The sequence below is a fragment of the Pseudoalteromonas piscicida genome (genome assembly GCF_000238315.3).
Classification (GTDB): Bacteria; Pseudomonadota; Gammaproteobacteria; order Enterobacterales; family Alteromonadaceae; genus Pseudoalteromonas; species Pseudoalteromonas piscicida.
Genome location: NZ_CP011925.1, coordinates 1,153,426 through 1,211,096, shown reverse-complemented (window position 1 = coordinate 1,211,096; position 57,671 = coordinate 1,153,426). Strand labels below are relative to the sequence as shown.

The 57,671-nt window shown below is 41.8% G+C and carries 47 protein-coding genes (2 of these 47 only partly in view); 25 read left to right on the top strand and 22 right to left on the bottom strand.

Annotated features, from left to right (window positions below; genetic code table 11):
* The 4 genes from PPIS_RS24665 to PPIS_RS24650 all read left to right on the top strand — a co-directional run.
* Nucleotides 1-582, top strand: the 3' portion of a protein-coding gene (locus PPIS_RS24665) for a glycosyl hydrolase family 18 protein (protein ID WP_010378669.1). Its footprint begins 1,887 nt before the window's first position; 582 of the gene's 2,469 nt are visible here — the last part of the coding sequence; its start codon lies off the left edge, out of view; its stop codon occupies nt 580-582.
* A gap of 166 nt (nt 583-748) precedes the next feature.
* Complete coding sequence (locus tag PPIS_RS24660; protein WP_010378672.1) at nt 749-1,510, top strand: substrate-binding periplasmic protein; 762 nt, start codon at nt 749-751, stop codon at nt 1,508-1,510.
* The gene (locus PPIS_RS24655) at nt 1,507-3,441 is read left to right on the top strand and encodes a RecQ family ATP-dependent DNA helicase (RefSeq protein ID WP_010378674.1); all 1,935 of its coding nucleotides are present in this window, start codon (nt 1,507-1,509) and stop codon (nt 3,439-3,441) included. Before PPIS_RS24660 ends, PPIS_RS24655 begins: the two co-directional genes overlap by 4 nt.
* Complete coding sequence (locus tag PPIS_RS24650) at nt 3,442-4,605, top strand: anhydro-N-acetylmuramic acid kinase (RefSeq protein WP_010378676.1); 1,164 nt, start codon at nt 3,442-3,444, stop codon at nt 4,603-4,605.
* Nucleotides 4,606-4,608: 3 nt separating this feature from the next.
* On the opposite strand, the gene PPIS_RS24645 is transcribed toward PPIS_RS24650, so the two are convergent.
* On the bottom strand, nt 4,609-5,088 hold the full coding sequence (locus PPIS_RS24645; protein WP_010378678.1) for a hypothetical protein: 480 nt from the start codon (nt 5,086-5,088) through the stop codon (nt 4,609-4,611).
* A gap of 136 nt (nt 5,089-5,224) precedes the next feature.
* Nucleotides 5,225-6,364, bottom strand: a complete 1,140-nt coding sequence (locus PPIS_RS24640; protein ID WP_010378679.1) for a Na/Pi symporter — start codon at nt 6,362-6,364, stop codon at nt 5,225-5,227.
* A gap of 328 nt (nt 6,365-6,692) precedes the next feature.
* Here PPIS_RS24640 and PPIS_RS24635 point away from each other — a divergent pair, with 328 nt between their 5' ends.
* Nucleotides 6,693-8,603 carry a sensor histidine kinase gene (locus PPIS_RS24635; protein WP_249031267.1) on the top strand — a complete coding sequence of 637 codons (1,911 nt, stop codon included), beginning with the start codon at nt 6,693-6,695 and terminating at the stop codon, nt 8,601-8,603.
* A 246-nt stretch (nt 8,604-8,849) separates the two neighbouring features.
* On the opposite strand, the gene PPIS_RS24630 is transcribed toward PPIS_RS24635, so the two are convergent.
* Nucleotides 8,850-10,610 carry a sensor domain-containing diguanylate cyclase gene (locus tag PPIS_RS24630; protein WP_249031266.1) on the bottom strand — a complete coding sequence of 587 codons (1,761 nt, stop codon included), beginning with the start codon at nt 10,608-10,610 and terminating at the stop codon, nt 8,850-8,852.
* A 218-nt stretch (nt 10,611-10,828) separates the two neighbouring features.
* Between PPIS_RS24630 and PPIS_RS24625 the strand changes: the two genes are divergently transcribed.
* A complete protein-coding gene (locus PPIS_RS24625; RefSeq protein ID WP_010378688.1) occupies nt 10,829-11,323 on the top strand; it encodes a YcgN family cysteine cluster protein in 495 nt (164 codons plus the stop codon).
* A gap of 63 nt (nt 11,324-11,386) precedes the next feature.
* On the opposite strand, the gene PPIS_RS24620 is transcribed toward PPIS_RS24625, so the two are convergent.
* Together PPIS_RS24620 and PPIS_RS24615 are read right to left on the bottom strand one after the other, a co-directional pair.
* A complete protein-coding gene (locus PPIS_RS24620) occupies nt 11,387-12,340 on the bottom strand; it encodes a carbohydrate kinase family protein (RefSeq protein ID WP_010378690.1) in 954 nt (317 codons plus the stop codon).
* A 1-nt stretch (nt 12,341) separates the two neighbouring features.
* Nucleotides 12,342-13,523 (bottom strand): AGE family epimerase/isomerase, encoded by a 1,182-nt coding sequence (locus tag PPIS_RS24615; RefSeq protein WP_010378692.1) that lies wholly within the window; start codon nt 13,521-13,523, stop codon nt 12,342-12,344.
* A gap of 131 nt (nt 13,524-13,654) precedes the next feature.
* Between PPIS_RS24615 and PPIS_RS24610 the strand changes: the two genes are divergently transcribed.
* The 13 genes from PPIS_RS24610 (at nt 13,655) to asd (ending at nt 31,762) form a co-directional block, all read left to right on the top strand.
* Entirely contained in the window at nt 13,655-14,929 is a 1,275-nt protein-coding gene (locus PPIS_RS24610) for a sugar MFS transporter (protein ID WP_010378693.1), read from the top strand.
* Nucleotides 14,930-15,074: 145 nt separating this feature from the next.
* On the top strand, nt 15,075-17,429 hold the full coding sequence (locus PPIS_RS24605) for a GH92 family glycosyl hydrolase (protein ID WP_010378696.1): 2,355 nt from the start codon (nt 15,075-15,077) through the stop codon (nt 17,427-17,429).
* Between the two features lie 29 nt (nt 17,430-17,458).
* Entirely contained in the window at nt 17,459-18,196 is a 738-nt protein-coding gene (locus PPIS_RS24600) for a basic secretory protein-like protein (protein WP_249031265.1), read from the top strand.
* Between the two features lie 197 nt (nt 18,197-18,393).
* Nucleotides 18,394-20,283 carry a methyl-accepting chemotaxis protein gene (locus PPIS_RS24595; RefSeq protein ID WP_019647596.1) on the top strand — a complete coding sequence of 630 codons (1,890 nt, stop codon included), beginning with the start codon at nt 18,394-18,396 and terminating at the stop codon, nt 20,281-20,283.
* 249 nt (nt 20,284-20,532) lie between these two features.
* Entirely contained in the window at nt 20,533-21,282 is a 750-nt protein-coding gene (locus tag PPIS_RS24590) for a DUF3450 domain-containing protein (protein ID WP_010378702.1), read from the top strand.
* Between the two features lie 14 nt (nt 21,283-21,296).
* Nucleotides 21,297-22,664 (top strand): MotA/TolQ/ExbB proton channel family protein, encoded by a 1,368-nt coding sequence (locus PPIS_RS24585; RefSeq protein ID WP_010378704.1) that lies wholly within the window; start codon nt 21,297-21,299, stop codon nt 22,662-22,664.
* A 2-nt stretch (nt 22,665-22,666) separates the two neighbouring features.
* Nucleotides 22,667-23,194 carry a MotA/TolQ/ExbB proton channel family protein gene (locus PPIS_RS24580; protein WP_010378705.1) on the top strand — a complete coding sequence of 176 codons (528 nt, stop codon included), beginning with the start codon at nt 22,667-22,669 and terminating at the stop codon, nt 23,192-23,194.
* 22 nt (nt 23,195-23,216) lie between these two features.
* Nucleotides 23,217-23,627, top strand: a complete 411-nt coding sequence (locus PPIS_RS24575; RefSeq protein WP_010378708.1) for an ExbD/TolR family protein — start codon at nt 23,217-23,219, stop codon at nt 23,625-23,627.
* A 9-nt stretch (nt 23,628-23,636) separates the two neighbouring features.
* Nucleotides 23,637-24,242, top strand: a complete 606-nt coding sequence (locus PPIS_RS24570; protein ID WP_010378710.1) for an energy transducer TonB — start codon at nt 23,637-23,639, stop codon at nt 24,240-24,242.
* A gap of 21 nt (nt 24,243-24,263) precedes the next feature.
* On the top strand, nt 24,264-25,574 hold the full coding sequence (locus tag PPIS_RS24565) for a tetratricopeptide repeat protein (RefSeq protein WP_010378712.1): 1,311 nt from the start codon (nt 24,264-24,266) through the stop codon (nt 25,572-25,574).
* Nucleotides 25,575-25,766: 192 nt separating this feature from the next.
* Nucleotides 25,767-27,437 carry a hypothetical protein gene (locus PPIS_RS24560; protein WP_010378714.1) on the top strand — a complete coding sequence of 557 codons (1,671 nt, stop codon included), beginning with the start codon at nt 25,767-25,769 and terminating at the stop codon, nt 27,435-27,437.
* A gap of 77 nt (nt 27,438-27,514) precedes the next feature.
* Nucleotides 27,515-30,202: a TonB-dependent receptor domain-containing protein gene (locus PPIS_RS24555; RefSeq protein ID WP_010378716.1), complete on the top strand. Its 2,688-nt coding sequence runs from the start codon at nt 27,515-27,517 to the stop codon at nt 30,200-30,202.
* Between the two features lie 444 nt (nt 30,203-30,646).
* Nucleotides 30,647-31,762 carry an aspartate-semialdehyde dehydrogenase gene (asd, locus tag PPIS_RS24550; protein ID WP_010378717.1) on the top strand — a complete coding sequence of 372 codons (1,116 nt, stop codon included), beginning with the start codon at nt 30,647-30,649 and terminating at the stop codon, nt 31,760-31,762.
* A 32-nt stretch (nt 31,763-31,794) separates the two neighbouring features.
* Here the strand turns inward: asd and PPIS_RS24545 are convergent, their stop codons facing one another.
* A complete protein-coding gene (locus PPIS_RS24545; RefSeq protein WP_010378719.1) occupies nt 31,795-32,139 on the bottom strand; it encodes a hypothetical protein in 345 nt (114 codons plus the stop codon).
* Nucleotides 32,140-32,372: 233 nt separating this feature from the next.
* Between PPIS_RS24545 and PPIS_RS24540 the strand changes: the two genes are divergently transcribed.
* The 4 genes from PPIS_RS24540 to PPIS_RS25030 all read left to right on the top strand — a co-directional run bounded on the left by PPIS_RS24540 (nt 32,373) and on the right by PPIS_RS25030 (nt 36,662).
* Nucleotides 32,373-34,367, top strand: coding sequence for a methyl-accepting chemotaxis protein (locus tag PPIS_RS24540; RefSeq protein WP_010378722.1), 1,995 nt, complete (start codon nt 32,373-32,375; stop codon nt 34,365-34,367).
* A 6-nt stretch (nt 34,368-34,373) separates the two neighbouring features.
* Nucleotides 34,374-34,823 (top strand): GNAT family N-acetyltransferase, encoded by a 450-nt coding sequence (locus PPIS_RS24535; RefSeq protein WP_010378724.1) that lies wholly within the window; start codon nt 34,374-34,376, stop codon nt 34,821-34,823.
* Between the two features lie 420 nt (nt 34,824-35,243).
* Nucleotides 35,244-36,322, top strand: a protein-coding gene (locus PPIS_RS24530) for an IS3 family transposase (protein WP_145957329.1) whose coding sequence is annotated in 2 segments (ribosomal slippage) — nt 35,244-35,496 and nt 35,496-36,322 — 1,080 coding nt in all. Because the reading frame shifts where the segments join, the coding sequence is not laid out codon by codon here.
* 85 nt (nt 36,323-36,407) lie between these two features.
* Nucleotides 36,408-36,662: a hypothetical protein gene (locus PPIS_RS25030; protein ID WP_069019196.1), complete on the top strand. Its 255-nt coding sequence runs from the start codon at nt 36,408-36,410 to the stop codon at nt 36,660-36,662.
* Nucleotides 36,663-37,043: 381 nt separating this feature from the next.
* Here PPIS_RS25030 and PPIS_RS24520 read toward each other — a convergent pair whose 3' ends face one another.
* The 3 genes from PPIS_RS24520 to PPIS_RS24510 form a co-directional block, all read right to left on the bottom strand.
* Nucleotides 37,044-37,544, bottom strand: coding sequence for a DUF4240 domain-containing protein (locus PPIS_RS24520; protein ID WP_010377109.1), 501 nt, complete (start codon nt 37,542-37,544; stop codon nt 37,044-37,046).
* Nucleotides 37,545-37,699: 155 nt separating this feature from the next.
* The gene (ilvN, locus tag PPIS_RS24515) at nt 37,700-38,197 is read right to left on the bottom strand and encodes an acetolactate synthase small subunit (protein ID WP_010377111.1); all 498 of its coding nucleotides are present in this window, start codon (nt 38,195-38,197) and stop codon (nt 37,700-37,702) included.
* Nucleotides 38,197-39,918 carry an acetolactate synthase 3 large subunit gene (locus PPIS_RS24510; protein WP_010377112.1) on the bottom strand — a complete coding sequence of 574 codons (1,722 nt, stop codon included), beginning with the start codon at nt 39,916-39,918 and terminating at the stop codon, nt 38,197-38,199. The genes ilvN and PPIS_RS24510 overlap by 1 nt, the downstream gene beginning before the upstream one ends.
* A 365-nt stretch (nt 39,919-40,283) precedes the next feature.
* Between PPIS_RS24510 and PPIS_RS24505 the strand changes: the two genes are divergently transcribed.
* Nucleotides 40,284-43,256, top strand: a complete 2,973-nt coding sequence (locus PPIS_RS24505; protein WP_010377114.1) for an immune inhibitor A domain-containing protein — start codon at nt 40,284-40,286, stop codon at nt 43,254-43,256.
* 34 nt (nt 43,257-43,290) lie between these two features.
* Here the strand turns inward: PPIS_RS24505 and PPIS_RS24500 are convergent, their stop codons facing one another.
* The 6 genes from PPIS_RS24500 to PPIS_RS24475 form a co-directional block, all read right to left on the bottom strand.
* Nucleotides 43,291-44,298, bottom strand: coding sequence for an isocitrate dehydrogenase (locus PPIS_RS24500; protein WP_010377116.1), 1,008 nt, complete (start codon nt 44,296-44,298; stop codon nt 43,291-43,293).
* A gap of 196 nt (nt 44,299-44,494) precedes the next feature.
* Nucleotides 44,495-46,186 carry a hypothetical protein gene (locus tag PPIS_RS24495; protein ID WP_010377118.1) on the bottom strand — a complete coding sequence of 564 codons (1,692 nt, stop codon included), beginning with the start codon at nt 46,184-46,186 and terminating at the stop codon, nt 44,495-44,497.
* Between the two features lie 167 nt (nt 46,187-46,353).
* Nucleotides 46,354-46,737, bottom strand: a complete 384-nt coding sequence (locus PPIS_RS24490) for a DUF3192 domain-containing protein (protein WP_010377120.1) — start codon at nt 46,735-46,737, stop codon at nt 46,354-46,356.
* Between the two features lie 139 nt (nt 46,738-46,876).
* The gene (gene xni, locus PPIS_RS24485) at nt 46,877-47,647 is read right to left on the bottom strand and encodes a flap endonuclease Xni (protein WP_010377121.1); all 771 of its coding nucleotides are present in this window, start codon (nt 47,645-47,647) and stop codon (nt 46,877-46,879) included.
* A 5-nt stretch (nt 47,648-47,652) separates the two neighbouring features.
* A complete protein-coding gene (ppnN, locus tag PPIS_RS24480) occupies nt 47,653-48,996 on the bottom strand; it encodes a nucleotide 5'-monophosphate nucleosidase PpnN (RefSeq protein WP_010377123.1) in 1,344 nt (447 codons plus the stop codon).
* A gap of 103 nt (nt 48,997-49,099) precedes the next feature.
* Entirely contained in the window at nt 49,100-50,632 is a 1,533-nt protein-coding gene (locus tag PPIS_RS24475) for a GGDEF domain-containing protein (RefSeq protein WP_010377125.1), read from the bottom strand.
* A gap of 178 nt (nt 50,633-50,810) precedes the next feature.
* On the opposite strand from PPIS_RS24475, the gene PPIS_RS24470 reads away from it, so the two are divergent.
* Nucleotides 50,811-52,589, top strand: coding sequence for a M61 family metallopeptidase (locus tag PPIS_RS24470; RefSeq protein WP_010377127.1), 1,779 nt, complete (start codon nt 50,811-50,813; stop codon nt 52,587-52,589).
* Nucleotides 52,590-52,681: 92 nt separating this feature from the next.
* Here PPIS_RS24470 and PPIS_RS24465 read toward each other — a convergent pair whose 3' ends face one another.
* From PPIS_RS24465 to PPIS_RS24435, 7 genes are all read right to left on the bottom strand, one after another.
* Nucleotides 52,682-53,230, bottom strand: a complete 549-nt coding sequence (locus PPIS_RS24465) for a YkvA family protein (protein ID WP_010377130.1) — start codon at nt 53,228-53,230, stop codon at nt 52,682-52,684.
* A gap of 195 nt (nt 53,231-53,425) precedes the next feature.
* A complete protein-coding gene (locus tag PPIS_RS24460) occupies nt 53,426-54,187 on the bottom strand; it encodes a glycosyltransferase family 25 protein (protein ID WP_010377131.1) in 762 nt (253 codons plus the stop codon).
* Between the two features lie 115 nt (nt 54,188-54,302).
* Nucleotides 54,303-55,094 carry a dermatopontin-like protein gene (locus PPIS_RS24455; protein WP_010377133.1) on the bottom strand — a complete coding sequence of 264 codons (792 nt, stop codon included), beginning with the start codon at nt 55,092-55,094 and terminating at the stop codon, nt 54,303-54,305.
* Nucleotides 55,095-55,488: 394 nt separating this feature from the next.
* Nucleotides 55,489-55,989, bottom strand: coding sequence for a hypothetical protein (locus tag PPIS_RS24450; RefSeq protein WP_010377134.1), 501 nt, complete (start codon nt 55,987-55,989; stop codon nt 55,489-55,491).
* A gap of 219 nt (nt 55,990-56,208) precedes the next feature.
* Complete coding sequence (hisIE, locus tag PPIS_RS24445; RefSeq protein ID WP_010377136.1) at nt 56,209-56,820, bottom strand: bifunctional phosphoribosyl-AMP cyclohydrolase/phosphoribosyl-ATP diphosphatase HisIE; 612 nt, start codon at nt 56,818-56,820, stop codon at nt 56,209-56,211.
* A complete protein-coding gene (gene hisF / locus PPIS_RS24440) occupies nt 56,817-57,590 on the bottom strand; it encodes an imidazole glycerol phosphate synthase subunit HisF (RefSeq protein ID WP_010377140.1) in 774 nt (257 codons plus the stop codon). Before hisF ends, hisIE begins: the two co-directional genes overlap by 4 nt.
* Nucleotides 57,572-57,671 carry the final stretch of a 1-(5-phosphoribosyl)-5-[(5-phosphoribosylamino)methylideneamino] imidazole-4-carboxamide isomerase gene (locus tag PPIS_RS24435; RefSeq protein ID WP_010377143.1) on the bottom strand. 635 nt of this gene lie beyond the right edge of the window, so only the last 100 of its 735 coding nucleotides appear in the window; its start codon lies beyond the right edge, outside the window; it ends in the stop codon at nt 57,572-57,574. The genes hisF and PPIS_RS24435 overlap by 19 nt, the downstream gene beginning before the upstream one ends.

Here is a 57,671-nt window from a genome sequence, read left to right as displayed (position 1 = left end):
GTTGCTGCGCCTGGTTTGGCTTTGTCTGCTAACAACACCGCAGCTGTGGCTGTAACTGCTCCTTCAGTCGCTCAACAGACAAGTTACGACTTGACTGTAACGGTCAATGATGGGGCGTTATCAACAACCAAAACAATCGTTGTTGTTGTAAACCCAGAAGGTGCAAATGCAGCGCCTGTCGTTACACCGGTTTCAGATATTTCGGTTAACGAAGGGGCCTCGGCTACTGTCAATGTGTCAGCAACTGACCCTGAAGGCGCAGCACTTAGCTATAGCTGGAGTGTACCAGCCGAGCTAAGCGTAGTAGCAAATGGTAGCTCAGCGACTATTACTGCTGCAAATGTCACAGCCGACACAACCGTCCCGGTAACTGTTACCGTATCAGACGGCGTTAACGCTGTTGACACAACATTTAATGTCACGATTAAAGACGGTGGCGCTCAATATCCTACTTGGGATCGATCAACAGTTTATGTCGGTGGCGACCGAGTAATTCATAACAGCAATGTCTTTGAAGCAAAATGGTGGACTCAAGGTGAAGAACCTGGAACCACAGATGTATGGAAGGCAGTAACTAACTAATCTAACCATCCCCAATTAATGAGCTTGCCAGTCAAGCTCATTTTTTATTCACATAAACATAAAGTTACCCATTATCTGCCTTTTATCAGCAATTTCTTCTTTCTTTTTCTGCTTGGTCTTTCATAATGACGTAATGAACTTCATAAAAGAGTCATAAGTTCTGGCAGTGCTTATTCGTTTATCCGTTTTATTATTCGTTTTAGTTTTTTCGAAAAGCTACGCTTCCGACTGCGCGGGTCAGTCACCCCTAAAAATCGGCATTGGCTCTAGCTGGCCGCCTTTTGTTATGTATGGCACTCGTCCTTATGGCATAGACGTAGATATCACTAGAGCAGTGTTTGAGCGCGCTGGGTTTTGTATCGAGTTCATTCAACTTCCTTCGTCGGCACGGGGGATCACCGAGCTTGAGAAGGGCTTAATTGATGTCCTGCCATCCGCAAGCTTTAGCGTTGATAGAGCAAAAATTGCTTATTTTTCCTCGCCATATCGGCGTGAAAAGATGCGCTTGTTTGCTAACAAGGAAATAGATCTCGATAGTAACTTGATTGAGTTGTTTTCTGCTGGATATACATTTACGGCTAATCCCGGAGCCTACTATGGTGAGGAAGTCAAACAAATAAAAAAAATCGATTGGTACGACAAGCGATTGTTTGAAATCGCGAGCTTAGACAGACGAATAGAAATGGTGGCTAAAAACCGCGTTGATTTTCTGATTGAAGATGAAGACGCAGGCTACTACTATATCAACAAGCTAGGCTATCAAAGCATTCAGCTACACCCTTATGTAGTTAACGATAACGCTATACATTTTATGCTTGGACGTCATGCATTTAAGCGTAGTGACATTGAGCGCGTCAATGAAGCAATCACCAATTTAAATGGCACAATAGCGAATATCTCAGAAAAATATAGAAAAGATTCAGGATGACTCAACAACAGCAACTCTTTCAAACACTACAAAGTACATTTGGACATACGACACTTCGTCCGGGGCAATCGGAAGTTATAGAATCTATACTTAAAGGTCAAAGTACAATCGCTATTTTTGCAACTGGTGCTGGCAAGTCGCTGTGTTATCAGTTACCAGCAATCATGAAGCAAGGAGTGTGCTTAGTCGTTTCACCACTATTAGCACTGATGCATGAACAACGGGATTACCTGCAAAGTAAAGGGGTTGCAACGGCTTGTCTTGATAGTACTCAAAGCAAAGAAGAAACGTTGCGCATAGAAAATGCAGTACGAAACAATGCACTTAAAGTCCTCTTTATTTCAGTCGAGCGGCTGAATAGCCAAAAAGCACGTACTTTGTTATCAAAAAGCAATATCTCTTTTCTTGTCATTGATGAGGCGCATTGTATTTCTGAGTGGGGACATAATTTCAGACCAGATTACCTAAAAGTGGCTAAATATCGACATGAACTTGGTATCAACCAAGTGCTATTACTCACCGCGACAGCAACAAATAAAGTAGCACGCGATATGGCGGGTAAATTCGATGTAACCGATCAAAATATCGTTAGAACGGGCTTTTATCGAAGGAATCTGTTCTTAAGTGCGGTGCATATTAGCGAATCTCAAAAAGACGAATATTTACTCGCCTTTTTAAAAAAGGCAAAAGGCGCAGGTATCGTTTATGTCACGCAGCAAAAGCAAGCAGAAGAAGTAGCAAAAATGATAACTGCCTGTGGCTTTCCTGCAGTAGCTTTTCATGCATCGTTGCAGAGCGAGAAAAAGGCCCAAATCCAGGCCGACTTTCTAACGAAGGCTAACCTTATCGTTGTAGCTACCATTGCATTTGGTATGGGTGTAGACAAACCCGATGTTCGCTGGGTACTACATTATGATATGCCAAAATCTATTGAGGGATATAGCCAAGAAGTGGGTAGGGCGGGGAGAGATGGCGAGAATGCACATTGTGTTGCTTTAATTAATAATGAAAAAATTGCTACATTAGAGAACTTCGTTTATGCCGGTGCATTAGAGCGAGAGTCATTAATACAGCTTTTTAACGAAATTTTCGGTGATCCAGCTACAGATTATCACCTCAATGAATACGATCTCGCTTACAAAACCAATATTAATCAATTGGTACTAAAAACACTTATCGTCCAGCTAGAACTGCAAGGTTACTTACAGGTAAACTACAGCTATTTTGCAGAGCTAAGCATCGCATTCATCCAAGACAAAGATAAAATATTAGCCAAGTACTCGCCCGAGCGGCAACTGTTTTTGACTCAGCTATTCTCGTGTTTTGAATTCAAAAAGAAATGGGGATTGCTTTCACATCAAGCACTAAGCGAGCAAAACATCCCACTGACTAAAGTCCAAGAAGTCGTTGAATATTTGCAAAACCAACAACTGATTGACGTAAAAGTCGCTAAATATACGTCGGTTTATTCAAAGCCTCCTCAACAAGTAAACATTAATGAACTGATTGAGTCTTTCTATCAGCAATCACAAATTAAAGAGCAAGGCGAACTTGCACGACTAAGACATTTACTTAAATTTTTCCAACTGACCTCATGCTATCACAAAGCGCTTGCCAGCTACTTCGGAGATATGCACGCTCCAGAACAATGCGGTCATTGCGGGGTCTGCAGCGGTAAGCATTTGATCGTCAATGCACAAGAGAACCGGGAATTAGATATTGAAACAACACGAAATATTCTAAGAGACGCGTCACATTTTGCATTGCAACGCGGCGTTAATTTTTCAACTCATCTCAAAACTTCGTTTTTGTTAGGTTTAAATTGCCCCTATTTTACTAAATATAAATTCAGACAACTTGAGGGGTTTGGTAGCTTATCCGGCGTAAAGTATGACACGGCAAAAGCACTGATCATGGAGCGCGCGTTATAAATGAAAACAGATATTATTAAACTCGCCACAATCGCGGAAAAAAAGACCAAATACATACTCGGACTAATGAGCGGTACCTCATTGGATGGGTTAGATATTGCGTTATGTAAAATTGAAGGTGTAGGAAAAAATACACAGCTAACGGTCGAACAATTTACCACGATAGAATACAACTCTTCGCAAAAGCAGCTTCTCAGTGATCACGCGTCTAAATCTCAGGTAAATCTTAAAACGTTATGTCAATTAAATGCTTGGCTCGGTGAGTTGTACGCAAGTCTCATCAATAATGCTTTGGCAGAATGGCAAGTTGCGGCCGACACTGTTGATTTAATAGCGAGTCATGGACAAACACTTTACCATTGTCCGAAACAAGCCTTTGCAGACATTGAAAACTTAAATAGCACGTTGCAGATCGTTGACGCTGATATTATTGCGACAAAAACAAACATCATCACCATCGCAGACTTTAGACAAAAGCATATCGCCAAAGGATATGAGGGCGCGCCTCTCGTGCAATATGGTGACTATCTATTATATTCGGACACGAGTATCGATAGGGTTTTACTCAATATCGGTGGTATTTCAAACCTTACTTATTTACCACAAAATTGTGCACTAACGCAGAGTATGTGCAGTGACATCGGTCCAGGAAACACATTAGTAGACCAATATTGTCGCCACGTATTAGGGCTGCCATTTGATGAAAATGGTGAGATTGCGTCAAGTGGCAAAATTCAATTGCCATTTCTCGAAGCCTTACTGTCACACGAATTCTTTGATATACCACTTCCAAAATCAACTGGACAAGAGTTATTTAATCAAACTTTCGTGCATCATGCATTGGATGGAAAAGATTATAATCATGAAGATATCATCACGACACTGACAGAGTTCACAGCTATCACCATCGCAAATGCGGTGAATAAACTTAGTACGGCTGAATTAGAGCTATATGTAAGCGGAGGTGGTATTCATAATGTATTTTTAATGGAGCGAATTGAAAGCCATTTGAATAACCGTGTTTTAATCAAGGATTTCTCACAACTGGGTATCAACCCTGATGCCAAAGAGGCCGCTTTATTTGCGCTACTTGCGAATGAAACCGTATCAGGTGATGGCGATGCACTGCCTTTTTCTATGGGTAAGATTTCATTACCAACATAGTCGCTAAAAAACGGATAATACAGCGCTGACCGCAGAGTTAAAAATACGTTTGAAGCCAGTAGTCTGAGTTGTAACCGCTTCAGATAATGGTTCGCTTACGATAAGTCGCTCATTCAAAATGATATCAAACTCAGCCGCATTCTTTAAGTAATCGTGGAGTCCCACTAGGTTCAGTTGCATAAAGTAAGAGCCTGCTTCAAGCGATTGCTTTACATTAATTTCGACAATCTTAGTGAGATACGACTCCGGATCAACCACCAAAGAGACCTCGCACTTAGTATTTCGCTCGCCGTGCTTTGTTAGTACAACGTTAACTCGGTCATCAATACGCGCATCCATTGGCAACTCTATCACCAAAGAAAGTTCTTGCTCACCTGGTTGCAGACTAAGTTTCTCATAGGGCTGAACAGCACGGTACTGTCCCCTCATAGAACTTGTGATCTGTGCTGCATTAAAACTAAAAATACCAGATTTGCTACTCATTACTTTCTTTCGTTATTTACAAGACAATGTTAATTATCTCAAAGCTAGATTACAGAATTATGACTTATCAACCAAAGGCTACAAAAGTCAAAGCTCGGCAATACCGAGCTTTAAATGCATTCTTTGTCCGTTTTATTTATCGTACTGCGAGCATAATGAGCCCCGGAAATACGAAGAATGAACCTAATACGTAAGCCAAAGCTGCTGGTTTATTCTGCGCACCAATCTCGGCTAACTTCTCAGCTAGATGAAGCGGGATTTCTCTCAGTAATGGTAAACCGTAAATAAGTGCTACCGCAAAAACGTTAAACATAACATGTACAAGTGCAATCGTTAATGCGACTTCTGCTGCAGGACCTGTGATAGAAGTCGCCGCTAACAAAGCGGTAATTGTAGTGCCTATATTTGCACCTAAAGTGAATGGATATATCTGACGAGTGGTAAATACGCCGCTGCCAGCGAGTGGGATCATCAAGCTTGTTGTTGTCGAAGACGATTGTACCATTACCGTAACTAAAGCGCCTGAGCTTATACCTACAACAGGGCCTCTGCCTATCGCACTGTGTAATAATTCTTTCGCTTTACCTACCAACGCCTTTTTGAGTAATTTACCTAAGTAAGTTACAGCGAACAGGATCATCATGATACCGATAACAACCATGGCAATACCGGCAGCCGTCGAATCTAAGAAGCTAACACCATCTTTTACCACGCTAACCGCAGGCTTCACTAGCGGTTTGATAAAGTTGTAACTTTTTAACGATAAGTCAGCATCACCAACAAATACATGGGCTAGTCCTGACGCAAGTTTCTCTAACATGCCAAACATGATTTCCAAAGGAAGGAAAATAGCAACGGCTAATAAATTAAAGAAGTCATGTACGGTGGATGCGGCAAACGCTCTTCTAAACTCGTCTTTACTACGAATGTGGCCAATAGAAACGAGCGTGTTAGTAATAGTTGTACTAATATTTGCGCCCATCACCATAGGAATTGCGATACTAATAGGTAATCCACCAGCAACGAGGCCAACAATAACAGAAGTTACCGTTGAAGAGGACTGCACCAATGCAGTTGCTAAAGCCCCTAAGAGTAGGGCGACGATTGGATTGGTTGCAAATGCGAAGATTTCCTTCGCGCCTTCACTTCCACCTGAGGCCAATTTAAAACCGCCACTCACAGTGCCAACTGCGACTAAGACTAAGTAAACAAGTAATACGATTGACAGCCAGTTAAAAAGTTTAGCTGATGCTGAAGTCTGAGATTGATTAACCATAGTTTCGCTCTTAGAGTAAGTAATGTTCATTCATTACACTTTTATTTCAGCCGCGCATTTAACCACCCAATTGTTACAGTTATATTTCAATTTTATGTAACTCGACACGTATGCTCATTTTCTCATCGCATTTTTTGAAACAATGGTAACTAATAGTAGTAATATACTGTTTTTACTGATTATTAGTTATGTGATGCATTTACATTTGTTTACTTCTCCAAATTTGATCCACATTTGCTTCACTATTTAAAAGTAGGATTTAGCTATAATTATTGTGCCTTATATCACTATGTTAAGACTTTTCTCGTTAATTTTTATGCTTTTTTCTATGGCGGCTGGTGCAGTTGACTTTACGCCTAGTGCCGAGCATAGAGTAAGTGAACCATTAACAATCCATTTTGGAGAAGTCGATGCTGCGCAATTATCTTCAACGCTCGGCATAAATGAGCGCGAAAGCCAATCTATTGTAAAGGTACTTTCAAGCCAAGTACCTGAGCTAAAGAATGAGTCTTATCAGTGGGCATTGATCACCCCAAATATGCTTGTATCCGAGGGCAGAAATTACATCGCATTTGGCTTTGCTAGATTACCTTGGCTAAGTGTTGCTTTGATTAACAACGGCGAGGTCAAATTTTTAACGCAACACACCCTGAATACCGCGTTTAATAAAAGGGAAGTGGAAGCACCTCAATTATATCTGCCATTATCAAAAGAGCACTTAACAGGGGCAAGTATTATTGTCCGCTATCAAACTTTTGCGAATGCCCCCGCTGACCTTAGATTAATCAATGATAATGAGCTCAACAGTAACGTTCTTACCAGTACGGTTACCAATGCTGCACTAAGCGGGATCATAGCAGCCGTGTTTGTTATTGTATTGGTTAACTTTTATTTTAATGCCAATGCGACCAACGCTTACTATTGTCTTTGGACGCTATTGTTTTTGCTTATTGTGTTGGATATGTCAGGGTTCACTTTTCAATATTTTTGGCCTTCACAAGGCAAATTTGCCACCTTATTTTCAGCTTGTTTGATGACTTTTGTACCAGTGTTTCACCTTCTTTTCATCAAGCAATTTCTGCAATTAAGGCATAGAAACGAAACCTTACACCTTTTATATAATGGATTTTTAGCGGCTTACCTACTGCTTATCCCAGTGGCAATCTATTCAAAATCAGTTCATTACAACCTAGTATTAAGCTTGAGTATCATCCCGCTATTTCTTTATACCAGCTATTGGTCTTTGAAACAGAGTGCTCCTGGTTCTGTAACTTTTTCCCTCAGCCTGCTAAACCATGTCATTTTTGTGAATTTCATTGCCATCGGTGGAACAATGTATGCTGGCTTTATCAATGTTTATCATATATCAAGCGCGATTAAACTTGGCTACTTAATTGAGGTCATGTTGTTTACGCTGGCACTTGCGCAACAAAATAAGTCAGCCCAAAATAATCTGCTATCAACGCTACAAACCCAGGTGAATGCGCTCTCGAATACAGTACAAACAGAGAAACAGTTCAACCGTCAAAATCAGCAAGCATTAGAAAAGAAAGAACAACGTTTATTTACCGATCTCTCTCATGAGCTGCGTACACCACTTACCGTTATGAAGGTACAGGTTGAATCTCTACAATACAATATCGTTGAGAATGTTCAGGAGAGCTACGGCAAGCTCATGGATAAAATCGACGAGCTAAATCAATTTATTAATCAGTTAATGCTAGTCACTGACAATGAAAAGTTAGCAACTATGCTTAATCTTAGAGACTTCACAATCTGCAAACTAGTAAATACAGTGCATACTCAGGCCGCGGGTCTATTTAAAGATAATAAAGAGCAATTAGAGGTTAACTATCAAATATCTGGAACAGAAAAAATAACCGTCGACCTAGACGCGATGACTAATTGCGTTCTCGAGATCTTAGGTAATGCGATTAAGCATGGTGGAGATAAGGTCCAAGTAAAGATGAGTTTCTTTAGCGTAGACAGCAATCTAATCATTCGCATTGAAGATTCAGGCACTCCGCTATCCTATGAGGCGCACCAACAGCTATTTGACCCGCTTTACAAATCACAATCAGCAAGAACCAATTCGGGAAAATCCAAGGGGATGGGCCTTGCGATGTGCAAAAAAGTGGTAGAAGCTCACAGTGGACAAATTGAATCCTTTAATAGCCTATTAGGCGGGTTGAACATGGAGATCAAGCTTCCATTAACTAAAGTGCCTGCTTTTAGTTGATATACAACAGTATGTTTTCGCGCTCACGTTTTATTATTTCGTCGCGGTATTAACTTAAGCCAAAATGCAATTTCAAGTGCCACACCCAATATCACAAAAATGAACATCCCAGTGTGGCTGCTATAGCTATAAGCAGCTATTACCCCAATGAGGAGCGCCAATAAAATAGCGATTCTGTAAAGTGTCTTCATTTTATATCCTTTTCTATGGTGACTTAGCTAATTCATTTACAGCCGAATACCAAATTTACAGCTCACCTGAGATTGCCACTTGATTACGACCATTACGCTTAGCAAAATAAAGTGCCTGATCTGCCGAGGCGAGCAATTCTTTACCGCTGTATGGTGGCTTAGTCTGAGTATGTAATCCTGCACTTAATGTCATCTCTATACAATAGCTTTCGCTTATCAATGGGCTAGTCTCACATGTCATTCTGATCTTCTCTGCAAGGTCAAAAGCCTGCGAGCTATCGGTTTGTGCAAGTACAATACAAAACTCTTCGCCGCCATACCGTGCGACAAAGTCTCCCGCTCTCGTAGCACAATTGGAAAGTATACGTCCGATGTGAATCAGACAATCGTCTCCCGCTTCGTGACCATAGGTATCGTTAACCTGCTTAAAAAAATCGATATCGATCATAATAACACTAAGAGCGTGTTCAAAACGCTTTGCTCTTAAGCATTCACTATGCAAGGCTTCGTCTAGCGCTCGCCTATTGGCAACACCAGTAAGCGCATCGGTGCGACTCGCAAGCTCCAGTCTATCGTTAGCTTCCTGTAGCGCTTGAGTTCGGATGGCGACAGTCTTCTCTAATTGAGAGTTTACTTTTTGGATTTCATTGAATGCCGTTAATTGCGCTTGAAAGCGCTTGTTTTTCTCGGTATTGAGTTTTTCACCTATTGCTATCGATAAACAGGCCACCTCAATGGCAGTACCTATTAATAGCGCATTTTCGGTAAACCAAGTTTGGCTGATTAAATCTAATTTATTTAGCGCAAGAATGATCCCGCCAAAGAGCACTGAGCTCCAAGCAATCGAATAGTATGTCGCTAAGCGGCTTTTCCCAGCCAAACGTAAAATACGGCAGAATACGCCCCAGATACAAGCTGATACGGCATACGCTATGGTAAGTTTTATCATCACTGCATAGTCAAAAAACACAGAAGAAAATAAGAGTACCAGCCCTAATCCCAAAATTAAGCGACAACCTAGATAAAGCCACTTGTCCGAAATACAAATCTCGAGCAATGTCATAACAAAGTAAGTGCCGGTTAACACCGAACTGATAAGAAAGAACAAGATTGCTTGATCGTTCCACCAAAGACTATTTGGCCAAAGATATCGAAAGGCAAAACCTGACAAACAAGCAGAAAATAGCGCTAAACAAATAACGTATAAAACATAGTAAAATAATGTGGATTCGCGAATGGTAAAATAGAGGAGCACATTATAAGCTGCCATTATCCCCATCAAACCAAAGTAGATCCCCATCACGATACGAAAAACTTGGTCGTTTATCAAAAAGTCATGGTTTGTCCAAAGTACCACGGGAAGTTGCAGCGCACTGGATGAGCGTACTTTAATGTATAGTGCTACCTTACCATGCGTGCCGTTTGGGAGTGGTATAATAAAATGTTCATGCGCAAAAGGGCGGTCAACGAAAGGTTGTTTATCTCCTAATTGCTGATGAACAAATATATTGCCTTCTTGTAGCATGTAAACATCAAGTTGATCCAGCACCGGATAGGCTATCTCAAGTAAATAAGGCCCTTCTTTTTCGTCAATATTTAACGACGTACGTACCCAGTAACTTAGGTTGGAATAACCTAAGTTCAACACTTTATCATCGGTAGTTTGCCAATGGATACTTGAGTTATTTATGACGTCGACAATTTTAGCATTTGAAGCCACGTACTCTAGTTGCAACGTCTCTTTGCCAGCAGCTACCACTTGACTACACAGAGACAACAGGAGTACAAACAATAAAAAGACGTACCTTTGCCTCAATCAACCACCCTCGCTACGTTCCATAATCGCAGACAAATAGCGCTCTCGCCAAAGATTATGAAATAAAAATAGTACTTTAATCATAGTCAGCCATAAATAGTTCGCCAATTTTGAATTATGTTCAACTATCCTATAGAATGCGCCGCTTGTTTGATGTGATCGATTCCAACTTCACAAATCAAATATGATGCAAAAAAGCGTAATGAAGGGGCAAAGTAATGAGCTTTTGGCAAGAAAAAGTACTCGAAGAAATGACTAGAGATGAGTGGGAAGCGATTTGTGATGGTTGTGGTAAATGCTGTTTACACTCTTTTATCGACGGCGATGAAGAAGATGAATCATTTGAGAGCACCGACTTTTTGCGCGAAGGAGAAGAGCTACTCTACACCGATGTTGTTTGCCAATATAACGATAAAAATAGCTGTGGTTGTAGCCGCTACAGCGAAAGGCAAATTCTAGTACCCTCTTGCGTACAGCTAACCAAAGAAAATCTCAAAGATATCTTTTTCATGCCAAACAGTTGTAGTTATCGACGACTTCATGAGGGCAGGGGACTGGCAAGCTGGCATCCTCTTAGAAATAATGGTTCCAAACAAGCCATGATAGATGCGGGGATCAGTATTTTTGGTAAGGCAATTTCTGAGCTGGAAGTAGATTTAGAATCTGATTTTGAAGCGCATATTGTTGAGTGGCCCCACAAAGACAGCGACTAAAGAAGCAGGTCCTAGGATAGATGCTTTGCGGTACAGCATGCATCTATCCCAGAAAAAGGTATTCTATTCGCCAATATCACCTTTAGACGGCAAAGCGGCAAATGCACCGTAGCGTTGAACGGCAAATGCTCCACATTTCGCAGCATACGCGACTAAGTCTTTTGCCTCATCCAGTGAGATGACAAACTCAGTATCTTGGGTAGGTTTAAACTTTCGAATGATCTCAGCAAGTAACCCCCCGACAAACGCATCTCCCGCAGCCGTGGTATCCACAGCAACAACATTTGGCGCAGCAACTTTAGCACTATCATTTGGTAGATAAATCTCAACTGGGTTTGCGCCGTCGGTTATTAATAACAATTGAGTTTGCTTATCCATAACTGCGGCTATGGTTTGCGCTTTGGTTTTACCCGCATGACTATTCGCGTTCAGGTATTCCAATTCTTCGCGTGAGAGTTTAACGACATCACTTAGCGCGATACAATGCCAAATTCTATCAAGAATATGCGTAGTCGAACTCCACAGGTTCAACCTGAGGTTCATATCAAAACTAACAAGCATGTTGTTTGAACGCGCATGCTCGAGCGCATAAACCGTGGTTTTATAGATATTCTCTTCAGTAAGACTGTTACTGCATATATGTAATACAGAATGCTCTGTAAACATATCCTCAGAAAAATGTGTTTGCCTGAACAACAAATCCGCCGCTGGTGGCCGATAAAAACTAAAGCTTCTTTCACCTTGTTTATCTAGAGAAACAAATGCCAATGCCGTTTTGGCCTTATCAGTAAACTCAAGGTAACGAGTATTTACGCCATTAGCCTGTAACTCTTGAGCTAAAAACTGGCCGAACATATCATTGCCTAACATACCGCAAAAATATGCACCAACGCCTTGCTTTGCAGCAGCTACCGCAACGTTTGCAGGCGCACCACCTGCATATTTAGTAAATGACTCTGGTGTTTTGCCGTCCGATAAAAAATCAATCAACGCCTCACCAAAACAAACAAGTGCCATGTTATTCGCCTTTTAACTTCATTGAACGCAGGACTTCGTAACACGCGCCCATGGTGTGATAATCGGTCTTGCCCGCCGGACTTTTTTCATCACTATACTTTTCGTTCTTGTTATTCAAAATACGATACCAAGCACCGTATTCATGGTCGACGAAGTTATCCCAAGCATATTGCCAAATTCTGTCGTACCACTGCCAATATTTTTCATCACCGGTTTCAAGTGCTAGTAGCGCAGCCGCAGCGAATGACTCAGCCTGAACCCAAAAGTACTTGTCATCATCACAAATCGACTTATCCGGCGCAAAACCGTAGCAAATTCCGCCGAATTCATTATCCCAAGCAGCTTTTAATGACTCATCAAACAAGTGCACGGCTTTTTCCACAAGCCATGACTTTGGCATGTAGCGGTTAATCAGCAATAATAATTTTGACCACTCAGTTTGATGACCAGGCTGAAACCCCCAAGGTCTGAATAAGTGTTTGGGATCGTCTTTGTTATACTCAAGGTCGACTTGCCATTGACTATCATAGTGCTCCCAAATCAGCCCCTCAGCCTTAGCCGCTTGACGATTTACCATATTGTCGGCAAGCAAATATGCACGCTGTAAAAACCTTTCATCCTGTGTTGCTTCATAGCAAGCTATTAGCGCTTCGCAGGTGTGCATATTGGCATTTTGACCTCGGTACTTATCTGCCTGATTAAAGTCTGCATCGAATTCGTCTTTATAGAGTCCGAACTCAGGCTCAAAATATTTCTCTTCTAACAGCTGCCATACTCGCTCAATTGCAGACTTGCTGTCCGATAAACCAACCTTCAACGCACAGGCATGAGCCAATAAAACAAAGGCGAGCCCGTAACAATGGTTAGTGCCATCTACAACATTTTCGCCTTCAAGCAACCACGCATAGCCGCCATTTTCTTGTCTATGGACAGTTTCTAAATATTCGATACCATGCTTAACCTTATCTAAGTCAGCTGGCTCTTTAAAATAGTCATAAGCCATAGCATAGTTAAAGACAAAACGGGTACTTGATACTAAGTGACGCGTGTTCGCATCATAAATCTCGCCATTATCCCTGAAGAAGTGATTAAAGCCACCACGTTCATCCACGCAATTTGGTGCGTAAAAGCTGAGCGTCTTTTTAATGTGTGCTTCTAAAAATTGCGTTGTTCTAAAATTCATCTAACTTTTAACCTACTGCTGAACATTTCCGTTACTTTAGCAGATAAAACATGGAACGATCCAACAAAACATTTGTGATTTTCATGTAACAGTGTGTAGAATCAAGGTGAAAACAGATTGGAGTATCACTTGTGAGCGAAATAAATACAAATCAAACCTTCGTCACAAGCGGGAATATCGAGAATAATAATTATCGACTTCCGCTTATTGCAATGACAACGCTTTTTTTCCTTTGGGGATTTATCACCGTTTTAAACGATGTTCTCATCCCACGTCTAAAAGGCGTGTTTGACCTTAACTACACAGAAGCAATGCTGATCCAGTTTTGCTTTTTTAGTGCCTACTTTATTATTTCTTTACCTGCTGGGTATTTAGTTAAACGCTTTGGCTATAAAAATGGCGTACTAACGGGCTTAATCGTGGCATCCTTTGGCTGCATCATGTTTTATCCTGCCGTTGTTGTTCACGAATATTGGATCTTTCTCTCAGCCCTTTTTGTGCTTGCATCTGGTATCACTGTTTTGCAAGTATCAGCGAATCCTTATGTAGCAGCACTCGGACATCCTCGCACTGCATCAAGTCGCTTAAACCTTGCTCAGGCGCTTAATTCATTAGGTACCACTATTGGCCCAATCGTTGGTGGCTTTTTATTGTTTGGCTCAGCCGGTACGTTAACCGTTGAAGCTGCGGCAAGCGCAGAGGGTGTAAAAGTACCTTATCTTATTTTGGCCGCTGCACTATTAACTATCGCCGTTGTATTCGCATTTTTAAAGTTGCCTGTCATTGCTGAGCATACTGAAGCGGTAGATTGTAAAGCGAAACACCATAACCTGATTGAAGCGCCACACTTAGTAATGGGTGTAGTAGCTATTTTCTGCTATGTCGGTGCAGAAGTTGCGATAGGGAGTTTCCTTGTAAATTACTTTGCAGAACCTGAAATCGCAGGACTTGAAGAGCATGCCGCGGCAAAACTTATCGGGTACTACTGGGGTGGTGCTATGGTAGGGCGCTTTATCGGCTCTGCTGCCTTAAAGACTATTGCACCTTCAAAAGCGGTGGCTTTCAACGCTGTCGTTATTATTTTATTACTGGCATTGACCATGAGTACCAGTGGCAACATTGCGATGATTGCCGTACTCGCGATTGGCTTGTTTAACTCCATTATGTTTCCTACAATCTTCTCAATGGCAATTGAAGGCCTGAGCTCACTAACCAGTAAAGGTTCTGGCTGGCTGTGTTTAGCCATTGTCGGTGGTGCTATTGTGCCGCTCATTCAAGGTGTGGTTGCGGATAAATTCCATATTCAGATCAGCTTTATTGTGCCATTGCTTTGTTATGTCTACATCGCATGGTACGGATTAAACGTGGTTAAGCTGTCGCAAAAGTGGCAAGCAAAACTGAATTAAGTTAACGAAAGTTTACAAGGCGAGCATAGCTCGCCTTTTTTATTGCATAATTTTTTCGTCGCAGAGTATTGAATACGTATTCATAAAGGGTATTATAAAATAAAATTGGAACGCTCCAATTCAAAACAAAAACTAGGAGAGAGTAATGCGAGCTAAAACTTGGGCGTTGGCAATCACACAAAGTGTGTTGTTAAGCGCAACAGTTCACGCCACTGAATCAAATACACAGTGGGTCGATACCTTCATTGGTACTGGCGGTGATGGCCACACATTCCCTGGCGCAGTCGTGCCATTTGGTATGGTGCAATTAAGCCCAGATACAGATAACCCCATGCGCGGTGTTTCCCCTCAACCAGAAATCTACAAGCGCTGCGCCGGCTATCACTATGACGACCATACTATTGTTGGTTTCTCCCACACGCATTTCTCTGGTACTGGTCACTCAGATCTTGGTGACTTGCTGATCATGCCAATGACCGGCGAAGTAAAACTCGATGCCGGTACCGCTGAAAATCCAGACATAGGGTATCGCTCACGCTTCTCCCATGACCAAGAATGGTCTGAGCCTGGCTATTATGGCGTTGACTTACTCGACTATGGTGTGAAAGCCGAAGTCACCGCAACCACGCGAGTGGGTATGCATAAATACAGCTTCAACAAAGCAAAGCAAGGTCACGTATTGCTTGATTTGACCTCAGCAATCTATAACTTTGAGAATAAAGTGATTTGGAGCGACATCCGCAAAATAAACGACACCACATTGGTTGCTTACCGCGCAACTAATGGCTGGGCGCGTAACCGCCAAATGTATTTTGCCATCGAATTCTCAAAACCTATCGCTGACTATCAGTTTTATAATCTAGACAATAACCGTTATCGTTGTATGAATTGCTTAGGAAAAGACAGCAAACACTCTACGATTGAGAATACTGCAGTAAAAATGACAGCAGGTAAAGCCGTTAAGTTTGTTGCAAGCTTTGATGATCTAGACAAAACGCCGCTGTTAGTTAAAGTCGGACTTTCTGCAGTTAGCCGCAAAAATGCATTAGAGAATCTTAAAACTGAAGTGCCAAATTGGGATTTTGATACCGTTCGCGCTAATGCCAAGTCTCAGTGGGCAAGTTATTTAGATAAAGTCGACGTGGAAGGCACCAAAGCGCAAAAACGTCAGTTCTACACTGCGCTTTATCATGCACTACAAGCGCCTAATATCTACCAAGATGTCAATGGCCAGTATCGAGGCGTTGACGGTGAAATTCATGACGGCAAAGGTTTTGAGCACTATACCTTATTCTCGTTGTGGGATACCTATCGTGCATTACATCCATTACTCACTTATATCGACCCAGACCGCGTATCCGGCATGATCCAATCGATGCTAGTACATTATCAGCAAAGCTATGAAAAAATGTTACCTATTTGGTCGTTCCATGCCCACGAGACATGGACCATGATTGGTTATCATGCGGTGTCAGTCATTGCTGACGCTTATCTAAAAGGGATCAGAGATTACGATATTAATTTAGCAGTAGAAGCGATTGAAAACACGGCTAATAACCCAGTGTACGATGCCATCCCTGAATACAAGAAATTTGGCTATGTACCAATGGACGTACTTCCTGAATCTATTTCTATCACTCTTGAATATGCTTACGATGATTTTGCCATTGCAAGAATGTATGAAGCGATGGGCAATACCAGCAAAGCGAAAGACTATTATCGCCGCGCGATGAGCTATAAAAATGTGTTCAATAAAGAAACCGGTTACATGCAAGGGTTAGATTCAAAAGGAAACTGGGATCCCGAATTTGACCCATTTGAAGCAAAATACATGGGGCCTTATACGGAAGGCAACGCTAAGCAATATAGCTTCTATGTACCGCACGATGTTGCAGGCCTGATTGAATTAATGGGTGGTGATGATGCATTTGAAGCGCGTCTAGATGCACTGTTTGATACCCACCTTTCTGAAGAGATGATCAAAGAGCACGAAGATATTGCAGGCCTGATTGGTAACTATGCCCATGGTAATGAGCCTAGCCATCATATTGCCTATCTATATAACTACGCAGGTAAACCGTGGAGAACCCAAGAGCGCATTCGTCAGATCATGGATACCTTAAGCTCAGACAAACCGGATGGCCTTGCAGGTAATGACGATGTAGGTCAGATGTCCGCTTGGTATATATTCTCAGCGATGGGCTTTTATCCTGTTGCGCCAGGCGACCTAAGCTACGCGATTGGTGCGCCTCAGGTGCCAGAAGTTACCTTGAAACTTGCAAACGGCAAAGCGTTTAAAACCGTTGCTAAAGGTTTCAGTGATAAAAACAAATACATCAAATCCGTTAAATTGAATGGTAAACCGCTTAATCGCAGCTACATCACACATAACGACATTATGAATGGCGGTACATTGGAGTATCAAATGTCCAGAAAGCCTAATAAAGCATGGGGTCAATCCAAAACGCAAAGACCACCTTCATTGTCGGAGTATAAATAATGGTTAAAGCAGGAATATTTCTTGCGGCTATGACTACATTTGCAAGTGCGCCGTTCGCACTTGCAAATGACACCGATAATGCCGCAGCGCGATTAAAACCGATCGCGTTTCAATCAGACTTAGCATGGCGTCAATTTCCCCTGCCAGCCGTCTCGCTCAGCAAAACAACTAAAATTAACCATTTCGCATGGCAAGAAATTGATAACAAAGTAATAGAGCAAATAAGTTATAACGTGGCTAGATTACTGTATAAAGATATGAGAATGGCGCCTAAACTACCTACACTCCATATCGTCTTTGAAGACCTAAAAGGGGTTGCATATAAAGAGGGCGATTTTAACGGCGCAACCATCCATATCAGCGCAAACTACATGGAAAACTTTTCTAAATCGCACAGCGAAACAGAATCATTCGATGAACTTATCGGTATTCTCTATCATGAAATTGCCCATGCTTATCAGCTAGATGATCATAATTACAAGGAAATAGGGCCAATCATTGAGGGAATAGCAGATGTTGTTAGACTAAAAGCTGGGTATATTCCTGATGACACCCAAAAGCCTGGTGGCAACTATAAAGATGGCTATAAAAATACTGCTTTCTTTATCGATTGGTTATCGAAGCAAAGTAATCGAGACCTACTTCAGGAGATCAATGCTCAGCTGGACCCACATGACGACATAAAGTGGGACTGGCAAGACTTCGAGCAATCAGCAGGTGTCAAATTAGATACTGCTTGGCAACATTATCAAGCGTCGTTACTGTAACGCAAGGTGAGCTTAGACTCACCTTTATCTAACATTCACACTAAACCTCTCTCAATTCCTGCCGATAATCAAAGACAAACCTTTGAGTTTTTGATAAAAATAGTTACAAAGGAATCCAGCTCCTAAGTCTATTAATAACAATCGGCCAACGAGTTTATTGCTTGGCTGAAGAAAAGAACAAGTTCAACAGGATCATGATGTTTAAAGCGCTAAAGTTCACCACCAAAGTAACCGTAGCAGCCTCCCTTGTGTTAGTGATTGTGCTCGGCTTATTTACCGTAAACAACTTTCTCGTTATGCGAGACCAAACTCAAGCTCGGCTTACCTTAGTTTTACAAGAGATTTCCAGCTCGGTTTCACAGAATATCGCCAATTGGCTCAATGATAGACTTGAAATCGTAGTCTCGATTGCTGATGGACATAGAGCTGATGACTCCACTGAACAGATAAGAAGACGGTTAAAAACCGCTGACACTGCAGGGGATTTCAAAAACGTTTTTATTGGCACGCCAGATGGTACATTTGTGTTGGACGATCCAAGTATCCAACTTCCTGCTGATTTTGATGCGACTAGCCGCCCTTGGTATAAACTCGCTGAGCAAAAACAAGATACCGCATTTACCGCACCTTATATCGACGTTACCACCAACGAATTCACTATTTCTGCCGTTGTACCGGTAAAACAAGGAGGCCGATTTGCAGGTGTGGCTGGGGGGGACATAGACATGTCAACCATCACAGAAATTATCAACGAAATTGACTTTTTAGGGTTTGGTTACGGTTTTTTACTTGATGAAAGCGGTAAAATACTCAGTCATCCAGATACTAAACTGAATGACAAGCCGATGTCAGAGCTGTTTGGTAAACGCCTGTCATTAAACCGGGATTTCACGGAGCTTGAAATTGATGGCACAGAAAAGCTCGTTTCATTTGTAAAAATGAAAGGCATTAAAAATGTCGACTGGTATCTTGGCGTTGTCATTAATAAAGAAATTGCCTATTCGTCCGTATCTTCTTTTAGAAATATGGCTGCTATCTATATGCTACTTGGCGTGATTGCTATTGTGGTGATGCTACAACTATTGCTCAAGTATCTGATGCGCCCAATGTACAATCTCAACGCAGCCATCAAAGACATCGCCCAAGGTGAAGGTGACCTTACTCGTAGATTAGTCGTAGAGAATCAAGATGAATTTGGCGAGTTATCCGATTATTTCAACCAGTTTATCGACAAAATTCATGCCTCAATTACACAGGTAAAAAATACCACGGTGACACTTGAAAACGTCGTGAATAGTTTGGTTGCACAAACCCAAGATACCTTATCTATGTATACAGATCAGTCCAAGCGCACCGATAGCGTCGCGACAGCCATCAACGAGCTTTCTTCAAGTGCACAAGAGATCTCAAACAATGCAACCCATGCTTCAGAACTTGCCAGTAACGCCAACAAGCTTTCTGTTGAAAGCCAACACTCGCTCACTCAAAATATCGAAGAAATCGCTTCACTGACACAAAAAATGTCTCAAGCACAAGACACGCTGGATGGATTGGATAAACTCTCAGGCAGCATAGGGCAAGTGCTTGAAGTAATTAAGGGAGTTAGCGAACAAACCAACTTACTGGCATTAAATGCAGCCATTGAAGCCGCTAGGGCAGGTGAGGCTGGACGTGGATTCGCTGTCGTTGCCGATGAAGTAAGGCAATTGGCACAGCGCACGCAAGAGTCAACGCAAGAAATCGAAAGCACTATTGCTCAACTACAACAAGGCTCGGCTTCAGCTGTGGCCGTAATGAAAGCGAGTTTAGAAGACTCAGCGAGAAGCGCCGATAGAGCCAATGCTTCAGGTACTAAAATGCAAGAAGTGAGCAATTCGATTGATGCCATAGACGGCGTTAACCATGCAGTTGCCAGCGCCACCCACCAGCAAAACACTGTTATCCAAACATTAGATAGCGACATTCATCATATTAGTGACCTCAGCCTGCAAGGCAGCAATAACCTAACCGCAACCCTTGAAGAGTGTAAGTCATTGAAACTACAGTTCGACGAATTAGAACAAATGGTGCTCAAGTTTAGAGTCTAACGCCATCTCACTAGAGCTTAAAAGCCGCTTAACAAAAGCGGCTTTTTTGTGATCCTTTTATGACACGAAACACCTGCAACATCTCATTAACCAACAAAATCCCATTAAAACCAATAAGTTAATTGATTAATGTAATTTCAATGACAACTGTCACATTTGTGTATTAGTTGCGCAACATGGTTGTCATTTTTCGTAATTAGACTGCACCCAGTTTTTTAGCAACTAGCAATAATTTATAAGGTGTATGCGATGAAGTGCGTTAACCACTTGCTTATAGCAGGTATGCTAGCAACGGCCTCTGCCGGAGCAACAGAATTAAATCAAGCGATGGACAAAAGTGCAGCTATCAATGAATCTGCATTAAAGTCTCAAGGGAAAATCGATGGTATTGCAGACGATATGCAGTCTCGTTTGCAAAAGTTCAAGACGTTGAACAAAGAAATCGACGGCCTATCTGTTTACAACGCTCAATTAGAAAAACAAATAAAAAACCAACTTGAAGAAATGGCGGCAATTAACACCTCTATGGACCAAGTTTCGGTGATCGAGCGTCAAATCACACCTCTCATGATGCGCATGATCACAGGTCTGAAACAGTTCGTTGAATTAGATGTGCCTTTCCTTCCCAAAGAGCGTGCCGAGCGTATTACTCAGTTAACTAATTTGATGGACCGAGCTGATATTTCATCAAGCGAAAAGTTCCGCCGCGTACTTGAAGCTTACCAAGTTGAAGTGGACTACGGACGTACTATCGAAGCTTACACCTCATTACTTGACGTGAATGGACAAGAACGTGAAGTAGATTTCCTACGAATTGGTCGTCTTGAGCTGCTTTATGTCACAAAAGATGGCAGCCAAGCTGGTTTTTGGAACAAAGACAGTAACGCTTTTGACGCATTACCAGATACCAACATCAGCCAAATCAATAAAGGCATTCGCATCGCACGTAAGCAGTTAGCACCTGACATGTTAACGCTTCCAGTTCAGGCTGCAGAGTAATAGGTGAGACCACTATGAAATTCGTACAAAAATTCACTAAACACGCTATTTTCGCAACAACACTTGCGTTAACCGCATCTGCGCATGCTGAACAAGCATTAGATTTAGATTCACTACTTAAAACCTTAGAACAAGGGCAAACCGCACAAACAGCGCAAAACAAACAACGTGAAGCCGAGTTCAAAGCGCAGCAAAACAACCAAATCCAAATGTTGAATGCGCTAACGGGTGAACGTAACCAAGCGTTGGCTAAATCTGAACGTCTAGAAACCAATTTCGAAGAAAACGAAATTAAACTGGCCAACCTAAGTGACACCCTTAGCAAGCGTATGGGGACATTAAAAGAACTATTCGGTGTGCTTCAGCAAGTAGCTGGCGACAGCTCAAATAAGTTCGCAACTTCAGTTGTATCAGCTGAAATTAAGGGTCGTGATGATTACATGACTGAGCTTGCGAAAAAGATGGGCTCAACGTCACGTCTAGCATCAATCGAAGACATTGAAAAAGTCTGGTTTGAGATGCAACGTGAAATGACAGAACAAGGTAAAGTGTCACGCTTTAATACCGAAGTTATCGTAGCCGGTGGTGCCAAGCAAAACAAAGAAGTGCTTCGCGTCGGTGCGTTTAACTTAATCGCTGATGGTAAATACCTGACTTACAACAACGATACACAAACACTTTCTGAACTGACTCGTCAGCCAGCGTCTCGTTTCACCTCAACAGCGGGTGAATTACAAAGTGCGAAAGCAGGTTCTGTAGATTTTGCCCTTGACCCAACGGGCGGTTCAATTCTTGGTCTACTAGTACAAGCGCCAAATACCGAAGAACAAGTACACCAAGGTGGCGCGGTAGGTTACGTTATTTTAGGTGTAGGTTTATTGGCACTACTTATTGCAATTGAGCGTTTTGTATCACTCATGTTGATGGGTTCTAAAATCAATCGTCAGCTTAAAGATAGCGTTGCCCGTGACGACAACCCGCTAGGTCGTGTGATGAAAGTGAAAGAGCAATACCCTGATGTGGCTTACGATACGCTAGAGCTCAAACTAAGCGAAGCAATCCTTCGTGAGATGCCAAAGATCACTCGTAACCTGACTTTAATCAAAATTATTTCAGTCGTAGCACCTCTACTTGGTCTACTCGGTACTGTGACCGGTATGATCAACACCTTCCAAGCAATTACCTTGTTTGGTACGGGCGACCCTAAACTCATGGCTGGTGGTATTTCTCAGGCCCTTGTAACAACCGTACTTGGTCTGGTTGTCGCTATCCCAACCGTATTCCTTTACACACTACTAAACACACGTTCTCGTAACTTGCTCCTTATTCTTCAAGAGCAGAGCGCGGGGATCATTGCTGAGCGTAGCGAGAAAGGAGCGTAATCGTGGTTTTATTGCTTGATGCAATTAACGCTTTACGTGAATTCCTTGATACAGGTGGCCAGGTTCTCTTGGTCATCGGCTTCGTAACCTTCGCCATGTGGCTACTTATTCTCGAGCGCTTCATGTTTGTGTTCGGTAAATACAGAGGCTACAAAAACGAAGTCCTACAAGCTTGGAACTCTCGAAATGAGCGTAACAGTTGGAACGCAGAGCAGATAAGACAAGCAACTATCTCTCGCGTAGGGATCAAACTCAACGCCAACTTACCTTATATCAATGTCATGGTGGCACTGTGTCCTTTACTAGGACTCCTAGGCACAGTAACCGGCATGATTGAAGTATTTGACGTAATGGCGATCACCGGATCAGGCAGTGCACGCTCTATGGCATCTGGGGTATCAAAAGCAACTATCCCGACAATGGCAGGCATGGTTGGTGCGCTTTCGGGTGTATTTGCATCGACCTACCTTCAGCGTAAAGCCAAGCGTGAAGTTGAGTTGTTAGAAGATAAAATGCTACTAGACCATTAATCGGTCGTGTGAGGAAAGAATTATGAGAGCACCACTTGCAAAAGTATTCCAAGAAGAAGAAGCAGAAGAAATCAACATGACACCAATGCTGGACGTTGTATTTATCATGCTTATCTTCTTTATTGTAACGGCCTCTTTCGTTAAAGAAGCGGGTATTGATGTTAACCGCCCAGAAGCGGCCACTGCAGTGAAAAAGCAAAGAGCCAATATTCTGGTTGCAATTTCAGATACTGGTGAAATTTGGATTAACAAACGCCAAGTAGACATCCGTGCAGTTCAAGCAAACATTGAGCGTCTTAAAGCGGAAAACCCACAGGGTAGTGTGGTTATTCAAGCTGATAAAAAGGCAACTACTGACACGCTAATTAAAGTAATGGATGCATCACGCGCAGCTGGCGCATTTGATGTTTCAATTGCAGCACAGGAGTCATAGGAACATACCATGCGTTACTTAATTGCTTTAGTAATTGCAGGTATAGTTACTTTTTTCCTTTTCTTGGGTATGCAAGCGCTTATCCAAGGAGGGGAAGGAGCAATGACAGATCCTGTAAAAGGACAAGTACTAGATTTCGTCCGTCTTAAAAAAGAAGAGACGGTGGAGAAAAAAGAGCGTAAGCCACAAAAGCCACCAACACCAAAAGAGCCGCCTCCACCAATGGATGCACCACAAACGCAGAACAACAATCTTGACGCAACAGGCGGCAACTTTGATTTCAGTGCCAATGTGGACGCTGACGTAGATTTGGCGGGTGGTTTAGCACTTGAGTCCAGTGATGGTGAATATCTACCAATCGTTAAAGTTGCGCCAGTATATCCAAGACGTGCGTTATCACGCGGAATTGAGGGGTATGTGATTGTTGAGTTCATTGTAACTAAACAAGGCACCGTGAGAAACCCTGTTGTAGTAAGCGCCGAACCGGAATCAATCTTTGACCAAGCAGCGCTTGATGCAGCATTGAAATTTAAATACAAACCTCGTGTCGTAAACGGTGAACCGGTTGAAGTTGCGGGTGTTCAAAATAAGATTTCATTTCAAATTAATGGCTAACCGCCATTAAGGATTGCGATTATGAAAATATTTAAAAAAATTACGTTAATAAGTGCGTTATTTAGCACAGGTTTAATAGCACCGAGTCTCATTTCGGTCATACCAAATGTTAATTTGGCAACGGCTTATGCAGACTCAGAAACTAAAACCAAGCGTGTGCCCGCGCTACGCGAAAAAGTGTACAGTCAACTGGCTCGCGCGCAAAAACTTGCAGACGACGGTCAAGTTGCAGAAGGCCTCGCCGCATTAGATTCGGTGAAAGAACGCGTTTCGAGTATGAATAGCTACGAAGTGGCAATGATGTATAACTTCTATGGTTTTATTTATTACAACGAGAACAAGCTCGACAAGGCCATCGAATCTTTCAAAGCCGTTATTGCTGAAGAATCTATTCCTGAGTCCCTGCGTCTTTCTACGACATTTAGTTTGGCTCAATTGGCCATGGCAAACAATGATTTTGAAAGTACATTATCATTCCTTGATCAGTGGAAAGAAGTTAATACGCAGGCCCCAAAAAGTAACTTTTATATTTTAAAGGCGCAAGCACAATATCAACTAAAAAAATATAATGATGCGATAAACAATATAAATACTGCGATTGATTTAGTTGAAGCCGACGGTGAACTACCAAAAGAAAACTGGTTAGTTCTTCAACGTGCGATATATTACTCATTAAATCAGCCGGAAAAAGTAGCGGATGTTTTAGAGAAAATGGTTACCCTTTATGACAAACCACAATACTGGATCCAGCTTGGCGGTATGTACGGTGAGATAGGTGCTGAGAAAAAACAGCTTGCAACATTTGAAACTGCGAAGCAAAGAGGCTTTATAAAATCAAAATCTGATTATATGCAACTTGCTCAAGTCTATTTAATGAACGCCTTGCCTTTTAAAGCAGCGGAAGCACTCGATAACGGAATAAAAGCAGGTGTCGTTGAAGACAGCGCCAAAAACCTAACTTTTATCGCAGAAGCTTTCGTTCAAGCAAGAGAAGATAAAAAGTCACTACCTTTTTTCCTAGCTGCAACTGAAAAAGTTGAACATGGTAATTTAGATCAGAGACTTGCAGAGATCTACTTAAATCTTGAAAAGTATGATGATGCCGCAGATCACGCCCGACTTGCTCTCAATAAAGGCGATTTAACGTTTGAGTCTAACGCCTATGTTGCACTTGGAATGGCACAGTTTAACCTGCAAAACTTTGATGCTTCTATATTGGCATTCGAACAAGCTGAAAAGCACAAAAAATCAGCAAACCTCGCCAAGCAATGGATTAAATATGTGAAGCGAGAAAAAGTTCATGCTGAAACATTAAAACAAGCTTTATTATAATATTTTATAATCGCAACACCAAAGCCGCCTTCGGGCGGTTTTTTTATTTTTAAAAGTTCCAATTTTTATTATGAAGATTTAATTACAATCATTTTGTGTAATCTTCGTGTAATAAAACCCCATTAATTTAGTCACATCATTTAAACACAGTAAAAAAATAATTTTTTTAAAAGTCTACTATTGGAGTTAGCAATGGAACTAAAAAACCTCTTCAGAGTCTCTGCAATCGTCGCTGCTATGGCACTTACTGGTTGTGGTGGTGACATCGAAGTTACACCTACTGTAAACGATAACAGCACTAACAATTCAAACAATACAACAAACAATGGCGATTCAGGCGGTGATACAGGTGGCGATACTGGCACAACTAACCCTTGTACAACTCGCGCTGTAGGAAGCACTGAAGTTCAAGGTACGTTCCAAGCACCACACTGTGTATACGGCACTGACTTTGCTTCTAAATCACTAGAAGTACAAGCTGATGTGACATTCAAAAAGCTTGAGAATGGTGGCGCTCACGTATTCAAAGGTGCACTTTTAATCGGTAAAGATTGTAACACGTCAACAGGTTGTACAATCGAGGCGAACGGCCCAACACTAACTGTAGAGCCAGGTGCAGTAATGGCATTCACTTCTGGTGAGTCAGTGGTTCGTATCGCGCGTGGTGCGAAAATCAACGCAGTTGGTACTGCAGCTGAGCCAATTCGTTTCACTTCAGCAGCAGAATTTGACGCATTTAACCTAGCAGGTATCGGTCCACAGTTTGCTGACTGGGGTGGTATCATGGTTAACGGTTTTGGTATCACAAACGAATGTACTGATGCAGAGCGCGATGGCAACCTTTGTAATGCAGATTCTGAAGGTGTAACAAGCTACTATAGCGGTAAAAACAATGCAGATAGCAGCGGTCAAATCAAATATGCGCACATTTGGTATGCAGGTTCTGGTCCTCGTGATGGCGGCCCTGGGGACGACTTAAACTCACTAACACTGAATGCTGTGGGTTCTGGTTCAAGCTTCGAATTCCTTCACATTCACCAAGGTTTTGACGATGGTATCGAATTCTTCGGTGGTGCTGCAAACATCAAAAATATCGTAGTAACGGATACTCAAGATGATGCTGTTGACGTTGATGCAGGATGGCAAGGTAAAGGCCAGTTTATCCTTGTTAAGCACGGTACAATTCAAACTAAGCGTGACGTTACTTATGCTGATGACAACGGCGACGCGGTACTAATTCCTGCGGGCACAGAAGGCTTCATGGGTAACAATGGTTTTGAAACCGATGGTGAAAAAGCAGCAGGCCCTGATTACAGCCAAGCACCAGCATCTACGCTTAATTTTGCAAACGTAACTGTGTTAACGACTGATGGTAACTCAATTCGTGATGATGACGAATCACAAGGTATGAAGTTTGACGATGCAATCCGTGGTATGTATTACAACGCATTAGTAGTTAAATCATCAGCTGCGAATGGCACTGAATGTTTAGAGTTTAAAGATGATAAGGCTGCTGCAAACGCTGAAGCTGATACGCTTAACTACGTAAGCTCTGTACTTGCTTGTGCAGCAAACTTTAAAAATGGTTCTGACCCATTACCTGCAGGTGAAGGTAAAGAAGACTGGTTTGTTAACGCAGGTTCTAACCAAATTCTAAACGGTGCAGCTGACGTACTTGCAGCAGACGGCTTCTCAACAAATTCAAGCTCTACCGCGATCACTGTTGAAGCAAACGACCTAAGCAGCCTAAATGATAACTTCTTCACGACTGTTGATTACATTGGTGCGGTATCTGATAAAGATACATCTTCTGAATGGTATCAGTGGGTTAAGAAAGCAATTGAGGCTTCAAACGCTGACTAATTATCCGTAATGACCTTAGTTATTACAATTAAGGCGCAGTCATTGCGCCTTTTTTATGATTTTTGGCAGGATTGCATATGGATACTCAAATGAAATTTAAAAAAGTTGCTTTAGCCATCAGTACGGCACTCACAGTCGCAACTTCTCTACCAAGCGTTGCAGAAGAAGAACAGGCAATCGAAGAAGTTGTTGCGGTAGGTACTCGTTTGCAAGGTAGTGCTGCGGCGGTAATTGAAGAACGTAAAAACCAAGCCTTCGTTGCGGATATCTTAGGCGCAGAGCAGCTATCTAGAACGGGTGATAGTGATGCAGCATCCGCGCTACGTCGTGTTACCGGTCTTACATTAGTTGACGGCAAGTTTATCTATGTTCGTGGCTTAGGTGAGCGTTACTCAAGTGCTCGCCTGAATGGTGCCGCAGTACCGAGCCCGGACTTAACCCGAAACGTTATTCCACTCGATATTTTTCCAGCAAGCATTATTGAAAGTCTAGCGGTACAAAAGGCTTATTCTCCGTCAATGCCTGCTGCATTCGGTGGTGGTAACATCGATATCCGTACGAAGTCTGTACCATCGGAGTTCACCGCAGGTATTGAGGTAGGTATTGGCCAAAACTTTAATTCTGATAAAGGCTTTACCTACAGCGGAACCGCGGAAGGTATACCTCAAGTACTACAAGATGCAGTTGTAAGATATCGTGGTAACTTTGACATCGGTGAAGTTGTAGACAAAAACGGTTTCAAAGATAAAGACGGGCTAACACGTGCGGATCAAGCAATTGACGTGATCAAAGGGTTTGTGTCATCGCTTCCTCGCGATATTCAAGTCAAAGAAGAGTCCTTAGATCCAAACTTTGATGTAAAAGCCAACATTGGCAATAGTTTCCAAGAAGATTGGTTAGGCGGCACGGTAGGCTTTATGCTTGCAGGTTCCTATGACAATGATTGGAATTATAGCGACCGCACGACGGGCGTTATTGACGACACATTAACTGAAAACTGTACTTCAAAACTAGAAACCGCAGAAGACACAGCCAATTCCTGTTATGTGACACTTAAAGAATCTAAAGTAACCACTGAAACTGAACGCCTAAATGGTGTATTCAATATCGGTTACCGCTTAGATCAGCATAGCATTACTTATTCTAAGATTTATCTCGAAGATAACGAAACCGAATCAGAGTTTTCCGTGTTACAAAGCCCTAACGGTAGTACCGTTAGAACTATAGCGGGAACAGGTGCGGCACAGCGTTCACATCAGTTTGATTACGAAGAACGCACATTGGATATCGACCAAGTGATTGGTCAACACACGTTCCTCGATTACTGGGGGATAGGCTTTGACTGGCAGTATACAGAGTCAAAAGCGCAAACCGATATTCCAACAGAAATCGACTTTAAGTTTATTGATAACTATAACGAAGACGGTTCTTATAAAAACTCCATCGTTACCGGTGATGATAACCGTATAACGTACGCCTTTACAGACATGGAAGACAACGTAAAGTCTTACAGCGGCAATGTCACCTTACCGTTAACCTTCGAGGGCATAGAAATTACCCTTAAAGGTGGTTACGACTTTATGGATAGAGCGCGTGTTTACAATACCAGTAACTTCGTTGTAAATAACAAAAGTGGCATATCCATCCCAGTAAACTTTGATGAATCTGAGATCTATGGATTATCGGGTTATCTTGACGATGAGTTTTTGAACAACAACACTTTCTTGTTGACCTTCAACGAACCTCAGGCACCAGCGGCAGACGATTATATCGCGGCTCAAAAGATTGATGCGGGCTATGGTGAGTTTGATATCTTCTTCGACAATACCTGGCGTATTAGTGGTGGTATTCGTTACGAAGACTTTAAACAAGTGTCACTTGCAACATCGAGTCTAATCTTCGACCGCGTAACGATGGAAACGATTTACGACGAGGAGCGCATTTTAGCTGGTACAGTTAACGAAGATAACTTCTTCAACGCACTATCGCTAACGTATCTTTCAGACGGTAACTATCAAGTACGTTTTGGTTATGGTGAAACCACTGTACGTCCTGACTTACGTGAGTTAGTACCGGTTGCCTACTATGATCCATTAACCGATATCCGCACCTTCGGTGTAGCTGGCCTTAAGAGTAGTGACCTGAAAAACTACGACGCGCGCTTTGAATACTATATGGATAATGGCGATAACTTCTCTGTTGCGGCATTCTATAAAGATATTACGGCGCCAATAGAAAGTATCTTGCGAGTTGGTGATGAAGACTATACAGCAACCTTCGTAAACGGTGAGGAAGGTGAAGTATACGGTATTGAAGCCGAATGGCTATACGACTTATCGGGTCTTGCGAGTGGCTTCTTTACGTCAGGTAACATCACCCTAAGTGATTCTGAAGTATCGATAGATCCAGCTCGTGCTGGTAACTTAACCAACCCAACGAAGCGTATGACGGGTCACTCAGAGTACGTAGTTAATATGCAATTAAACTATGACTCGGCTGATGGTCAACACAGTGGTTCATTAGTGTATAACGTCTTTGGTGAGCGTATTTTGGCTTCAGGGATCGGCGGTAGAGATGATGCTTATGAGCAACCATTCCACTCACTTGACCTAGTATATACTTGGTATCCTGACTTTAACTCTAAAGTTAAATTTAAAGTCAAGAACTTGCTAAATGAAGATCAAGAAGTAACTCAATCTGACGTAGTAGTGCGACAAAAAGATGTCGGTACCTCTGTTAGCCTGAGCTACAGCTACGAGTTCTAAAGAACAACTAAGCTTTAACCAAAGCCAAGGTCAGCCTTGGCTTTTTTGATCTTTATCAATCTTCGAGATATTTTTTTCTACTAATTCATTATTTCATGGACTAAGTTCTGTAACTTTGTGTATAGTTGGACTATATATAAAAATATATCCAAATACTTCAGTAGGTTACTAGGTTGTTAATATACTTGTCATATTTAACCAGTAACATTATTTAAGAGCTTTAAAAACAAAACCATAGCTCGTTACGTACCGAGTTCTTGTTGACGCAAATGCGTTTAATTAGGACAACCTTTACATGTTGTATCCAAACCCCGCAATGCGGGGTTTTTTATTTATTAAATTCCTAATTTCTAGCTAGTCCACCGCGTATTCTTTTGCTATGGTAGCCATCTAGACATACGACTCACGCAATGATCCGTATAATCAAGAATTAAGGCACATAACATGAAAAAAGTAGGACTCGTCGGCTGGCGTGGAATGGTTGGCTCCGTGCTAATGGAGCGTATGCAGCAAGAAAATGACTTTGATGTCATTGATCCACACTTCTTTACTACCTCACAAGCAGGTCAACTCGGCCCTGTTGTTAAAGGCGGTGGTGAGCCAAAGCCGCTTCAAGACGCTAGCGATATTCAATCGCTTAGCGAAATGGATATTATCATCTCCTGCCAAGGTGGAGATTATACCAAATCTGTATATCCTTCATTGCGTGAACAGGGCTGGGAAGGCTATTGGATAGATGCAGCCTCAGCACTGAGAATGGAAAAAGACAGTATTATTGTGCTTGATCCTGTCAACAAAGATGTCATTCAACAAGGTCTTGAACAAGGTGTAAAAACCTTTGTCGGTGGTAATTGCACGGTTTCTCTTATGCTACTTGCGCTTGGTGGTTTATTCGAGCAAGACTTAATAGAGTGGGTGAGCCCAATGACCTATCAAGCGGCATCAGGTGCAGGCGCGAGAAATATGCGTGAACTCATCACTCAAATGGGTGAGATCCACTGCTCGGTTAAAGCACAACTCGACAACCCAAGTTCAGCCATCTTAGAAATTGATAAGCTTGTGGCGGAAAAAATCAAAGATGAATCTTTACCACAAGATCAATTTGGTGTGCCGTTGGCCGGCAGCTTAATTCCGTGGATTGACGTTCCAATGCCGTCTGGTCAAAGTAAAGAAGAGTGGAAAGCACAAGTAGAAGCAAACAAAATCCTTGGCTCGTCAAAGCAACCTATTCCTATCGACGGATTGTGTGTACGAATTGGCGCGATGCGCTGTCATTCACAAGCACTCACCATCAAGTTACGTGAAAATCGAAGCGTCGAAGAAATAGAGGAAATTCTAGCGGCACATAATGAATGGGTGCGCGTTATTCCAAATGAGCGTGATATTACGGCAAAAGAGCTAACTCCTGTAAATGTCACTGGCACACTGAGTATTCCTGTAGGCAGGATAAGAAAGCTCACAATGGGTGAAAAATATATCAGTGCATTTACTGTTGGTGATCAACTTTTATGGGGGGCGGCAGAGCCACTTCGTAGAATGTTAAGGATCATTACAGGTTAATTTCAAAAGGCGCCGTTGGCGCCTTTTGCTTTTTAATCGATGACTTTTGTAAGACCGATTAAGGCGTTTTCACTCTCACCATCGTGGCATCGAGTGTCACCGCTATCCCTATTTTCAATGACTAAGCGATATACGGTGCGGTATTTTTCGCCTTCGCGGATAGCATCTAAAACCGGAGCCAAAAGGTAGTGCTGTTCTGGATAGATAACAACAGGCTCAAGGTCGAAACCAGATTCACGCTCAAACCTTACTTCATAACGGTTGTCACCTTTTGAGTAAAGGTCGTACACGATACCTTTACACGTAAATACAACCGCATATGACTTCAAAGAGATAAGCGCAAGGCTCACTAACATTAGTTTGATAAATCCTTTCATACATTCCTCTATTTAATTTTGACGCCAATACCATTATTAGCAACAAGAAGGTAGCAACACTGCATTACCATTTGTTTTCAGAAAAATTACTTCAAGTAACATTTATCATATCCTTACTGCCTCAAAACGCTAAATCTATCACGATGTTTGTTACAAAATATCTCACCTTAATTTTGTTGGGCTATAGTTACCTCGATTAAACAATAATCTACGCTCGCGCTACGGAGAGACGAATGGGTATTTTGAAAAGATTTTCGATTATGCAGCTCACGATGATAAGTTCTATCTCGCTGCTTGCATTTTTACTATTTTTAGTTGGCAAAAACGTTTTGAATAACTGGAGACAGTACAATGCGGCCGATCAAGATATCAACTATGTCGTTTTACTCGACGCCATTGAGAAAGTAGCGCATCACCATGCGGTAGAGCGCGGCTTAACGGCAGGGTTCCTTGGTAATCCAAGTAGTGATAATAAACGAAAAGTCGACGAGCAACGTGAAATTGCCGACCAAACAATATCAACCCTAAAAAGTATTCACTCTTCACTGTTTCTTAAAGATAAAAATGTACAAAAGTGGTTACCTTATATTTTTGAAGTGGAAGCCAATAAGAACCGCGTAAGAGATGAGGTCGACAGGAAGAATGGCAGTAATGCCTTTGCTTACTACAGCAAACTTAATCAAGTTTCATTAAATACGGCTGCAAAAATTCAAGCCTACGTATCAGATAGAACCCTATCTTCTGAACTTTCTATTGCTTTCCTTATTGCCCAAAGTAAAGAGCGCCTTGGACAGATCCGTGGCAAAGTGAATGGTGTGCTTGCGAAAAAAGCAATGTCAGACACCCTCAAAGACGATATCAAGTACTATCGCCAACAGCTAGAGATGTCATTACATCAATTAAAAACCGCACTCGAAGGCACAGGCCAAAGCAACGTACAAACTATTTTATCTTCAAGCGAGGCAAAAGCGTTCAATCAAATTCTTGATACTCTTGAAAGCCAAGGGCAAGTTGACTTTAGTCGCTTACCTTCAAGTGCCGAGTGGTTTTCTGCTGCGACAAGTTTAATCGGTAAGTTCAAGACCAAACTCGATTCCGTATGGGAAATGACAATTAAAGATAGCCAAAAGCACAAATCAGATATCGCATTTGAAAGTATCTTAATGTTTGTGCTTTTTGTCATCGTTCTCAGCTTTATCGCGCTCGTCAACTTTCACCTCATTCGCTCACTACGCTCAGAGCTTTCACAATTAACAAGCATATTAAAACGTGTAGCTGAAGAGGGCGACTTAACTTTAGATATGCGCTTAAACACTCGCGACGAACTTGGGCAAATCTCCGAGTCAATTTACAATACGATTTATGCGTTTAAAGATTTAATGGTTGGCTTAGCCAAGTCCGTACAGGTAGGTACAAGGCTTGGCGAAAAAATGCATTTAGCAGCCTCTAATGTCAATGAGGATGCACAAAAAACCCAAGGCATGGCATCTTCCATTGCGGTTGCAATAGAAGAAATGGCCGCAACCAGCCAAGAAATCGCAAAACTCGCGCAAGATACACTAGATGCCAGCGACCAACTTAACATCGAATCACAGCAATTACTTGCAGACAACCAAAAGAACTTAGACACCATGAAAACCCTCTCGATGAGTATGAACACCGTCGACGAGATGGCCGCGAGTATGGAAAAGCAAGTTTCTGAGATAAATACTATCTTGGACTCCATTCGCAGTGTTGCCGAGCAAACTAACTTGCTTGCACTCAATGCCGCAATAGAAGCAGCCCGCGCAGGCGAGCACGGTCGTGGCTTTGCAGTTGTAGCCGATGAAGTGCGTGGACTTGCAAACAACAGTAAACAATCTTCAGAGCAAATTTCCACACTGTTACTTAGCTTGTCAGAAATAAGCCAAAGCGTTGTGAAATCAATCAGAGAAAACACACTGCTCACACAAAATACCATGAACGAAGTAGAAGAAACGCGTAAAGTATCGCTCAGAGTAAACGAACACAGTACACATGTTGAAAAACTCACGACCTCAGTTGCCACCGCAGCCTGCGAACAATCAGAAGTCGCCGCCGATATATCACAAAACACCGCCGCAGTGCTTGAAGCCGCAAACCATGAATTAGATACATCGAAAGCGTTAAATGAATTGTTTAAAGATATGAAACTAAATAGCGATACGCTACAACGCACAATGGATATATTTAAAATAGATAAGAGCTAGCACCCTATGAATATTCGAGAGTTGACAGAGGAAGACTATCCGAGAATTTTTGAGATCTATTCGAAATCTAAACTGGATGAGCTTCGTTTTGAGAAAAAGACATTTAAGCTCTTGCCTCTAGAAAATGATGAAAAGAGACTACCAGCGCTGAAGGAATCAAAGATATACGTTTTTGATGATGGGAATATTCTTGGGTTTGGAGCAATATTTGGGTCAGAGATTAGAGCACTATTTGTTTGCCCTAGTGCTAGAGGAAACGGAATCGGAAGAAAAATACTTGAATTCCTTTTGTCACAAATATGCGGCAAGGCGAACCTTTTTGCCGCCAAGACAAATGAGCCTGCAAAGGAGTTATACAAGGCATACGGATTCGAAGTGTCTGATGAATTTCTCACTGAATATAATGGCGAGTCAGTGTATGCGAATGAAATGGTTCGTATAAAAGGGCAGTACTAGCAAGACGAAGTAATATGAACTTCAGATAGCTCGAACGTGTACTTTGGCGTTTTTATCTGCCAAAGAATACCTGAGCCTATAGCTGTAATTTCATTCAGCCGTTAACGGGAATTGGTGACGCCTACCACCATTTGCATCAATGCTGGGGGACTTTTGAAAGTGCGAATTATTGGTGTAAATATTTGATCTGTTTTTTGCGTGATTACCAAGGGATACTGACGGTATAAGTATCAGCTAATTTTTACCAGTGCATAAATGAGCTTACGATCAGTATTACTTATTAGGTTTAGAATTCACCTGCCAGACAGTTATAAGAGGACGGTGACGGTTTCAGCATTACAAGGTATATTTGTAACTCCCCCAAAAAATGAAACAGTTCATAAGTAGAATTTTCCATTAACTAAAATAGGAAAATTTACGATGAGAAAAAGCAAGTTCACCGAAACTCAAATTGTCAGCATGATCAAAGAAGCTGAGGCGGGTATTCCTGTGCCTGAAATCTGCCGTAAACACGGTATCGGCCAAAGTACATTTTACAAATGGCGCTCAAAGTATGGTGGTATGGAAGCGTCTGATGTTAAACGCCTCAAAGAGCTTGAAGAAGAAAACCGTAAGCTAAAAGATATGTTTGCAACGCTTAGCCTAAAGCACTCGATGCTTGAGGATATCATCGCAAAAAAGCTGTAAAAACAAGTAGGCGCAGAGCTTGGGTAGAGCATTTAAGAGCTCAATTTAACGTCAGCGTCGCATTTGCTTGTGAAGTGGCAGGGCTAAGCCGCTCAGTTTTTTATTACAAACATAAACGGCCGTTAGATGATGAAGTTATCGACGCATTACTTGCGCTGGTAGAGCGCCATCCTAGGTGGGGGCTGCCTAAGCTATTCAAAAGGCTTCGTAATAAAGGTAAGTCGTGGAATAAAAAGCGTGTTGAACGCGTTTACAGCATGCTAAAACTAAACTTGAGACGTAAAGGAAAGCGCCGTGTTCCAACAAGAACACCTGAACCATTAAGTGCACCGACACAACATAATGAATCGTGGTCAATGGACTTTATGAGTGACGCATTAATCTATGGACATCGTTTTAGAACACTGAATGTGCTGGATGATTTCAACCGACAAGCACTGGCGATTGAGGTCGATACAAGCTTAACTTCTGCACGAGTCATTAGAACGCTACAACAAATTATTGCTTGGCGAGGAAAACCAAAGCAGATTAGAGTGGATAATGGTCCAGAATTTACTTCAACGGTACTCGAAGATTGGGCAATGAAAAATGACATCAAGTTGGAATTCATAGAGCCTGGCAGTCCTTACCAAAATGGTTTTGTGGAAAGGTTTAACCGAAGTTATCGTGAAGAAGTGCTCGATTTATACTTGTTTGAGTCACTGCAAGAAGTACGTGAAATCACAGATGAGTGGTTAGATATTTATAATTATGAGCGACCACATGATTCACTTGGCGATATGACACCAATTGGTTATCTTGAGGCTGCATAAAATTCTACGAAATAGCTGTACTAAATTGGGTGGAGTTACATATTAGTACTAATAACCTATGATACTCCAATAGAGAGCGGAAAATATGAAAACTTTAATCTACGTCGTAGGGTTAGCATTATTCTCATTTTTCACTGACTTTTCTTCTTCATCAGGGTTTGAAGGGATCTTTAGTCCCATTTTATCAGGCCTATTGCTAATCTTGTTGGTTGGTAAAGTTACTTCTTCCTTTGGAGGCTCTGGCAACTATACGGGCAGAACGAATGGTGATGGGGGAGGCTTTTTCGGCAATTCAGGAGGGGATGGTGGCTGCAATGGTGGAGATGGCGGAAGTTGTTAATGGCAGCAATCATATATGGCTACCAGCCAAGGAATTCATGTATAAGCTTTTTATTAATCGAAATACGCGCATAAAATCGCAACTTCAACTTAGGTGTTTTTCACTCAAAAAAATTAAGAAATGGACAGAGAGGCAGAAAAGAATCAATGTTTAAGTTCACTATTCTTTTTTGCTCCCGAAATAGGTAATAAGCATAGTATTCCACTGCTTAAGACTTAACAAGAGGTTGTGTTTTTAGCAAAGTCATTTTGGTAAGTTAGACGAGAAGGATTGATAGGCTATCTGGAGCGGTGGTATTTTGCGATGGTGATGGTAATAATGAGTTTCAGCGTCTAATTCTAGAACAACTAAAACCCATCAAATAAAACAATAAACTAAACCTTATCCAAGCCAATATTGACCAAAAAGTTGAGGTAGTTCAGCCTTTAACTGTTTTGGTTTATTTTTAAACTTTTTACCTTGCGGCGGAAAGTTCACGACACTGTGATACGGAAGTTCGTCTTGATTTTTTTCTTCAAAAAGCAACCCTGCAACTAAATCTAATTCGTCAATAAACGGGTAGGGCAGGTCGTCTTTATTCGGAATAGCAAACTTATTAGCTAATTCGTCTGGTTCCGCAGTGAGTACGCTTACCGCTTCAGGGCCACGACTGATGATCCAATTACAAAAATCCAAGAAGTCATATTCGCTATTACAGCCTGCAATCACGTAGGCCACTTTCCAGTTATCCCAATGCCACAGTGCTCTTAGTTCTTTGGTATATAATGCATCGAACTGAGCAATTTCTTCTGAGCTTAACGGTGATAAACGCGTTTTTAAATATTCATTATCGTTTGAATGATCGGGGGCGGTGACAAGCTGCCAGAAGCGTTCGAGTTCCATGTGCATAATCTAACTTGATAAAAACGAGATTATAGCCAGTAACCTAATGAGAGTAAATCGAAGCCGCCATGCATAACAGCTGAAGCGGGTTGTACGTAACACAACGTGCTCACCCGCCCAAAAAGATCACAGTGACAGCTAAAAGGTAAGTGGTTTTATCCTTTCAGCGCTTTGTCACCACGGCCAATACCTACCGCGCCAGAGCGCACTAGTTCAATAATGTCGCTTTCGTGACGTAATAGATCCAAGAAAGACTCAAGACGGTCGGCTGAGCTTACCATCTGTAATATATAACTTTGTTTGCCCATATCTATAATGCTAGCTTGAAACACCTCAGCAACACGATTGATAGCTGCTCGTGTTACTTCGTCTCTGGCATAGACTTTTACCAGTAGTAGCTCTCTTTCAATGTGCTGCATATCAGTTAAATCTATGACCTTAAGCACATCCACTAGCTTGTTCACTTGCTTAGTGATTTGTTCAACAATGCGGTCATCGCCTTGGGTCGTGATGGTAATACGAGATAGCGTTTTGTCTGCAGTCGTACCTACTGTTAAGCTATCAATGTTGTACGCACGCTGAGAAAATAAACCCACAATACGAGAAAGAGAACCTGGTTCATTCTCCAATAGAATCGATAATATTCTTCTCATTATGCTTTTACTCCTTTTTTCAACCACATCTCGTCTATCGCACCTTGCTTAATTTGCATTGGATACACATGCTCTGACTCATCGACCAAAATATCTAAAAATACAAGTCGGTCTTTAATCGACATTGCTTTTTCCAGCGCTGCATCAAGTTGCTCAGGCTTATCAACCCGAATACCGATATGACCATAACTCTCGGCAAGCGCAACAAAATCAGGCAGTGATTCCATATAAGAGCTTGCGTGACGTCCCTCATACATCATGTCTTGCCATTGGCGTACCATACCAAGCGAGCGGTTGTTTAACGAGATGACTTTGACAGCAAGGCCGTATTGCAAACAAGTTGAAAGCTCCTGAATATTCATTTGAATTGAGCCGTCTCCAGTTACGCACAATACTTCGCTTTGCGGGAATGCCATTTTTACGCCCATCGCAGCAGGTAAGCCAAACCCCATGGTGCCAAGACCGCCTGAATTGATCCATTGACGAGGTGATTTAAACGGGTAGTACTGCGCTGCAAACATTTGATGCTGTCCTACGTCTGAGCAAACATATGCGTCACCGCTGGTCATTTGGTATAGCTTTTCGATAACCGTTTGCGGCTTGATTTTTTCAACACCCGCTGTAAACGACAAACACTTCTGAGAGCGCCATGTGGTAATTGCTTGCCACCAATCTTCTTGTGCAGCGCGGTCGATGCGCTTCTCGCTTTTTTCGATACCGCGTAGCAATTGCTCCATCACTGTATCTAAACAGCCCACAACTGGAATATGCGCTTGAATGGTCTTAGAAATTGAAGTTGGATCCACATCAACGTGAACAATTTTGGCATCCGGACAAAACTTCTTAACGTTATTGGTCACACGGTCATCAAAACGCGCCCCTAACGCTAAGATAACATCGGCATTCGCCATCGCCTTATTCGCTTCAAGACTTCCGTGCATCCCTAACATGCCAATAAAGTTAGGATGTGTGCCACTGATCCCGCCAAGACCCATTAGGGTATTGGTGATAGGCGCGTTTAATTTCTCAACCAGCTCAGTTAGTTTTTCCGAGGTATTCGAAAGAATAATGCCGCCGCCAGAATAGATAACCAAACGCTTCGCTTCAATAATGGCTTCAACCGCTTTGCGGATCTGCTTGGAATGCCCCTTTACACTCGGGTTGTAAGTTCGCATATCAATCTGTTCAGGCATCTGATAATCGAATTTAAGCGCAGGGTTCAAAATATCTTTTGGCAGCTCAACTACAACCGGTCCTGGTCTACCAGAGTTTGCTAGATAAAATGCCTTAGCTAATACTTCTGGGATTTTTGTCGCGTCGCGGCAGTTAAAACTGTGTTTAACGATAGGGCGAGAGCAACCAACAATATCCGTTTCTTGAAACGCATCATCGCCGATTAGGTTTGAAGGTACTTGCCCTGAGAGTACAACCATTGGGATTGAATCCATATAAGCAGTCGCGATCCCTGTAATGCAGTTAGTGGCACCAGGGCCACTGGTCGCCAGGACAACACCGACGTCTCCCGTTGCTCTGGCGTAACCGTCTGCCATGTGGGTCGCTGCTTGCTCATGTCTAACCAAGATATGTTCAATATCTGATTGCTGAAACAAGGCATCATAAAGATCAAGAACCGACCCTCCGGGATAGCCAAATATGTATTTTACTTTTAATGCGCTCAATGCTTTTACTACTAGCTCGGAGCCGTTGTATTGCTCTGCCATTACCTCATTCCTCGTTGACTGTGCGTGCCTGTTATATTTCTAAAATCAAAAAAAACCCCGCTGGTTGCGGGGTTTGAGTATTTCTTTCAAGTAATAGCTCCCCGCTGAACTCTATGAAGAGACCAGTACCACCACGAGAACGATTAGTTGAAAGAAATTAGTCATTGTTTTGCCTTTAAGTTGATTTCAAAGTTAGCCTACACAGTATTAGATATAAATTCCACCTTTCCACCTTTCAATTGTTGAAATATTACATTTCAATTTAAAATTCACCACCAATTAGATTTTTTATTTAGTAGCACTTCTACGGGAACAAAGCGATAAAAATGCTAAACTTAAAGCTCAATTGTACTGGGGTCTCTTAGATGAATATTTTTAAACTAAGCATATTGTCATCGATCACGCTGCTATCAAGTACAGCGTCAGCGCAGGTACTCTATAAAGATCAGGTTATTTATTGGCAGGAGAAAAAGCTCGGCCGCACATTGAGTGAATACGAGCGAAAAATTGCGCTTGAGCAATTTATCAAAACAAAGCCCATTGCCAGCCAAATAAAAACACCCTACGCAATTAAAAACGTGCACCTTGGCAACACTAAGTTAGGCAAGCAATTTGCGGTGGGCACGGCGCAAACACTTAATGAAGCCAAAATTCTTGCTATTTTGGTTGATTTCCCGGATTTGCCTAACGACCAGAACCGACTAAACTCCGGTGATACGGATATGTACTACTCAAGCTATCCCGCGTCTCACTACCAATCACTATTGTACTCAGATAGCGGCTATAACGGGCCTAACAACGAATCTTTGCAATCCGCTACCCAGTTTTATCAAGCGGCCTCAGGCGGTAGCTTTAAGGTATCTGGCAATGCATTTGGCTGGGTAAGAGCCGCTCAAAATGCAGCCTACTATGGCGAACAAGAAGGCGACACCCGAGACTTAAGACCCGAAGAGTTAGTGTTCGAAGCTGTAAGCAAAGCCGTAACTCAATTTAATATCGACTTATCTGAGTACGATAAAACAGATTTGAACGACATAGATGGTGATGGCAACCGCCTTGAGCCGGATGGCATTATTGACCATGTCATGTTATTTCATTCAAGTATTGGTCAAGAGGCTGGTGGCGGCGTATTAGATACTGATGCAATTTGGTCACATCGCTTCTTCGTATTTGATGAAAACAACCAACCTAAGGCAATTCCAGATACCAACTACAAGGTTTATAACTACACCATTAATCCTATTGATGCTGCAATCGGTGTGGTTGTCCATGAGTTTGGTCATGACCTCGGATTACCGGACGAATACGATTTAAATTCCAATGACATAGGTGAACCCGTTGCGCTTTGGTCAGTCATGTCTTCAGGCAGTTACTTAGGTCAATTAAGTGGCTCGCAACCAACCCAATTTTCCCCTAAAAGCCTTGAGTTTTTACAACAAAATTATGCAGGAAATTGGCTAAACCAAACCGAGTACACATTTGATGATTTGAGTACAGAACAAACGGTAACGCTCACAGATATTGGGGTGAACAATGGTACTACGAATCAAATAAAGATAAATCTGCCTGCTCAACTAGAGGAATTCATAACGCCACTTGATGGGAATTATCACTATTACTCAGGACAAGACGACAAACTCAATAACCAAGCAAGTTTTACCTTAAGTTTGCCTAATGCAAGCCAAATTTCATTATCCATGCTTGCAAATTATAGTATCGAGCTTAACTACGATATTTTCCAAGTGGCGGTAAATGGCCAGCCAATTGCTGGCAATACCACAAAATCGAACCATCCAAATTATGCCAGTGTGACTAATTACATGGATGGCGAGTCGTCGGCTTTTGGGGCTAACCCAATTACGCTAGATTTTGATATCTCAGCGTACCGAGGACAAACTGTTACCGTAACATTCGTATATCAAACTGACGATTTTGAAACACTAAAAGGGGTATTACTCGATAACATCGCAGTGACAGCGGATGGTTCGCAAATTTATACCAATACCGCAGAGCCAACAAACGACTTAGTCTACAACGGTTTTCGTAAAATATCTGGTTACAGAGCTAAACCTAGTAACGCTTACTACGCGCATTTACGCTCATTTAGAGGGTTAGATGCTGGTTTGTCTTTGTCTGGTTATAATACAGGTGTGTTGATGTGGTACAGCAACGATGGGCAAAGCAATAACTCTACTTCGTTACACCCTGGCTCTGGCGATATGTTGGTGATTGACCAAGACCAAAACCCGATCTTCAAAGCCGACGGCACAACACCCGCAACGAGTATTATTCAAATCAAAGATGCAACACTGCGTTTAGATACTCAAAAAGCGGGTCTTGGTGATCAACATCTCACGCCGATCAGTACGTTTGATGATACTCAGGATTACACCTTCTCGATCCAAAAGGAGTCAGGTGTTAGTTTGCCTGGTTTTGGTGTTCAACTTAGATTGAATACCATAGAAGAAGATGCGAGCAGTGCGCAAGTTGGTGTAATTTATCTCAGCGACCCTAAAATCACTCAAGTACAATCGCAAAACACCGTTAAGTTTAATGTCAAAGGCCTAGCATTAAACGAATCAGATAGCTTTTTGTGGAACTTTGGTGATGGTCAAACAAGTAACGCGCTTTCACCAGTTCACAGCTATCAAGATATCGGCAACTATACGGTAATGTTCACACGAACCAAAGCAGACGGAAGCAATTCAGCGCTGAGTTCAAATGTCAGCGTTGGCAACGTCGAGCCAATCCCGCTTACAGTCGGTGATATCAAAGCGACCGCAGTAGGGCAAGGCTTTGTCTTCAACGCCGAAGTTATCGGTGGCAAAGCGCCTTATGAACTTGAGTGGAATTTTGGTGACGGGACCACAGCAACATCAAACTCAGTTGAACATATCTATGAGCTAAGCGGCACGTACACAGTAACACTTAATGTGAAAGACGCCGAAGGTGAAGCGGTAACTAAATCAACCTCGGTGACTGTCGTAGTACCACTAAGCATTGAAGCCACAGCGACCACATCTAACTTACAGGCAAGCTTTGTCGCAACTGCTGTTGGTGGCGATGGTAACTATCAAGCTAATTGGGATTTCGGTGATGGCACACAAGGTTCTGGTTTGACTACAACGCATAGTTACACTCAAGCGGGCACATATAATGTCGTGTTAACGCTATCGGATGGTGCGGATCAAAGCGCGAAAGGCACTGTTGAGATCACAGTGACAGCCCCAACAACAACGCCAACGGACTCTGGTGATAGCGGATCGTCTGGGGGCAGTATCGGATGGTTTGCGTTAATCGGTGGAATGCTAGTGGGATTAAGAAGAAGGTGGTGCTAACGCACCACCCAAGGATTAAATTGAGCGTTAATAATTAAAGACGCTCAATTACCGCCTGTGTGAAATCGGTAGTGCCGTGGCTACCACCAAGATCGCGTGTTGTACGGTCGCCGCTCTTGATAACGTCAGCTACTGCACTGCGGATTTTTTCCGCTTTATCAGCTTCGCCTAAGTACTCAAGCATTTGAATTGAAGCTAGAATAACTGAAGTTGGGTTTGCAAGGTTTTTGCCTGCGATATCTGGAGCGCTACCGTGAACCGCTTCAAAGATTGCAGCGTCAGTACCAATGTTTGCACCTGGTGCCATACCAAGACCACCAACAAGACCCGCACAAAGATCAGAAAGGATGTCACCGAATAGGTTTGTTGTTACGATCACATCAAACTCTTCAGGTGTCATTACTAGTTTCATACAAGTAGCATCAACGATCATTTCTGCTGATTCAATTTCAGGGTAACGCTCACCCACCTCACGAGCAACTTTAAGGAATAGACCTGAAGTTGATTTTAGGATGTTCGCTTTGTGAACCGCAGTTACTTTCTTACGACCTTCACGCTGTGCTAACTCATAAGCGAAAGTTACGATCTTTTCAGCACCTTCACGAGTGATCTTTGACATTGCTTCCGCTTCGTTGCCATCTTCAGAAACAACTTGACCAAGACCTGAGTACATACCTTGCGTGTTTTCACGTACTGTAATGATATCAATGTCATCGTAACGTGCTTTAGTACCTTCAAATGACTTAACTGGACGAACGTTTGCGTAAAGGCCAAAATGCTTACGCAATGTCACGTTGATTGAAGTGAAACCTTCGCCAACAGGTGTAGTTAGTGGGCCCTTTAGCGTGATTTTGTTACGCTCAATTGCTTCTAGCGTTGCTGCTGGAAGTAATTCACCTGTTTTTTCTAAAGCAGCCAAACCTGCGTCTACGTACTCGTATTCATAGTCGCAACCTACGGCTTTTAAGATCTCGATTGCTGAATCGATGATGCTAGGGCCAATGCCGTCGCCACGGATAACTGTGATGGTTTGCTGTGCCATGTTTTTTCCTTTATCAAAAGTTGGAATACACCCGAGAAGAATTGCAAACTAAGTTTAGTAGAAATTAACAAAGGTGTACGTTCGCTTGTTTAAGCCGCGTTTTATAGCAATTAATTAGGTCTTATTCCAGTATGGAATGAAAAAATGACATACATATGATTTATGCTTGTTATTGATAGTATTTATAGAATAAATATCAGGCAATAGATGAGTAAAATCCGGCCTCTAGTAGCGCTACATCAAACTTTTGCGCGGTAACAAAACGACTTTCAGCTAATACGTCATCGACCAATTGTTTTTGCCACGCAGTTAACACAAAAGTGGGGGATATCACTTTAAGTGCAATCAGTTTAATAAAAATGAACAGTTTACACTGCGTATTGGTCTGAGATTTTTTTAACGTTTCACTATCTAGCATTGCCTTATGAAGAATGCTTTTTTCAAAGTACTGCTGATTAAAGTCTAGGTATTTATCTTTTGCAATCGCGCGGATCCCAAATAGGTTAGCAATTGATACTAGTTCTTCTGAATACTCACGAGAATGGAGTGCCGTGGCATGTTGGATCTCTACCCCTTGTTTAGTCACTAAAAATACAATAACCGCTGCAAATGGCGACAATAAACGCTCAAATTGTTCACCATAACTTTCACCAACATATAAGGCGATGATTTGACTAATCACGCCATATTTATGCACGATATCTTCTGTGAAAGGAAGCTTATGGTTTGCTATGATTTGCTCAAGCAACACGCGCTGCGCCAGTAACCCAGCAGCATCAAGTCCTACCATGGCGAGAGAGTGCCTAACCGATGCGGCTTTTAGATTTTCGCGGTTATACTGCTTTGCTGCTATCTGCAATGCACTTGACACCGAATCGAACTCGCAAATCAGCTTTTCAAGTGCACGAATACTTTGAAATTGACTGTGAGATAAGGCTTTTACTGTTTCTAGTAGGTGTAAATGTTCAGAGCCGAAAGGCATTACCGCAGGCTCAGCAGCTCGGTCCCAAATATTGTAAAGTAGCTTCGCATCTGTCGTTGCAGTTAAACCACAGTGAAACTGGAACTTACGGTTGGCCTTCGCCAGCTTTTTGGTTTGCCCTTGTTCCACAACAGCGATTATTTTTTCACTATTGCTTTGTATCACCAAAAAGCCCTCTTCGCCTTTAATCTCACACAGCAATCCCGCAGGATGTTTAACAAATGCCCCTGCAATTGCACTCAGTACTTTTGATGCAAAAGCATAACTGAGTTTGCTATAAAGAAGCTTAATCGCTCTGTCTAGAGCTATGCAATTTTGTTTGTGTGTTGGCGTTATTAAGCTTGCTAATCGGTGAGCAATTGCAACAATTAAAGAAGCATGGTCATTAAAGCGCTGAGGGGTAGAAGCCACGAGCTTGCTATCGTAGTTTGAAAGGCGAGATAAAATTCGCAAACATTGCAAGTTAGGTGTTTGTCCATCACTCAGTATTTGTACGGCCAACTGATGTCGAACTTTCCAAAGCTTATCTTGCTGTGCGTCTAACTTTTTACCTGCTGCGAGTTGATCGCTTTCTCTCGCTACGCATAAATAGTCCGCAAAGCTCGCAAGCAATAGCTCTTCGGTTACTGCACGAGAAAACTTTAAGTGATGACAAGCCATACAGACCAACACATTTTGATTCATGACCAGATTAGTGTTGTAACCCAAGTTTTGTGAATACAGTCCAAGCTGCCCATGCATGCTACTAGGCGAGGACTCATAACAGTCCATATAAAGCTGTGCAAGTTTAACTAGGGTAGGGTAGATAGAAGACCACTTTTCTTTGTGATAATAAAGCCGTAATACTTTATGTGTACCTTGGGCTATCGCGAACAGCGTTTTACTCGTAACTATCCTTGTATCCATCTATCTTTACCAATTTTATTAAGTAAACGGTCTATTTTAAAACGGTAAAATAGCTTTCTTAGCAAGGCAAAAACATTGCTATTTAGTTGTTCTAAAAGAGGCGTTGTTAACGAAGCTAATATGGTATTTTACCCTTCAAATTGGTTGGAAAATTAATCTAATTGGTATCACACTTTATCAAATGTGACCCGAGCGCCAGGTCCCCAAAGCTTTAATATGCCATTTTCAAACAATAGTCCGGTGCATTCATCTTCCGTTGTAATACCATCTGGTTTTACAAGCTGAGTGCGATAAAACACAATTTGTACAATCGTATTGTCTTGTTTCTTCTTTACATACGTTAGATCTGGGCTACCCAAGGTATCCAACACAGTGTCTAACTCAGTCGGCTTTTCAAGGCTAAGATTACGAATGAAACGATTGTTAAACGCTTCTCGGTCCTGCCAAATCATCGCTTGCGGGTCATCTTTGTAATAATTGATCACGAGAAACACCACAGTAACGTAAACCGCAAGGCCAAGAAATATGTACTGTAGTATTTTCCTAATCATCTAACTGCTCAATAAAGAATGGGTAAAACGGACCTTGTATCTGCAAAAACGGAGATACGCTTGTATGCAATATATCAAAGTCATCTACATTCGCCTAGCGCTTAGCGACGATGTAGTACATTGCCAATCAAAAGTCCTTTCAAACCACTCGTATATCCTTCAAACTAAAGCCAATTTCAATATCTCTTCTTAGTGTCACCAGTGCAAGGCTGGTAACATAGTCGCTTGCTCCGGCCTCTAATTTTGCTTTTGCAGCAGGCTTTACGGTCTCATCTTTTAGCATACTTTCAAAGTCGTCATGTTTTGCCAGCAGCTCTTGCGCCGTCTTGACCCCAACCCCTGTAACACCAGGAATATCGTTCGTCTTGTCGCCACTTAGTGCCCAAAACATTTCGAGCTTATTTTGGGTCACAGAAAATCGACTTTTGATATCTTCAATAGAAATTATCGACTTTTTGAAATAGTCGTACACAGAGATAGCTTCATTTATCAGGGGTAAGAAGCCTTTATCGGTCGATACTATCGTGCAGTTGACATTGGCGGCAGCGGCTTTACAAGCAAGCGTCGCTATCACATCGTCAGCTTCATCATGTTCGGGATTAAATGATTTAATACCTACACTTGCGAACGCTTCTGAAAACTTATCGAGGTTCTGATTTAGGAATTCGGGCATTGGTTGACGGCTTATTTTATATTTTGGGTAAAAGTGATAACGCCAACTCTTATCACCATCAAAGACCGCGACGGCGTGTGTCGCCCCCGTTTTACGTAACAAGCTACGAGTAGCTTGCTCTACACGAAGACAAGAGGCCTTTATATGGGCCTCTTGTTCTTTATTACCTTTTGGTTCGTTAACAGCATAGATGCGCCTGATAAGGTTAAGCGCATCTATTAACAACAAATTATTCATTCACTCTAAGCTTTAATTTTATAACACGGTATATATTTGCTCCCAGGTAGCTTCATTCGCCCCTGAGTTACAAATGCACCTAGCAGCTTATCCATATCGGCCATCAAGGATTTATCGCCACTTAATTCATACGGACCATGCTGTTTAATTGCTGTAATACCTTCATCCTTCACGTTACCGGCAACAATACCAGAAAAAGCACGTCTTAAGTTAGCGGCCAGTAATTGTTTTGGCTGCTCTAGGTGTAAGTCTAAGCCCGACATATTTTCATGCGTTGGTGCAAATGGATGTTGAAAATCGTTTTCAATCTTTAATGTCCAATTAAAGTAATAGGCATCACCTTCAGACTTACGATACTCGCGCACCGTTGCCATAGATTGTTTGAGCTTTTTGGCTACCAGCTCTGGATTGTCTACGATAATCTCAAACTTAGACAGCGCTTCTTTCCCGAGTGTTTTTTCAACAAAGGCACTGAGTTCTTCAAAATATGCAGCCGACTCTTTAGGGCCTGTTAAGATCACAGGTAAACATTGCTTTTCGTTTTCTGGATGTAACAAAATACCCAGTAAATAAAGCAGCTCTTCAGCTGTTCCAGCACCACCAGGGAAAATAATGATGCCATGCGCAATGCGTATAAACGCTTCTAGACGTTTTTCAATATCAGGCAAAATCACTAATTCATTAACAATGGGGTTAGGCGGCTCAGCGGCTATAATACTGGGTTCAGTAAGACCTAAATAACGGTTATTCGAGATCCGTTGCTTAGCATGACCAATTGTTGCTCCTTTCATCGGGCCTTTCATTGCGCCCGGTCCACAACCAGTACAAATGTTTAGGCCGCGAAGGCCAAGTTGATAACCCACTTCCTTGGTGTATTTGTATTCAACTTCATTGATTGAATGACCGCCCCAACAGACAATCATGTTAGGGTCTTTATTCACTTCAAGCGCATCAGCGTTACGCAGCATGTCAAAAACCATATGGGTAATCTCTACCGGCGATTTATTTTCACCGTGGTATTTTTGACAAATAAAAAGTATGTCGCGGATCACGGAGAATATGTGTTCATGGATACCGGTAATTATTTGACCGTCGACAAAAGCTGATTCTGGGGGGTTGCTTAACGCAATTTTTATTCCTCGCTCGCGTGCGAGTAGCTGGATATCGAAATTTTCGTATTTATCGTAGATTTCAGAGCTGGAATCTGTATGACTACCTACATTCAACACCGCCAATGCACAATTTCTAAAAAGCCTATATCTCTCACTTGTGGTTGACTGCTGAAGTAAATCGACTTCCAATCTTGATAATAGGTTAAGAACCCCAGTTGGGTTTAGCTCTACTTGCATAGGCTTACTCCTTGTTTGTAATGCGCAGCGAATTGGTATAACCAAGCAAAGCGGGGGCGAGTATAATGCCTCGCCACTCAGCCTTTACCCGAGTTAACTTTATTTACTTAAAACACAATCTATCTCGCCCGCTATTTTTCGCTTCATAAAGCGCTGCATCAGCTCTGTCAAAGGCGCTCAGGGCAGTATCCCCTTTGACAAACTGAGTAGCGCCGAGAGAAATCGTAATTTCAACTTCTTTTTCTTTAAATTTGAATGGTATAGATTTAATGACTTGCCTTACTTTTTCAAGCGGTTTTTGCGCATGAGTGAGCGGCATGCCCGGCATTAGTAAGACAAATTCCTCGCCGCCGTAGCGTGCGATAAAATCGCTTTTCCTAATAGACTTTTTAAGGGCTCGTGCGATCACTTGCAAGGTTTTGTCGCCCGCACTATGTCCGTAACGGTCGTTGATAGATTTAAAGTGATCGACGTCGATAACAACCAGCGTCACATCTGAATCGTTTATCTCAAATAGGTGCATTTCATGAGTTAGACGCTCATCAAAAGCCGCTCTATTTGGTAACTTAGTTAAGCTATCCAATAGGCTTTTGAACTTTTGTTCGCTGAGTCGCTTTTTATAATTTGAAACTTTAGACTCTAAGGTGTTAATACGATTATTAATTGCATCAAACGAGTCTAGCAGCGCCTCTCGCTCATTTTTTTCAAGCTTTTCACGCTCTATCAAATCAGCACTCAGTAGTTTCAACTCATTGTCGACCAAGGCTTTAAGCTCTGTTATAGAGCTGGCGTTTTGGGTTTGCTGATTTAAGTTTTGAATTTTTGATTCTATTTTATTGTTTAACGACTGTAATTCTTTAGATGTTGATTTTGAACGCGCCGTTGTTTCAACAATAGAGCGATGTAGCTCTTCCAGTGTTTGATTCAGTGAAACCAAAAAACCTTGTGCAGATTGGCGTTCTTTGGCAATCGTTTGCGCAATAATTTTAATGATTTCTGTCGCTGCTGAATATAAATTATCTAAACTGTTGTTTTCAGCAACGCTTGCACGTATACCTTTGACCTTTTCTATAACTTCATCTTCGAAAATTAACTCGTTGATCAAAGCTTGAAGCTCAGCAGCTAATTCAGGGTGGTGAGTATTATATGTTTCTTCAGTAATTTCTACTTTTGATTGTAGAACCGTATGGTAGATAGAAACCAAAGACTCCAACGCGGGGATATAGGCATTAGTAGAGTTGATATCTTCAAGTTCCACATCCAATAAGTGACGCAACTTTCTGCGCGACTCATCTGGTAATCCCTTGAGCTTCTGCAGTAACTTTCCGCTTTGCTGAATTGCTGTTTGCAACGCTTTTTGATTATTTGAATTGGTCACTTCTTGTGACTTTAGCGGCTCGGAAATTCCGTAAATAAAAGGCACAAGCAGCTCAAAATCGACGCCTTTATTAAGTGCAAGGCGAAACTTAGCTAACTGATTATCAAGTGAAACATCTTGCCCTTTGCAGGCTAAGGATAACTTTGCAGCAAACTGAGTAAGGAGTTCTACTTGTTGTTTTCTTGCATCCTCAAGCGTTTTTCTAGCCTCTATGGCTTGTTTTAATTTTTGCTCAAGCATCACGGCATTATCAGTCACAGATTTCCAATCATAAAATAATCTCTTAGTTACTAAGTCTACAACAAATTAAGCTGTTATGCGCAGAAATTTAACGAGGTAAAGTATCGGAGTTTGCTGTTTACTCATCGATATTACTTAGCGTGTAAGTCGCTGATTTGGTAAATTGATTTTATCTCGAATTACCAATACAAAAATAATGAAGAAAAGTCTTATAGCCTTAGCATGTGCAGCAACATTTAGTGTTTATGCTGACGTCGACTACCGTATTTCAATTACACAACCACAGCATCACCTTGCAGAAGTAGAAGTTAAGTTTCCTAAATCCTCACAATCAAGCATTGATGTGCAATTTCCAGATTGGCGTACAGGCCGCTACGAAATATTGAATTTAGCCAACGGTGTACGCTTTTTTGATGCACAATCTCAAAGCGGGCAAGAACAAAAATGGGAAAAAATTGATAAAAACACATGGCGCGTGCACCTAAGCGAACCTACAGAATTAACGGTTAAATATCAGGTTTATGCCAATGAGTTAGGTCTTCGAGCCAGACACATCGATGACACCCATGCGTTTATCGATGCATCTGGCTTTTTGATGTTTAGTGAATCTTTCAGATCTGAGCCTGTTTCTGTTGAACTCAATGTACCTAAAGACTGGCGCTCAGTCTCTGGTATGGACTTTGCCGATTCAAAACACCGCTTCAAAGCCGATAACTATGACATATTGTTAGATTCCCCTATTGAAACTGGTATTAATCAACTGCATAAATTTGAAGTAGATGGCCGCAAATATGAATTAGTTATTTGGGGTGAGGGCAACTATGACGTTGACCAAATGCTCGCTGATCTTAAAAAACTTGTTCAAACCGGCACCCTCATTTGGCACGATTATCCTTATGATCGGTATGTTTTTATGGTGCATGCAACCAGTGGTGCACGAGGGGCAACAGAACACTTAAACTCGACAATTATTCAAAGACATAGAGACAGTTTTAAAGAAAGAGATGATTACATTGGTTTTATCTCTACAGCAGCACATGAATTCATCCACACGTGGAATGTTAAGAACTATCGCCCAGCGGGCATGGTTCCTTATGATTACGTGGCACCAAATTACACTGATTTGTTGTGGCTAGCAGAAGGCTCAACCAGCTACTTTGAGGATTATTTGCTGCTAAGTGCAGGGATCAGCACCAATGACGAATATCTTAAAATGCTGACTAAGCGTGTTAATCGTCATTTGAAAACTCCTGGTCGTCATGTTCAGTCGGTAGCAGCAACGAGCTTTGATAAATGGATCAATCAAGGTGGCGATCATGGCATAAATTACAGTACCAATATCTATTCAGAAGGTGCGTTGGTGTCCATGGCACTTGACATCGACTTACTCGAAAAGTCAAACGGAAAAATTAGCTACCGTGACGTTCATAAAGCGCTTTACCAACAGCATAAACTGCCAAATAGCTTTACCAGTGAAGATGTTAAAAACATCCTAAAAGCGCTTACCGGTAAAGACTACAGTACTTGGTGGAATAAACATGTTGAGACACCGGCGAACATAGATTTTGACAAGTTATTCGACGAAGTGGGGCTTGTTTATGATTATCCAGAGTCGGCAAAAGTGATTGCGGGCATAGATGGTATGGCAAGACAAAAGGGGGAATTACTGGAGTTGACCCATGTAGCTCGAGATGGAAATGCATGGCAAGCAGGGTTAACGGCAGGCGATCTTATCGTTGCATTTGATAAGCACCATGTTCGTAAAGATTTAAAAGCGAGCTTAGAAAACTTCGAGCCAGGTCAAACAATCGCGGTAGACTTTATCCGTCGAGATAAGTTGATGAATACAAAAATCAAGCTTAACCGCGAACATGATAAGCCTAAAAAGATAACATTCATGCCTAATCCATCAAGCAAGCAAGCGCTACTTTATAGAGCATGGATGGGGGTTTCTCACCCAAATGAAATAAAATAATACGCAATCAAAAAGGGCTGATGATTATCAGCCCTTTTTTAGTCCACAGTCCTAAGCTTAATCTCAATCAGCTTAACTTAGGGCTACTTAACTTACATAATGCGAGAGAAGAAGCGTGAACGGTTTTTAGAACGACTTCTACGCATAGAAGAGCGGATCTGAGAACGTGTACCTGCAAGCCAGCTTTCGCGATCGACCTTAGCGTTATCACCACGTCTTGCTTCTTCAGTAGCTCTAAAACCACAGAATTCACGGTATGCTTTTAAATCTAGCGACAGTTCTTGTAACACAAGTTCAATCATAATCGCATCATCGACATAGCCTAATACTGGAATATGATCTGGAACGATGTCTTCTGGCTCACTGAAGTAAGCAAGAGACGCCATGATCTCGCGCTTTTCATCTTCTGGCATTTGCCATTCTTCATCTAACACTGCGTCAATTAGCGTTTGTAACGAAATTAGACGAGTGCTTACAAATTCAGGAAGGTTGGATTTTTCCATCGTTGCCACTAAATCACGCGCTTTAGCAATGATTTCGGCATCACTTACATCGCCATTTTTCTCAATAGCAGCTTTCATCATTCCACGGAAGTGTTCAAGATCTGAATCAGAGAGTTCAAAGTTGATTTCTATAGACACGTCTGTGCTCCCTCAACGTTGTTATTATTAATGGTTTAAGCAAAAAGTTAAACTTATTGCAATAATCTTAGATACTAGCACATCTTTTTCAGAAGTCTTCCCATAAATTACACTTTTAACACGAATTTTTCTCTATTACGTACAAGTATAAAACCCATTGCTCAAAAGGCGTACAGCGGCTTTCGCACCATATAACTAGAAGTGTTGCTGATAGCGTTTGAGAACCAGCCCGCGATAAAACTTGTTTTTTATAAACTTATTTATCTGTAGCAACTGCTTACGCCAAAAATACCGCTTTGCTCCTGTAACACTTGTTGCTCTATCTATGGTACTCGCAAACTTTTCACCATGGCTAACAGGACAAGGACTCATTACGAATACACTTAGATCTTTTTCCCAAAAATGTTGATAATCAATATCAATCGGTCTGCCAAAAGGAATTGATTTGGATAATATTTTCTTTGCTCCTTTAAGACTTACAAGCTGGGCAACGGTTCCGGCAGGTACCTTATTTTGCATAAATAGCGATAACGATTTATTTAGCGGGAAGCTTGCAATCGGAGTACGTTTGTTCTTCTGAGATTGAAATAGCTTGATCATATCCCAATCAAATGGCAATGAAGCGATCAGTTGGTCAATCTGTGCTAAGTCGTCGTGTAGTTGGAAATCATCTTCAAAAATAAAAGCGTAGGGCAGTTCTAACTCAACAATTTTGCTCAGTACTTTTATATGACTTAAATAACAGCCTATCTCACCTAACGTTAAAGGCCGGAAGTATTGCTTAGTGTTTTTTAACTTACAATAGCTCGTATCTAAAACGTCTGGGCTCAGCTCTGCACCTTTTATAGCACTTATTCTTTCAAAGGGTAGTGAGAACTTATCAAACTGGAAAGTAGACTCCTTGAGTCTATCAGTACAAGAATCTAAATTGATGAGAAAAATATTCGGTTTGGTCACAATGAGTCTTAAATCCGCTAACTAATTACATTTTGAGTGTGCGACTTTTATATGACAGTGAAATGACGAAATTCTGACATAGAGTAGGGTATCAACCCTACTCTATAGGAAAGTATTACCAGTCACTCGCAGCTGAGCAATAACTCACTGCAGTCTGACGGTCTTCCGTTCTGTTATCATGGCGACTTGACATGCCGATGATTGCACCATTACCACCTAATGTCCAAGGTTGGTCGTAGCCTGTGTATTGTGTTGTAATACATGATTCAGCGAATAGTGCAGCGCCTGTGCTCGAGGTTGCCATAGATGCGCAATTAAAGTTAAACAAACGGTCTTCTGTGCCATTATCGTGGCGACTTGACATTCCGACAAAGAATTGGCCATTAGGACAAACAAAGTTAAACGCTTGATCATATGAATTTACGTAACCGCTCCACTTTGTCGTTTTACGATAAATGCGACTACCGCTATCCGTTGTAAATTTTGCACAGACTAAGCTAAAGCGTCTGTCTTCTTGTTTATCTTGGTGGTAGCTTGAAATTGATTTAATAAACATATTACTTGGACAAGTGTAAGTAAATGCTTGGTCAAAATCATTTAAATACCCCGTATTGAGTTCACTATAAACGCGTAAGTTACCACCAGCTAGCGTTGAAAAATCACTGGCAATTTCTGTGCGCTCAGTTTTTGCTAACTTAGTCTCAGTAACGTCATAACCTGAAACATCGTTATTAGTTTCTATTAGCGCAATTATCTCATCTAAATTCTTAGCTTGAGAAGCGGGGATCTCATATACACTGCCATTTACTGTATACTCAAATGGCTTAGCTTGTTCATTAGCCGAAGCAGGGATGCAAAACATAGCAACAGAGAGGGATAGAGCCGACAACTTTATCAATGTGTTCATCTTAATTCCTTTAAAAATAGTAGTTAATTTAGCGCTAACAACAGAAATAGCAGCTGAATTAAATGCTACTTTTTTTTAATAAACAAGCTTTTTATTAACACACAAAAACCAAAGAGATGCATAATCAGCATCAATTAAATATAGACTGTTGCAGATCTCAACACCGCTCAAAATATATACTACTTATTTTTTCTAAATTAATATCGCGTTACACCACAATTACTATTCACTATTTTCATATAAAAGACGCCACGCGAAGCGACATTAGAACCGAGTAAAGCAACAATTAAAAATTTATTAACGCTCAAACAGACAATGTGAAGGGGATTGCAAAGGAGAAATGTTAGGATGGGATAGGGTAGGAGAAGCACAACGCTTCTCCGTATTTTACGTCTTATTTTTCAGTCACATTAAACGTAACGATCCATGGCGTGACTTTGTCGAGGCCTTTGCCTAGTTCAATTGCAATTTTGCTAGTAGAGCTAGGTGACATAATGTTCGTACGCATTAGCTGGCCACTCTTTTGGCTATCACCAACCCAAGAGTGATCTAAACATTGCTTTGCTAGACTCTGCGCATAGTTATGGATTTTTACTGCGTTTTCGTACTCTCTAAACTGCTCTGAACAAGTGTATTTTGTTTTACCAGCGGTACTTTCAATAATTTGGCACTTGTTGCCAACTAGGTGTGCCTTAGCCTGCCAAGAGTTCATTAACTTTGCACCGACTTCAGCGCCTTTAAGCGCAGAAAACCCATTTGCAGAAGCATTTAGAAGCGTATTTAGCTTTTCACATCCCGACATATCATCCAACTTTTCCTGTTGTTCAGGGCTCAATGTTGAACATCCGGCAGCAGTTAACCCTGCCAGCAATAGACCAAGTAATCTTGTTTTCATAAATCGTTCCATACTGTTCGCAATCGCACCATTAAAGTTAGACTAATATTTTGCCACTGCATAGTTGTAAGACTATGAGAAGTTTACCTTATTTATATGAACGGGAGTTGATCTAATTACAGATTTATTTCGATTGTGGTAGGTTGGCTTGTTACTGCACAATGCCTGAAACAAGCCAACGAAAAAGTAGGTGAAATGGTTACTTACCCAAAGCGCAAATTACTTATGCCTATCTTTGAGCGTATTGACCACATCACTGAGCGTAAGCCCTTGTCTCTGTAGTAGGACAATAAGATGATACAGTAAGTCTGCGGACTCATTGAGCAACTCTTCGTTGTCGTTTTTCATCGCCGCCAGCGCCACTTCAACCCCTTCTTCTCCGACCTTTTGACAACTACGACTTAAGTCTTTAGCAAATAAAGAGGCAGTATAGCTGCTTTCAGGAGATGCATTTTTCCTCTGGGCAATCACTCGCTCAAGCTTTCCTAAAAATGCAAGCTCTGGCATGCTTTCCGCAAAGCAGCTTTCGCTACCGAGGTGGCAAGTTGGACCTTGCGACTTTGCATAAATCAGTAAGCTGTCTTTATCACAATCGGTATGTACTTCCACCAAGGTTAAAACATTGTTTGAGGTTTCACCTTTGGTCCAAAGACGCGATTTTGAACGCGAATAAAAAGTGACGAGCTGCTTTTCTAGCGTCACTTCAAGGGCTTCTCTGTTCATAAAGCCTTGCATCAACACTACCCCGGTTAATACGTCTTGTACGATAGCGGGAATGAGTGCTGATTTATCAAAATCTACTTCTGCTATGTTTTGTTTATTAATTATCATTGTCGTGCCGCCACATCATTATTTATTAAGAACTGCTTGAGCTTTGGAATGTCAATTACACCTTTATGGAACACACTTGCAGCCAAAGCACCATCTACATTAGTTTGTTTAAATACATCAACAAAGTCTTGCATACTGCCTGCGCCGCCAGAGGCGATAAGTGGCACTTTACACAGCGCTCTAATCGCGCTGAGCTGCGCTATGTCATAGCCATTACGCACGCCATCTTGATTCATACAATTAAGTACAATCTCTCCAGCGCCAAGATCTTGAACTCGTTTGACCCATTCTTGCGTTTTGTATCGAGTACGACTTGCCGCATTCGGATCGCCAGTTAACTGGTATACTAAATATTCTTGAGTTTGCTTATCATAAAAGCTGTCTACGCCCACAACCACACATTGCTTGCCAAATTCGTCATGTAACTCTTTAATGAGTTCAGGCCTTGCAATGGCAGGGCTGTTAATGGAGATCTTATCCGCGCCTTGCTCAAGCACTCGAGCCGCATCAGCCACCGATTTAATCCCACCAGCTACACAAAATGGTATATCGATATGTCTGGCAATTTCAGCTACCCAATTGACATCGAGCAAACGCTTTTCGACGCTAGCACTGATCTCATAAAACACCAGTTCATCAGCACCTGCCTCGCTATAACGCTGGGCGAGATCAAGAATATCACCGACGACTTCATGGCCTTGAAATTTAACACCTTTGACGACCTGACCGTCTTTTACGTCTAAACAAGGAATTATGCGTTTTGATAACATGCTAAAGCCTCCTCAACGCTAAATACACCTTCAAGTAGCGACTTGCCAAGTATCACTCCACCTACTTGTTGCTTTGTAAGC

Bases quoted from the DNA above. Each gene is read 5' to 3' on its own strand.
- PPIS_RS24450 (WP_010377134.1), bottom strand. From the start codon at position 55,989: ATGAAAACAAGATTACTTGGTCTATTGCTGGCAGGGTTAACTGCTGCC.
- ppnN (WP_010377123.1), bottom strand. From the start codon at position 48,996: ATGCAAGTAGAGCTAAACCCAACTGGGGTTCTTAACCTATTATCAAGA.
- PPIS_RS24565 (WP_010378712.1), top strand. From the start codon at position 24,264: ATGAAAATATTTAAAAAAATTACGTTAATAAGTGCGTTATTTAGCACA.
- PPIS_RS24560 (WP_010378714.1), top strand. From the start codon at position 25,767: ATGGAACTAAAAAACCTCTTCAGAGTCTCTGCAATCGTCGCTGCTATG.
- PPIS_RS24595 (WP_019647596.1), top strand. From the start codon at position 18,394: ATGTTTAAAGCGCTAAAGTTCACCACCAAAGTAACCGTAGCAGCCTCC.
- PPIS_RS24615 (WP_010378692.1), bottom strand. From the start codon at position 13,523: ATGAATTTTAGAACAACGCAATTTTTAGAAGCACACATTAAAAAGACG.
- PPIS_RS24620 (WP_010378690.1), bottom strand. From the start codon at position 12,340: ATGGCACTTGTTTGTTTTGGTGAGGCGTTGATTGATTTTTTATCGGAC.
- asd (WP_010378717.1), top strand. From the start codon at position 30,647: ATGAAAAAAGTAGGACTCGTCGGCTGGCGTGGAATGGTTGGCTCCGTG.
- PPIS_RS24585 (WP_010378704.1), top strand. From the start codon at position 21,297: ATGAAATTCGTACAAAAATTCACTAAACACGCTATTTTCGCAACAACA.
- PPIS_RS24635 (WP_249031267.1), top strand. From the start codon at position 6,693: ATGGCGGCTGGTGCAGTTGACTTTACGCCTAGTGCCGAGCATAGAGTA.
- PPIS_RS24650 (WP_010378676.1), top strand. From the start codon at position 3,442: ATGAAAACAGATATTATTAAACTCGCCACAATCGCGGAAAAAAAGACC.
- PPIS_RS24520 (WP_010377109.1), bottom strand. From the start codon at position 37,544: ATGGAACTCGAACGCTTCTGGCAGCTTGTCACCGCCCCCGATCATTCA.
- PPIS_RS24545 (WP_010378719.1), bottom strand. From the start codon at position 32,139: ATGAAAGGATTTATCAAACTAATGTTAGTGAGCCTTGCGCTTATCTCT.
- PPIS_RS24490 (WP_010377120.1), bottom strand. From the start codon at position 46,737: ATGATTAGGAAAATACTACAGTACATATTTCTTGGCCTTGCGGTTTAC.
- PPIS_RS24640 (WP_010378679.1), bottom strand. From the start codon at position 6,364: ATGGTTAATCAATCTCAGACTTCAGCATCAGCTAAACTTTTTAACTGG.
- ilvN (WP_010377111.1), bottom strand. From the start codon at position 38,197: ATGAGAAGAATATTATCGATTCTATTGGAGAATGAACCAGGTTCTCTT.
- hisF (WP_010377140.1), bottom strand. From the start codon at position 57,590: ATGTTATCAAAACGCATAATTCCTTGTTTAGACGTAAAAGACGGTCAG.
- PPIS_RS25030 (WP_069019196.1), top strand. From the start codon at position 36,408: ATGAAAACTTTAATCTACGTCGTAGGGTTAGCATTATTCTCATTTTTC.
- PPIS_RS24590 (WP_010378702.1), top strand. From the start codon at position 20,533: ATGAAGTGCGTTAACCACTTGCTTATAGCAGGTATGCTAGCAACGGCC.
- xni (WP_010377121.1), bottom strand. From the start codon at position 47,647: ATGAATAATTTGTTGTTAATAGATGCGCTTAACCTTATCAGGCGCATC.
- PPIS_RS24510 (WP_010377112.1), bottom strand. From the start codon at position 39,918: ATGGCAGAGCAATACAACGGCTCCGAGCTAGTAGTAAAAGCATTGAGC.
- PPIS_RS24655 (WP_010378674.1), top strand. From the start codon at position 1,507: ATGACTCAACAACAGCAACTCTTTCAAACACTACAAAGTACATTTGGA.
- PPIS_RS24600 (WP_249031265.1), top strand. From the start codon at position 17,459: ATGACTACATTTGCAAGTGCGCCGTTCGCACTTGCAAATGACACCGAT.
- PPIS_RS24500 (WP_010377116.1), bottom strand. From the start codon at position 44,298: ATGGCACAGCAAACCATCACAGTTATCCGTGGCGACGGCATTGGCCCT.
- PPIS_RS24455 (WP_010377133.1), bottom strand. From the start codon at position 55,094: ATGAACACATTGATAAAGTTGTCGGCTCTATCCCTCTCTGTTGCTATG.
- PPIS_RS24555 (WP_010378716.1), top strand. From the start codon at position 27,515: ATGGATACTCAAATGAAATTTAAAAAAGTTGCTTTAGCCATCAGTACG.
- PPIS_RS24495 (WP_010377118.1), bottom strand. From the start codon at position 46,186: ATGGATACAAGGATAGTTACGAGTAAAACGCTGTTCGCGATAGCCCAA.
- PPIS_RS24645 (WP_010378678.1), bottom strand. From the start codon at position 5,088: ATGAGTAGCAAATCTGGTATTTTTAGTTTTAATGCAGCACAGATCACA.
- PPIS_RS24570 (WP_010378710.1), top strand. From the start codon at position 23,637: ATGCGTTACTTAATTGCTTTAGTAATTGCAGGTATAGTTACTTTTTTC.
- hisIE (WP_010377136.1), bottom strand. From the start codon at position 56,820: ATGATAATTAATAAACAAAACATAGCAGAAGTAGATTTTGATAAATCA.
- PPIS_RS24605 (WP_010378696.1), top strand. From the start codon at position 15,075: ATGCGAGCTAAAACTTGGGCGTTGGCAATCACACAAAGTGTGTTGTTA.
- PPIS_RS24540 (WP_010378722.1), top strand. From the start codon at position 32,373: ATGGGTATTTTGAAAAGATTTTCGATTATGCAGCTCACGATGATAAGT.
- PPIS_RS24535 (WP_010378724.1), top strand. From the start codon at position 34,374: ATGAATATTCGAGAGTTGACAGAGGAAGACTATCCGAGAATTTTTGAG.
- PPIS_RS24470 (WP_010377127.1), top strand. From the start codon at position 50,811: ATGAAGAAAAGTCTTATAGCCTTAGCATGTGCAGCAACATTTAGTGTT.
- PPIS_RS24505 (WP_010377114.1), top strand. From the start codon at position 40,284: ATGAATATTTTTAAACTAAGCATATTGTCATCGATCACGCTGCTATCA.
- PPIS_RS24575 (WP_010378708.1), top strand. From the start codon at position 23,217: ATGAGAGCACCACTTGCAAAAGTATTCCAAGAAGAAGAAGCAGAAGAA.
- PPIS_RS24625 (WP_010378688.1), top strand. From the start codon at position 10,829: ATGAGCTTTTGGCAAGAAAAAGTACTCGAAGAAATGACTAGAGATGAG.